Here is a 57,671-nt window from a genome sequence, read left to right on the forward strand (position 1 = left end):
CGTTCCGCTGACGACGCATTAATTGAGCCGTGCGCAACGGTGATGCGGGGTGTCACAGGAAGCCCTGTGTGAAATTGATTGTCGGAGTACATATCCATTGCTGCGGCAACGGCCACTTATGGTTTCGCTTTTACAGCGACTCCCTTTTTCAAACGCCGGAGTGCCGGCCCAGCAAAAAGTAAGCAAAAGGCTTTTGCCCCACCACTCGGTGCCTCGCTTGGGCTCAGCATGCCCTTTCTCCGGCATTGCTTCGTGGGTCGCCGCGCTGGGCCATCCATGGCCCAGCGCGGCTAAACCGGCGTCCTGCCGGTTTCCCCACTGCGCAAGGCCTGCGTTCGGCCATCGTGGTTAACGGGGCGCCCGCGATCAACAGCAAAGCGAGGTGGCCTTAAAGCCGACCTGACTTTTACAGATACCCCCAATCCCCTGTGGGAGCCAGCCTGCTGGCGATGGAGGTCAACGATAACGCGCCCTGTCTGGATGAACGCGCTGTCTGGACGTTTTTCGCCAGCAGGCTGGCTCCCACAATGGCATGGCGGACAAACCTATAATCAGGTCGGCGAACAGACCGCCATCGCTGCGATGCGATTCCCGCTGCGTTCGGACGATTTTTTGGCATCACGGCATAACGCGCTGAACTGCACGCTCCCCTATCAGTCGCATGCATAAGCAACCCGGATTCAGAGGAGTGAAAGTGAGCAGTGACTCTAATCGGCTGGCAGCAGGATCAGTGCCGTTGAACAGCCCCGAGGCTATCCATCGACTGCGCGTGTTGACCGTCAACACCCACAAAGGATTTACCGCCCTCAATCGGCGTTTCATCCTCCCGGAATTACGCGAAGCGGTACGCAGTACCTCAGCGGACCTGGTGTTCCTGCAAGAAGTCGTCGGTGAACACGAGCGCCATTCTTCGCGCTACAACGACTGGCCACAAACCTCGCAGTACGAGTTTCTTGCCGACAGCATGTGGAGCGACTTCGCCTACGGGCGAAATGCGGTTTATCCCGACGGTCACCATGGCAACGCACTGCTGTCCAAATACCCGATCCGTGAATACCGCAACCTTGACGTCTCCATTACCGGCCCAGAGCGCCGGGGGCTGTTGCACTGCGTGCTGGATGTACCGGGCCATGCCGAGGTCCATGCTATCTGCGTGCACCTGAGCCTGCTGGAGAGTCATCGACAGTTGCAGTTGCAGTTGCTCTGCCAGTTGCTCGAATCCTTGCCCGATGACGCCCCCGTCATCATTGCCGGCGACTTCAACGACTGGCAGTTGCAGGGCAACGCCGCTCTCTCGCGCCGCGACTACTTGCACGAAGCGTTCGAACGCCACCATGGCCGGCCGGCAAAAACCTACCCGGCACGCTTTCCGCTGCTGCGCCTGGATCGGATCTACCTGCGCAACGCCAGTAGCCACGATCCGAAAATCCTCGGCCACAAGCCCTGGACACACCTGTCTGATCATTTGCCATTGGCGGTTGAAGTGCACCTGTAACACGTAAAACTGATCTCTAACTGTCATTTATGACAGTAGATACATCCAAAAACACTTGCTACGGTGCTCTCGTCCGTTCGAATGACTCGGATGGACATGCCCCGTAGCCGTCGTTGCCTGAAGGGTCTTATGCCTTCCTGATGATGTCTCGCGACTCGCGCTGCAGATACACCCCCTACCTTGCCGTTCCTGCAAGGCATCGGGTGTCGAATCTTGAGCGGAGACGCGCATGGACCTTTGTAAAGCACTGCCCAGCTACCGTTACAGCGCCTGTACCATTTCGATCTGGCTGTGCATGGGCTGGTCCCTGCCCGGCCAGGCGGCTTGTACCTTGGTCCCTTCCACTGGCAACGACAACTTCGTGTGCGACAGCGGCAACAACGGGCCGCTGACTGATTTGACGGGAAACAACAACCTGGCCTTCCCCGCCAATGGCACCGGCACGATCACAGGCAATGTGACGTTCGGCGCCGGCAACGATACCCTGGACATGAAATCCGGCGTCATTAGCGGGATCGTCCAACTGGGGGACGGCAGCGATACTTTCAGCATTGACGCCGGCCAGATCACCGGGGCGGTGAACCAGGGCAATGGCGTCGACACCGCCCTCATACGTGGCGGGACTATCCAGTCGCTGGCCCAGGGCGACAGTCGCGACTTTTTCCAGATGAGCGCAGGCACGATCATTGGCGCCTTCGAAGACGGTGACACCGCCAAAATGACAGGTGGCAGCATCGGCCGGGTCGATATGAAGCTCGATGACAATCTGTTCGACCTGTCTGGTGGCGAGATCCTCGGCAATCTGGTCACCGGGTTTGGGACTGACACCATCATCGTGTCCGGTGGCAGGATTGGCGGCAACATCAGTGTCAGCGGTGGCAATGACAGCATTACGGTGACTGGAGGCGAAATCGTCGGGGAGATCCGGGCCAGCGCGGGCAGTGACAGCTTGACCTGGGATGGCGGCGGCATCATCCGTTCGGCGATCCTGATGGGAGATGGCGATGACCGGGCAACCCTGCGCAATCTCAGTGCCAGCCGCTTGGCCCAGACTCCGACCCTGGATGGGGGCAACGGCAGCGATCTGCTGACTTTCGATAACACCACCACCAGCGGCGTCGCTCGCTACATCAATTGGGAGACCGTCAACCTGAACAATAAGTCTCAACTGGACTTCGACGGCAACTTTGTCCTTGCTGACAGCACCAGCGGTAGCGGTGTATTCAACATTGACAGCAGCAGTGTCGTGACCTCGGCCAGGGGTAGCCTCACCCCCTTCTCCGCAGGCCAGCGGGCGACGCTGAACAACGCCGGGATCATCGACCTTGGCAGTGGCAACAGTCGCACCAGCGACACCCTGACAGTACAGGGCAACTATGCGGGCAACGGCGGCCAGCTATGGCTGCAAAGCGTACTGGGCGATGACAGCTCCCCCAGTGACAAACTGGTGGTCAACGACGGTACCTTGGCTGGGTCCACGTCCATTACCGTCAGCAACCTTGGCGGCACGGGCGCCGCCACCTTGCAAAACGGTATTCAAGTCGTCCAGGCCCAAGGCACGGCCATCAGCGACAGTGGCGCCTTTAGGCTCAAAGCCCCGTTGTCGGTCGGCGCGTTTGATTATCGACTATTCAAGGGGGGCGTCACTGCCGGCAGCGCAAACAGCTGGTACCTGCGTTCGTCCGTTGTTGCGCCGCCGCTGGTTGCAGCGGCAGTGCCCAATCCCGATCCAACCGTGCCGCCCGTCCTGGTGCCTCTGGTGCCGTTACCGGTGGCGGCTGTCGGCACACCACCCTTGCCGACGCCCGTTGCCGGTGCGGCGCCCATTCCCCTGTACCGCCAGGAAGTCCCGGTCTGGTCAGTGTTGCCTCCGGCGGTCGCGCAGTTGGCCCTGACGGCACTCGGCACCTTCCATGATCGACAGGGTGATCAACGCCTGCTGAAAGAAACCGGCGCCTTTGGCGCGGGCTGGGGCCGGGTCTATGGCAAAAACATCGAGCAGACCTGGGCCGGCACCGTCACGCCACGACTCGATGGCTCGCTGAACGGATTTCAGGTGGGCAACGACCTGTTCGGCTCGCAAACTTCCGGTGGGCAAACCCAGCGCACCGGCTTCTTCGTCGGCCATAGCCGCTTGAAGGGTGATGTCGACGGTTTCAACCAGGGTTTCCAGGACAAACGTGCCGGCAAGATTGAATTGCAAGGCGACAGCCTGGGACTCTACTGGACCCTGACCGACCCCAAGGGTTGGTATCTCGATACGGTGGCGATGTACACCTGGCTCAACGGCGACAGTCACTCCGAGCGCGGCCTGAAAATCGATAATGACGGCCACGCCATGACCCTCTCCGTCGAGGCCGGCTACCCTGTTGCCGTGGCGGACAACTGGGTGGTCGAACCCCAGCTGCAAGTCATCAATCAAACGGTTGACCTGAAGCGTCAGGACGACGGCATTTCAAAGGTGTCGTTCGATTCCGACACCGCCTGGACCGGTCGTCTCGGCGCCCGGCTCAAGGGGTGCTACGACGTCGCCGGCCTGCCGCTGGAACCCTACCTGCGCGTGAACCTGTGGCACACCATGTCGGGAACCGACACGGTGACTTTCGACGACAGCACCGAAATCAACACCCGCCAACGTTCCTCATCGGCGGATCTGGGTTTGGGTGCCATCCTGACACTTGCACCCGCTGTCAGCGTGTACGCCAATGCAGATTACAGCAGCAATATCGACAGCAATCCTTTGCGGGGAATGAGCGGTAACCTGGGAATCAGGATGAGCTGGTAAGACTGAGCAAAGGCTCTAGCTCGAGAGTTTTTTGACGTTTCAACCAATAAACAAGCACTTAAGCAAGCGTCGTAAATCAGTCACTTATATGATCTAAAATACCTCTACCACTTATCGGCCATTTTCTTGACGCAATGCCAGGGGTCCTCTTGACTTCACGTTACTACCCCGGAACCACCACCAGGATCAATCCGATGACTACCCGTAAAAACGGGCGGGAGTCGGCTTGCCCTAATTCTTTCGGTCGCCCCTCACTCGGGGTAGGAGAGACGCCACAGCGAGATACCGCATGCGATTGCAAGGTAGACCTCCATGAAAACTTCATTCACCCCTCAAGAGATCCGGATTAGTGTTTGCACCGTCTCCAGTACACTGCTGTTATGTTCTTCCATGGAAGTGCAGGCTTCCCCCACAGAGGAAGAAACCACGCCCTGGTACCGCCAGGACGTCCCGTCGCTTACCTTGTCTGCACCAACAACGTCCTATCCCGGCCGCTTCAGCCCGATTGCCGATACGCGAAGCTCGAGCCTGACCGTCGAAGCGGCTGCACCCGGAGCCTGGGATCAACTGTATGGCCAGGCTTCACGCCAGGCGCAAACCGACGCCATGGCCCAGGGGTTTTCCATTGCCGGCTCCGGCGAACTGAAAAGCCCGGCGATCCTGACCTTGCAAAGCAACAGTGGCCATACCCAACGGGTCGGCCTGATCGGCGGCACCGCTGAGTTCCACGGCACCGGCAACGGCTTGCTGACCAATCGCGCACAATCGGACCCGCACACCGACACCCTCAACCTGCAGGGACAGAGCCTCGGCGCCTACTGGAGCCTGACCGGCCCACAAGGCTGGCACGTCGATCTGTCGGCCAGTGGTGGTCGGGTCAACGGTTTCAGTCGCAATGAACAAGGCGCGAGGCAAGCCACCGAAGGCAGCGCAGTGACCCTCTCGGTCGAAGGCGGATTCCCGATTGGCATCAGTGAGAACTGGGTGGTGGAACCCCAAGCGCAATTGATCAACCAGCGAATCACCCTGGACACGCCCTATGCGGGTTCAGGGAATGCATCCTCCAGCGACCTCTCCTCCTGGAGCGGCCGGGTCGGTGCCAAGTTGAAAGGTAGCTACGACATCAACGGCCTGCCCGTCGAACCCTATGTTCGAACCAACTTGTGGCACACGGTGTACACCGGCAATACCGTAACCCTCGACCAGGTCGACAAGATCAGCAGCAGCCGAAACTCCTCGACGGTCGAACTGGGCTTGGGCCTGGTGGCCAGAATGACGCCGACCGTGAGCCTGTACGTCAGCGCCGACTACAGCAGCGATGTGGATGACAATGACTTGAATGGCTTGATCGGCAGCCTGGGCGTGCGGATGCGTTGGTGAGCAGCTGCGCGCACTGGTGATAGCCAATTTGCTGGTGAAGGCAACTATGCGGTGTGTCCGACACACCGCAATGCCGGCTACCCCATGACGCCTGAACCGGAGGTTCGCCAGCCCCAATAGTTCGTCACCTGTTATTTCTGACAGTAGCGCCTCAAACAACCTGTTGGTACCGTGGGAAAACACTGTGCCTTGTAATGCGCAGTCGTAAAAACCATGTCGACCGGTTGCATTGCCCGATGACTTCGCGCAGGAAACCTGCAGTTCCTGATCCGTATCGCTCTTGACGTTGCCATGGCCTGCCCCGCAGGAGCGGGAGCAGCACGTCTTGCGAGGATGGATCATGAGCAATCCGTTTTCAGCCTTCAGGCTCCCGGGCACTATTGCCCTGTCGATTTTTACCCTGTTTTTCTGGCCCCTGGCCTCCCATGCTGACTGCACGCTCGTGCCCACCAACGCCGATGACAGCTTCACCTGCAGCAGCGGAAGCAGCCCAGGGCTCACCGACACAAGCGGCAATAACAGCCTGGTTTTCCCCGAGAGCGGAAACGGCAACATCAATGGCCCTGTTATTTTCGGCGCTGGCCATGATCTGCTGACAATGAACTCCGGTGCCATCCTCGGCCCGGTGGACATGGGCGATGGCGCAAACATCTTTCAACTCTTCAATGGGACCATTGGTGGCACGGTCCGCCAGGGCGACGGTGCCGACATCGCACAGGTCAGCGCCGGTACGGCAGCTCTTATCGACCAGGGGGCCGGCAACGACCGATTGGCGATCAGCGGTGGCACCCTCATATCCGTGAACCAGGGGCCAGGCGATGACACCTTCACCATGAGCACCGGCGTCATCACCGGACTTTTTGAAAACGGCGAGCATGCACTCATGAGTGGAGGACAGATTGGCGCGGTCGCGATGAATCAGGACGCCAACACCTTTGAAATGCTTGGCGGTCGGATCCTCGGTGATCTGGATGCCGGCACCGACAACAACAACGTCATCATCAAGGGCGGCACCGTCGGCGGTAATATCATGGTCAGTGGCGGTGCAAACTTCATCACGGTCAGCGGCGGCGAGATCCATGGCCAGGTCCGTGCCGGCAGCGGCAACGACCTGTTCACCTGGGACACCCATGGGCTCATTCACTCGGCTGTGCTGTTGAATGGCGGCGACGATCAATCACTACTGCTCAATCACACGGAAACCAGCCTGGCATCGACTCCCAGTATCGATGGTGGCCTGGGCAGCGACACCCTGACGTTCGACAACAGCCAATCGGCGAGCCCCACACGCTATCCCCACTGGGAAACCGTGAACATGGACAATGGTTCGCGGTTTAACCTGGACGGCAATTTCGTCCTCGGTGACAGCGTATCAGGCACCGGCACGCTCAACATTCATGGCAGCAGTGTGTTGCTGGTCGAACAGGGCAGCATCACTCCTTATGACTCTGGCCAGCTCGCCACTTTGAACAACAAAGGGCTGATCGACATGACCAGTGGCAACGCCCGTGCAGACAATCGACTTACCGTCGAGGGCAACTACATTGGCGACAAGGGCGAACTGCGGCTGCACAGCGTGTTGGCGGGTGATAACGCCGCCAGCGACAAACTGGTTGTGGAGCGAGGCACTTTGCAAGGTTCCACCGCACTGCACATCACCAACCTCGCCGGCCCCGGAGACTTGACCCGGGAAAACGGCATCCTGGTGGTGGAAGCACTCAAGGGCGCCACAGGCAGTGACCGGGCATTCACTTACCCCGGGCCCATCTCCGCAGGTGCCTTTGAGTATTACCTGTACAAGGGAGGGGTCATCCCGGGCACTGCGCAGAACTGGTACTTGCGCTCCGCCGTGGTAGCACCTCCTCTGCCCGAACCGGAACACCCACCTGTGCCCTTGCCGGGGCCGGAACATCCACCGGTGCCCCTGCCCGAGCCCGAAAACCCGCCTGTGCCCCTGCCGGGGCCGGAAGATCCACACGTGCCTCTGCCCGAGCCGGAAAATCCGCCTGTACCATTGCCAGAGCCGGAACATCCACCCGTGCCCCTGCCAGGTATTATCGATAGCCCCGAAGACGAGCTTCCGCCGACTCGACCGGAGTTACCGGAAATCGAACCAGGCAAGCCGCCGATCCCGACCTATCGCCCTGAAGTCCCGGTGTATTCGGCGCTGTTACCTGCCATCAATCAGATGCTGCTCAATGCACTCGGTACTTTCCATGAACGCCAAGGCGACCAAAGCCAACAGCATCAGGCCGGCGCCTTCCCGGCAGGCTGGGGCCGGATGTATGCCAGTGACAGTCGCCAAGGTTTTGCCGGCACGGTCAGCCCACGTCTGGACGGCTCGATATCGGGTTACCAGGTCGGCAGTGATTTGTATGGATGGACCCGCGACGATGGACAGACGCAAAAGTTGGGTATCTTCGTCGGTCACAGCCAATCGCAAGGCGATATCGATGGATTCAATCGCGCAATCGAACATCGGGACGCCGGTACAAGCACACTGCGTGGCGATAGCGTGGGCCTGTACTGGACGCTCATCGACCCCTACGGCTGGTACGTCGACACTGTACTGATGTGGACGGGTGTGGATATCAACAGCGAATCCAACCGCGGGATCAAGCTCAACACCCATGGGCATGCCGTTACGTTCTCGCTTGAGGCCGGTTACCCGCTAAAGGTTTCCGGCGACTGGGTCCTGGAGCCGCAGGTACAACTTATCCACCAGCAACGCGCCCTGGATAGCCAGAACGACGGCATCTCCGATGTCACCTTCGATGCCGATAATAGCCTGACAGCCCGTTTCGGTGCCCGACTGCGCGGCACTTATCAGGTTGCCCATATGCCCCTGCAGCCCTACGTGCGCACCCATGTCTGGCATACCTTGTCCGGCACCGACCGGGTGACATTCAATGACACCACAGCGATCGACACCCAGCAGAAATCCACGACACTGAACCTGAGCATGGGCATGACGCTGCAAGTGTCGGACGCCTTGAGCCTGTATGGCGAAGCAGGCTACGACACCCAGCTTGACAGTAATGAGTTGAATGGTCGCAAGTCGACAATCGGGCTGAGGCTGGATTTTTGATGGGCGACATCCAGGCTGGCCCGCCTCCAGAGTGGATTGATGTCGTGATCAATACCCTGTAGAGGCGAGCCCGCTCTGGAGAGCGATTCGGAGATAGCGCAGGCTGCCTGACTTACCCCGCCGGCCGCAACATCAACACCGCCAGCGGCGGCAGGTTCAGCGCCAGCGACAGGGCCTGGCCATGGCTCGGCGTTTGCTCGGCGGTCACCCCGCCACTGTTGCCATAGTTGGACCCGGCATAGATCGACGAATCGCTGTTGAACATCTCGCTCCACTGCCCGGCAAACGGCACGCCCACCCGATAACCCTCGCGTGGCACCGGCGTGAAGTTGGCGACCACCAGGATCGGCTGGCCATCCTTGCTCCAGCGCATCCAGGCGTAGACACTGTTGATCGCGTCGTCACCGATCAGCCACTGGAAGCCTTGGGGCACGTCGTCCTGCTCATGCAGCGCCGGCTCCTCGCGATACAGCCGATTGAGGTCACTCACCAGCTTCTGCACGCCTTTGTGCTCGGAGTACTGCAACAGGTACCAATCGAGCTGCTGGTCGTGGTTCCACTCGCGCCATTGGCCGAACTCGCACCCCATGAACAACAGTTTCTTGCCCGGGTGGGTCCACATGAAACTCAGGTAGGCCCGCAGGTTGGCGAATTTCTGCCAGCGGTCGCCGGGCATCTTGTCGATCAGCGAGTGCTTGCCGTGCACCACTTCATCGTGGGAAATCGGCAGGATGAATCGCTCGGACCAGGCGTACACCAGGCCAAAACTGAGTTCGTTGTGGTGATGGGCGCGGTACACCGGGTCTTGCTGAATGTAGTGCAGCGAATCGTGCATCCAGCCCATGTTCCACTTATAGGCGAAACCCAGGCCACCCTGCTGTGTGCTCTGGCTGACGCCGGGCCAGGCCGTGGACTCTTCGGCGATCACCAGCGCCCCAGGAGCTTCCACTGCCACGACGTCATTGAGGTGACGCAGGAAGTCGATGGCCTCCAGGTTCTCGCGACCGCCATGGCGGTTGGGCACCCACTCGCCGGCCTTGCGCGAGTAATCGCGGTACAGCATCGACGCCACTGCATCGACCCGCAGGCCATCGACGTGGAAATGCTTGAGCCAGTGCAGCGCCGACGCCAGCATGTAGCCGTGCACTTCGGTGCGGCCCAGGTTGTAGATCAGGGTGTCCCAGTCCTGGTGAAAGCCTTCCTGAGGATTACCGTATTCATACAGCGCGGTGCCGTCGAACTGGGCCAGGCCATGGGTGTCGGTGGGGAAATGCGCCGGCACCCAGTCGAGGATCACGCCGATTCCCGCCACATGACAATCGTTGACGAAGGCAGCGAATTCGTCGCCCGTTCCGTAGCGGGCGCTGGTGGCAAACTGCGAAAGTAACTGATAACCCCAGGAGCCGCCGAACGGGTGCTCCATGATCGGCATCAGCTCAATGTGGGTAAAACCCAGCTCCTTGACGTACGGAATCAGCCGCTCGGCCAGTTCCGGCCAGGTGTATTGACGGGCCACTTCACCCAGGTCGTCCAGCTCGCACTGCCAGGAACCGGCGTGCAATTCGTAGATCGACAACGGCGCCGTCGGGCGCTGGCGCTCGCCACGCGACTGCATCCAGTCCTGATCCTGCCAGTCGATCCGTAAAGGTGGGGCGACTTTCGAGGCGGTGTCTGGTGGCAGGCTGGTGGCCAGCGCCATGGGGTCTGCCTTGAGCGGCAGGATACCGTCCTTGCCGAGGATTTCGTATTTGTAGGCCTCCCCCGCTTGCAGGCGTGGAATGAACAGTTCCCAGACACCGGTGGGATGGCGCAGGCGCATGGGGTGGCGACGACCGTCCCAGACGTTGAAATCACCTACCACCGACACCCGCCTGGCGTTCGGTGCCCATACGGCGAACCGCACGCCATCGACACCGTCCACGGTCTTCAACTGGGCACCCAGGGCGCTGCTCAAGTCGCGGTGATTGCCTTCGGCAAACAGGTACAAATCCATGTCACCCAGCAATGGACCAAAACTGTAGGGATCTTCGGATATTTGTTCGCCACCGGCCCAGCGGGTTCGCAACAGATACGGCTGTGCCCGCGGGAAATGCCCGACGAACAGCCCTGGGGTCTGGGTCGCTTCCAGGTTGCCCAGCTCCTCCCCGGATTCCTTGCCCACCACCTGCACGCTCAAGGCGCCCGGTAGATAAGCGCGGATGAATTGTCCGCCGGCACCATCGCCGTGGGGGCCGAGAATGGCAAAGGGATCGCGATGCTCGGCACGCACCAGCGCATCGATATCCCGCGCCCTGGGTAGCAGCGCTTCACTGTGATGATGACCCTGTTCCTTGTTCGAGAAACTCATGACTACTCTCCACCAAGATCGGAAAAGGGTTTAAGCCCACTCAATAATCCATATAAACCGTGCAACGGCACGGGCAGCCAGCCGGGGCGGTTTTCCGCCTCGTAGGCCACTTCATACGCCGCCTTCTCCAGGCCGAACAATGCCAAGGCGGCATCTTCGCCATCCGGATCTTGCCACGCATGGCCAAGCGTAGCTGCCGCCAGCCGATAAGCGTGGATAAATGCCTGCCTTGCCTCACTCAAATAGCGATCACCGACCCGCCGGCGAGCGTCCTGGGCATGGGCTGTGTTATCAACGTTATGCACGTTGATGGTCATGGCCGCCGCATAGTCGAAAGAGCGCAGTACACCACTGACATCCTTGTACGGGCTGTGCTTGCCCCGACGCTCCGGCAAAGGCCGCGCCGGTTCGCCTTCGAAGTCGATCAGGTACGCGTCACCCTTGATCACCAGCACCTGGCCGAGGTGCAAATCACCGTGTACACGGATCCGCAGTCCACCCGCGGTCTTTTTGGCCAACTCCTGGACATGGCTGAGAATGGCCTTTTTATGCTCCAGTAAACGGCTGACCAGGGTTTTGTCCGCAGGGTTCAGTTCATGTTGATGCTGCTTGAGCAATTTCAATGCATGCTCGATTTGTGCCACGACATCCTTGCCCGTCGCGGACGCATCCTTTTGCGTAGTGATCTGCGGATCAAAGTCAGGATTTTCACTTGATGCCGCCAGCACTTGGTGCATTTCACCCAGGCGCTGGCCGAGCATGGCGGCGAAATCCTTCAACTCGCCAAGTGCGTTGTAATGCTGTTCCTGCTCGGACATGGCGTCCGCGAGTTCGTCGCGCAACGCTCGCTCCAGATTGTTCTGGGTCCATTCCCAGGCATCGCCCTGATTACTCAAGTAGCCTTGGGCGATCATCAGCAGGTTATCTTCGCCTGCCGCATCCCGACGCACTACCGCGCCCAGCAACGGCGAGATATTGCCGAAGCCGGCAGCGGTCAGATAGGCGCTCATTTCCAGTTCCGGGTGCACGCCCGACGCAACCTTGCGGATCAGTTTCAACACCAGGCTGTTGCCGACCACCACCGAACTGTTGGATTGCTCGGCGGACAGGTAACGCACATCCGACTCTGCCGTCAGGCCCAGTTTGGCGAGCTCGGCGGTGGGTTCAAAACGGATTTCACCGCCATCGGAAGGCAACACCGTGCTGTTCTGCATGCCCTGCAATACCGCGCGAATAAAGTTTTCCAGGCTGAAGGCATCAGTGATCAGGCCAACCTGCGGGCCACGGCGCACCCGTGACAAGGCCAGTTGCTGGGGCAATGCCGTGCCGACCTGGTCTTCGGCAATAAAGCCGAACGGCAGTTGGTAGCGACTGGTCTGGCCGCCACCGGTGACTTCGATTTCACTCAACAACACGGGGTGCTGCGCATCGCCAAATCGCACACCGTAGGCCAGATTGACCTTCTCGATGGCCGCGTCCTTGCCGGCGAACCAGCGGCGGTTCTGCAGCCAGTTCGGCAGGATGCCCTGCTCCAGCGTGGTGCGTGAAGGCGCTTCGAGCAACTCTTCCATGCGCTTTTTCAGCACCAGCGTGGTGAAGTCCGGTAGGCTTTGCGCCGGTTCCACATGCCAGCTCGGCATCTGGTTCTCCGCGGCGAGGCCGAACCAGTAGAACCCATAGGGCGCCAGGGTCAGGAGGAAGCTCAATTGGCCGATGGGTGGAAACGCATTACCGCCAAGCATCTCCACAGGCACCATGCCGACGTAGGCCGACAGGTCCAGCTCCACGGCCTGGGCGCTGCGCGAAACGTTGGCCACGCACAGGATGATTTCATGCTTGCCGTCAGGCCCGGTGTATTCGCGGGTATAGGCCAGCACCCGGCGATTGGTCGGCGAGAGCATTTTCAAGGTGCCGCGCCCGAACGCCTTGGACTGCTTGCGCACCGTTAACATGCGCCGGGTCCAGTTCAACAGCGAATGCGGGTCACCGGCCTGGGTTTCGACATTGACCGACAGGTAGCCATATTGCGGGTCCATGATCGGCGGCAGCACCAGGCTGGCCGGGTCGGCGCGGGAAAACCCGCCGTTGCGGTCGATCGACCACTGCATCGGCGTGCGCACACCGTCGCGATCGCCGAGGTAGATGTTGTCGCCCATGCCGATCTCGTCACCGTAGTACAAGGTCGGCGTGCCGGGCATCGACAGCAACAGGCTGTTGAGCAACTCCACGCGCCGGCGATCACGCTCCATCAACGGCGCCAGGCGCCGGCGAATTCCCAGGTTGATGCGCGCCCGTCGATCGGCCGCGTAGTAATTCCACAGGTAGTCACGCTCCTTGTCGGTGACCATCTCCAACGTGAGCTCATCGTGGTTGCGCAGGAAAATCGCCCATTGGCAATTGGCCGGGATCTCCGGGGTCTGGCGCAAGATGTCGGTGATCGGAAAACGGTCTTCCTGGGCCAGCGCCATGTACATGCGCGGCATCAACGGGAAGTGAAACGCCATGTGGCATTCGTCGCCGTTCAGGCCCTTTTTATCGGTGTCGCCGAAATACAGCTGCGTGTCCTCCGGCCATTGGTTGGCCTCGGCCAGCAGCATGCGGTCGGGGTAATTGGCGTCGATTTCGGCACGGATCTTTTTGAGAACGTCGTGGGTTTCCGGCAGGTTCTCGTTGTTGGTGCCGTCGCGCTCGATCAGGTACGGGATCGCGTCGAGGCGCAACCCGTCGATGCCCATGTCCAGCCAGTAGCGCATGACCGACAGCACCGCTTTCATCACCTGCGGGTTATCGAAATTCAGATCGGGCTGGTGTGAATAGAAGCGGTGCCAAAAGTATTGGCCGGCCACCGGGTCCCAGGTCCAGTTGGATTTTTCAGTGTCGAGAAAGATGATGCGGGTGCCGTCGTACTTTTGATCGTCATCGGACCACACGTAGAAATCCCGCGCGGCCGAACCTTTCTTGGCCTTGCGTGCGCGCTGGAACCAGGCGTGCTGGTCCGAGGTGTGGTTGATGACCAGTTCGGTGATCACCCGCAGACCACGTTTATGCGCCTCGGCGATGAAGCGCTTGGCGTCGGCCATGGTGCCGTAGTCGCTGTGCACGCCACGATACTCGGCGATGTCATAACCATCGTCGCGACGCGGCGAAGGATAGAACGGCAACAGCCAGATAGTATTGACGCCCAGGTCGGCAATGTAGTCGAGCTTGGCGATCAGGCCCGGAAAATCGCCGATCCCGTCGTTATTGGAGTCGAAATAGGATTTGACGTGAACTTGATAGATGACCGCGTCCTTGTACCAGAGCGGGTCCTTGATAAAGGTGGCTGCCTTGGGTTTCTTCGCCATTTGAAACTCCTGTTGAATACGAAAGAACGCCCTGACGCGGATCGTTCCCACGCTCTGCGTGGGAATGCCTCAAGGGACGCTCTGCGTCCAGTGACGCGGAGCGTCACGGGCTGCATTCCCACGCAGAGCGTGGGAACGATCTTGGGCTAGGGGGTAATTCGCCAGATCCCGAACGGCTGATACGCCGGATCGATGCGCATGAACTGGTACTTGCCGTGCCAGGTCCAGCGATGGCCGTTCATCAAGTCTTCGCCCTGGGTGCTGGCATCGTCCGGCAAACCCATCTCCCACAGCGGCAACTCGAAATTCGCCTCCTGCACGTTGTGCGGATCGAGGTTGACCGCCACCAGGATGAAATTGCTGCCATCGGCGCTACGCTTGCCGAAGTAGAGGATGTTGTCGTTCCAGGCGTTGTAGACCTTCAGTCCCAGGTGCGTGTGCAGCGCCGGGTTTTGCCGGCGGATACGATTGAGCTGGGCGATCTCGGCAATGATGTTGCCGGGGGCGTTGAAGTCCCTGGGTCGGATCTCGTACTTCTCGGAGTCGAGGTATTCCTCCTTGCCTGGAATCGCCGCCGACTCACACAATTCAAAGCCGGAGTACATGCCCCACAACCCCGAACCCATGGTTGCCAGGGCGGCGCGAATCAGAAAACCGGGACGGCCGGAATCATGCAGGAACGCCGGGTTGATGTCCGGCGTATTGACGAAGAAATTCGGCCGGTAGCACTCGCGCCATGGCGACTCGTTGAGTTCGGTGAAATAGGTGGCCAGCTCCTGCTTGGTGTTGCGCCAGGTGAAGTAGGTGTAGCTCTGCGAATAACCGACCTTGCCCAGCCGCGCCATCATCGCCGGAGTGGTAAACGCTTCGGCAAGGAAGATCACGTCAGGGTACAGCGCCCGCACATCGGCGATCAGCCATTGCCAGAACGGCAACGGTTTGGTGTGCGGATTGTCCACGCGAAACAACTTCACGCCCTCCAGCACCCAACCCACGACGATATCGCGCAACTCGATCCAGAGGCTGGGAATCGCCTCGACGGCATAAAAATCGACATTGACGATGTCCTGGTATTTTTTCGGCGGGTTCTCCGCGTACTTGATCGTGCCGTCCGGCCGCCAATTGAACCAGCCCGGATGTTGCTGCAGCCATGGGTGGTCCTGGGAACATTGAATGGCAAAATCGAGGGCAATTTCCAGACCATGATCAGCCGCGGCTGCGACCAGGCGGCGGAAGTCTTCGCGGGTGCCCAACTGCGAATGAATCGCCTCGTGCCCGCCCTCTTCACTGCCGATGGCATAGGGGCTGCCGGGATCGTCGGGACCGGCGGTCAGGGAGTTGTTCGGGCCTTTGCGATAACTGCGACCGATGGGGTGGATCGGCGGGAAGTACAACACGTTGAAGCCCATGTCCTGGATCATCGCCAGCCGCGAATGCACGTCATTGAAAGTACCGTGGCGCGCGGGATCGTCGGTGATCGAGCGCGGGAACAGTTCATACCAGCTGGCGAACTGCGCCAGCTCACGTTCCACATCGACCGGGTACTCCGGGCTCAGGCTCAGGTAGGCACGATGATTGGCCTGGGCCATCAAATCAGCGCTACGAGGGTGCAGAAACAGTGCAACCTGCTCGGTTTCAAGCAGCCCCGACAGTTCGTGATGCAAGGCTGCCAATTGCTCACTCAATTGACCTTCGGTGCGTTCGGCGGCTTGCTGAACGTGAAGGCGACCTTCTTGCAGTTCCAGGCTGACAGGCACGCCCGCAGTGTGCTTTTTCTCCAGTTCATAGCAAAAGCTGGCGAACTGATCGATCCAGGCCTCGATACAGAAAACATGACGCCCCTGCGCCTGCACGCGAAACTGCCCCTGCCAGCCATTATTACCCAGCTCGCTCATGACCTCGCTATGCCAGGCCTCATCGCCATCGGCCTGCCAGCGTATCCGCACGGCCAGTTTGTCGTGACCGTCGGCAAAAACCTTGCTGGTCACCACCACATCCTGGCCTTCCACGGCCTTGACGGCGAACTGCCCGCCATCCAGGGTCGGCATGGTGTTTTCGATTACGATTCGCGGCAATAACAACGCTTGTGACAGTGGAATGTGCGGGTTGTAGCTCAACTCACCAGGTTTTTCAGCCGTCATCGAGCATCTCTCCTTACGCCCCAAGGACGCTCATGTCTGCAATTGTCATCCACATCGGTCAGTCCCTCACCGAATGAACTCACTTAGGTTCCGAGCGACGGGCGTCGGGAAAAGTTCATCGGCAATTGGCTGGAATCAAATCCTTTACACAGTGGTCAACCAACTTAAGCACGACTCACGCCATGTGCCACTGGAGGTATGAACAATGAACAATCCATTCCCGGCAGAAACACCCGATCCGAACATCGACAACCCGGTGATACCACCCAGCGATCCGCAGCCTGTGCCTGAGCAGGACCCTCCGGGGAGCAATCCGCCACCCAGGGAAGAGCCGCCTACGACAATGCCACCGGTGATTGTGACCCCTGAATGAAGACAGTTGATCGGTCCCCCTGCCGCGCTGGGGGACCGATCGAAGGAATAGTCCGAATGACGTTTCCGGCGAACGTGTAGTACCGGTCCTGAATTGGATTTTTTTGCCCAGGCGGCGCTTTACGGGAATTTGCCCAGGGCTTTACATAGCAACTACTTCACCCCCCTTGAGTACGGCCAGCCATGAACACCTTTTTCGACGGCAGCAGATTCACCGAAAGAGCAAGCGCACGGCAAAACACGCTTATTCGTGAACCCATCGTCGACGGCTGGCCTCACTTTGAAAATCTTCAATTACGAGTTTCTCTGCTTCCATATCGAACGCAGTCTTCAAGAGGACACTAGAAGCTCGATACTCAAGGAACTGGAGAATCAGCTAACCCATCGTGACTTCGACTATAGCCAGCATGAACTTCACGACTGTAGGAGCGAGCATGCTCGCGAAGATCGTGAACGATAATGCTGGTAGCCAGGCACCCCGAGGCGGTCTTGAGTTTTTCGCGAGCGTGCTCGCTCCTACAGTTGGTCTTTGTCTTTATCCAGCATCTTCACGATTATGGGCATCACGCCAAGAATCACCAACGCCAGCAACGTGCTCAACACCGCCGTGGCTTCCTTTCCCAATCCCGCAGACACCCCGATCGCGGCAGTCATCCACAAACCGGCGGCGGTGGTCAGGCCTTTAACGTGGCCTTCGTCGCCTTCCTGGTTTTTCAGGATGGTGCCGGCACCGAGGAAGCCGATCCCGGCGATCACCCCCTGGACGACCCGGCTCATGGCATCCGCCTGGGAGCCGGACATTTGTGGCACCAGTACGAACAACGCCGCGCCCAGCGCCACCAGCATGTGGGTGCGCACCCCCGCGGCCTTGCCCTTGTGCTCGCGCTCGAAACCGAGAATGCCGCCCAGTACCGCGGCCATCAACAGGCGCACGGTGATGCGGGTCAATTGCGAGGCATCGCCGATGTCGGCGAACTCGGCTTGCAGGGTTACCCAGACTTCGTGCCACCAGGCATTCATGGCGAATTCCCTTGTAGAGAGCTTTGCAAATGGGTCATGGAGGATGGACCGCGCCGACCATTAATCAGTTGCACAGAACGATGCTCGATGCCGAAAGCCTAATGTTTCATCCATCGTAAAAAACCAGGAATACGCCATGACCGTACGCATTGAGAACCAGACTTGCTTCTTTATCACCGCAAACGGCGAGGAAATTCGCCTGTGTCCCGATGTGACTATCATCACCGACGGGGAAAAAGCCATGTCGGCGGTCGATCTCGACGGCCAGCGCATCTACATCACCGAAGCAGAAGCGGACGCATTGACCGTAGCAGGTGCGGTGGATGGTCGCCGGCATTTGAAAGCGACCGACAGTGATTCGGTGATTTGACTGCCCTGGATCAATAAAGCCCGAAAACGTCTGGCATAGGTCCCCCGGCCCCGCAGCGCCAGCTGCTTCAACTTGTCGCAGGCGGGGGTAGCGAGCCCATCTGATCCGGTTTTTAAAGCAATACCTGAGTCTGTTATGCAAACAGATCGGCGCTCATAGTGCTCCTGCCTGATGGAGGCTGATGAGCGAAAGACCATGAGCGATAGAATCCCCGTCCGAACCCTGGAAAGCGCCCCCGTAGTCAAGACTTTCGAGCCCTCGCGTCCAAAGATGAAGGCCAAGTCCAGCGACAACCTGATCCACACCCGCAGTTTTACCGGCCTGTTCCGATCCCTGCGCATCAGCGGCGCGGGTTTTCTGTTCCTGCTGTTCTTCGGCACCGTATGGCTGAACTGGGGTGGCCGCCAGGCGGTGCTCTGGGACCTTTCCGAAAGTAAATTCCACATTTTTGGCGCGACGTTCTGGCCACAGGATTTCATCCTGCTCTCGGCGCTGCTGATCATTGCCGCGTTCGGCTTGTTCGCGATCACAGTGTTCGCCGGCCGCGTATGGTGCGGCTATACCTGCCCGCAGAGCTCCTGGACCTGGATTTTCATGTGGTGCGAGAAGATCACCGAAGGCGAACGCAACCAGCGGATCAAACTGCAAGCGGCGCCCTGGGGACTGAACAAACTGCTGCGCCGCTCGGCCAAACACACCCTGTGGCTGGCCATCAGCCTGTTGACCGGCCTGACCTTCGTTGGCTATTTCACGCCGATCCGCCCGCTGGCCGAAGAACTCCTGACCTGGCAAATGGGTGGCGTCAGCCTGTTCTGGGTGCTGTTCTTCACCGGTGCCACCTACATCAATGCCGGCTGGCTGCGTGAAGCGGTGTGCATGCACATGTGCCCGTATGCGCGATTCCAGAGCGTGATGTTCGACAAGGATACCCTGACCATTTCCTACGACGTGGCTCGTGGCGAGCACCGTGGCCCAAGAAAGCGCGAGGTCAAGCCGGCCGAGGTCGGCCTGGGTGACTGCATCGATTGCCAGCTCTGCGTGCAGGTCTGTCCGACCGGCATCGACATTCGCGACGGTTTGCAGATGGAATGCATCGGTTGCGCGGCATGCATCGACGCCTGTGATTCGATCATGGACAAAATGGGCTACGAGCGCGGGCTGATCAGCTATACCTCGGAGCACCAACTGCAAGGCGGCAAGACCCGCCTGTTGCGGCCACGATTGATTGGTTACACCGCCGTGTTGCTGGTGATGATCGGTGCGCTGGTCGTTGCGCTGATGGAACGGCCGATGGTGTCGCTGGACGTGAGCAAGGATCGTGGACTGTTCCGTGAGAACAGCCAGGGGCAGATCGAAAACATCTACAGCCTCAAGGTCATCAACAAGACCCAGCAACGCCAGGACTACCGCCTGACGCTGGTGGATGGCGATGGTTTCCAACTACAGGGCAAGACGGACTTGAGCCTGGCGCCGGGTGAGATTGTTGATGTTCCCGTGTCGGTGGCGATGACCACGGAGCGGCCGGGCAGCAGTTCGCAAAGCATCGCCTTCAAGATCGTCGACAGCGATGAGCCGGGCATCTTCAGCGAGGCCAAGAGCCGGTTTGTTGCACCAATGAACCGTTGATCCCTTAGACTGCAGTGCGCCATTCGCGAGCAGACGCCGCATCGTTCTTGTGGGAGCGAGCCTGCTCGCGAAGAAGTCACCTCGTCTTTTCTGAAAGACACCAATCCGGGCATACGATGAAACGCTACGAAAAATTCGCCGATGACATTGCTGAACTGATCCGCACCGGCGTTCTCGGGCCCGGCCAGCGTGTGCCGTCGGTGCGCTATGCCAGCCAGACCCATGGGGTAAGCCCGTCAACGGTGTTCCAGGCGTATTACTTGCTTGAGCGTCGCGGCCTGATTCGCGCCCGACCGCGCTCTGGATACTTCGTCAACGCCCATGCACCACGGCCATTTTCCGAGCCGGGGATCAGCAGCCAGGTCAATGAATCCACCGAAGTCGATGTCAGCGAACTGGTGTTCTCGGTCCTTGAATCGATCAAGGACCCGAACACCGTAGCCTTCGGCTCGGCATTCCCCAGCCCGACCCTGTTCCCGCTGCAGCGCCTGTCGCGCTCCCTGGCCAGCGCTGCCCGAGACATGGACCCGCGCATGGTGGTCACCGACATGTCGCCGGGCAACCCGCAATTGCGCCGACAAATTGCCCTGCGCTACATGGTGGGCGGCTTGATGCTGCCCATGGAAGAATTGCTGATCACCAACGGTGCGTTGGAAGCGCTGAACCTGTGCCTGCAAGCCGTGACACAACCCGGCGACCTGGTAGCCATCGAGGCCCCGGCGTTCTACGCCTGCCTGCAAGTGCTCGAACGCTTGAAACTCAAGGCCGTGGAAATCCCCGTGCACCCGCGCGACGGCATCGACCTCGGGGTGCTCGCGCAAACCCTGGAACGCCACCCGATCAAGGCCTGCTGGTGCATGACCAGTTTCCAGAACCCCATGGGCGCGACCATGCCCGAAGCGAAAAAGCGCGAACTGGTGGAATTGCTGCGCGTCCATCAAGTGCCGTTGATCGAGGACGATGTCTACGCCGAACTCTATTACGGTCAGCAGGCACCGAAACCGGCAAAGGCCTTTGATACCGAAGGACTGGTGATGCACTGTGGGTCTTTCGCCAAGAGCCTGGCCCCGGGTTACCGCATTGGCTGGGTCGCCGCCGGGCGGTATGCACAGAAGATCGAGCGGTTAAAACTCATGACCTCCCTTTGCGCTTCGATGCCTGCCCAGGCAGCCATTGCCGACTATCTGCAGCACGGGGGTTATGATCGGCATTTGCGCAGGTTGCGATATGCCCTGGAGGAACAGCAAAGCGCCATGCTGTCGGCCATCGCCCGCTATTTCCCGGCGCAGACCCGCGTCAGTCAACCCGCTGGCGGCTACTTCCTCTGGCTGGAATTACCCGAGCAGATGGATTCGCTGAAGTTGTTCCAGATGGCGTTGGCGCAAGGGATCAGCATTGCGCCGGGACCGATTTTTTCGCCAACGCAGCGCTTCAGGAATTGCATCCGGTTGAATTATGGGAGCCCCTGGGATGAGGCTTCGGAGAAGGCGATGGAGACGCTGGGGCGGATTGTAAGATCCTTCTAAAAGCAAAGATCGCAGCCTGCGGCAGCTCCTACAAGGAAATGCAATCCCATGTAGGAGCTGCCGCAGGCTGCGATCTTTTGATCTTGATGTTTACCGGCCGCCGCCAAGGTCGACAAAGGTCCCGGTTGCATAGGACGCTTTATCCGACAACAACCACACAATCGCCTCCGCCACCTCATCCGGGCGCCCGCCACGGGCCATTGGAATCGCCGACTCCAGCTTGCTGACCCGATCCGGATCGCCGCTCAGGGCGTGAAAATCGGTGTAGATATAGCCCGGACGCACGGCGTTGACCCGAATCCCCTCACCGGCCACTTCCTTGGACAGGCCAATGGTGAAGGTGTCGAGCGCACCCTTGGAGGCTGCGTAGTCGACGTATTCGTTGGGGGCGCCCAAACGCGCGGCGACCGAGGATACGTTGACAATGCTGCCGCCCTGCCCGCCGTGCTTGGGCGACATGCGCAAGATGGCGTGCTTGGCGCAGAGGACTGGCGCCAACACATTGGTCTTGAGAATCTTGAGGATGCGGAATTCGGACATTTCGTCGACCCGGGATTTTTGCCCCACGGTGCCGGCGTTATTCACCAGCGCGGTGACTCGACCCAGCTCGCTGTCCACCCGGTTGAACAAAGCGACGACTTCGTCTTCGATGCTGACGTCGGCGCGCACGGCGATGGCTTGGGCACCCAATGCGCGGACCTGGTCCAGCACCGTTTGCGCCGCCTGCTCATCGGACTGGTAGTTGATGCAGATCCGATAACCTTGCCTGGCGGCCAACAGCGCAGTGGCGGCACCGATACCGCGACTTCCACCGGTGATGACGATGACTTTGTCCATGCCCACTTCCCCCTTCAAACCTATGCAGTCGGGGGGAAGAATAACCGCCATTTGCGGATTTTGCATGGCACCGTCATCGGGCCCGCCAGATCAAGCCAGTTCCAATTGCTCGCTGCGGTGGATTTCCTTCATGAAGCGTTCCGCCGGCAGCGGGTGCCCCAGCAAATAACCCTGCAGCGAATCGCAACCGAGCTGAGTCAGGAAGTCCTGCTGCGAGCCTGTTTCGACGCCTTCGGCGACAATCCGCAAGCCCAGTGCCTGGCCGAGGGCGACAATGGCTGAAACGATGGCGGCGTCGTCGCTGTCACGCTCCAGGTCGCGGACGAAACCGCGGTCGATTTTCAGCTCGTTGGCCGGCAGGCGCTTGAGGTACATCAAGCTCGAATAGCCGGTACCAAAATCGTCGATTGACAAATCAACGCCCATATCCGACAGCTCCTGCAGCACCGTCATGCTGGCATCGGCGTCGCTCATGGCCGTGGTCTCAGTGATCTCCAGGGTCAGGCTGTTGGCCGGCAAATGGTGGGTGGCCAGCGCCTTGGCGACGCTCTGCACCAGGCCCGCGTGGCAAAACTGCAACGCCGAGAGGTTAACCGCGATGCGCCAGTGGGTGTAGCCGAGCACATACCATTCGCGCATCTGGCGACAGGCTTCGTTGAGGACCCATTCGCCGATGGGAATGATCAGCCCGGTTTTCTCCGCCAGCTCGATGAATTTGTCCGGCAGCAGCATGCCCTGGGTCGGATGCTCCCAGCGCAGTAACGCTTCAGCGCCCACCGGACGGCCGTTGTGAGCGTCGAATTTGGGCTGGTAGTGCAGGCTGAACTCGTTCTGGTCCACGGCATTGCGCAGGTCTTGCAGCAATTGCAGCTGCTTGCGCGCGTTGCTGTTCATCGAGACATCGAAAAAACTGTAGCCGTTCTTTCCCGTCCCCTTGGCGTGATACATCGCCGCATCGGCATTCATCAGCAATTCATGAGCCGTCTGGCCATTGCCCGGATACAGGGCGATGCCGACACTGGCGGATATCTGCAGATCATGCTCGGCCACCCGGAATGCCCGGGCGATCAAGCTCACTTGCCGGGCTGCGAGGTTCATCGCGTCATCCGGTTCGCTCAATTGAACGAGCAGCACGAACTCATCGCCGCCGATGCGTGCCAGGGTGTCCTGGCCACGCAGGTCTTCGCGCAGGCGCAAGCTGACTTCACGCAGCAACTGGTCGCCCATATGGTGACCGAAGGCGTCATTGACCGGCTTGAAGCCATCGAGATCGATGAACATCAGCGCCAGGCAACCACCGTCGTTGTCGACCCTGGAGATCCCCTGATCGATGCGGTCGGCCAGCAACATCCGATTCGGCAGACCGGTCAGGGTGTCGTGCAAGGCCAGTTGGGTCAGTTCGCGGTTGGCTTCGGTCAGCGACTGGGCAAGACTGGCGGTACGGGCTTCCAGGCGCGCATCGAGGATCGAAGTCAGCAAGGCGATGCTCAATACCGCCAGGGTGGTGATCAGCACCAGGTTGTCGAGGCCGTTGCCGCTCAGGCCATTGGCGGCTGCGCCGCAGAAGCTGCCTGCGGGGAACTGCGCGGCGGCCATACCGGTGTAGTGCATGCCGACAATGGCAATGCCCATCAGCACCGCCGCGCCACCGCGGATCAGGCGCACATAAGGCGCGTGCTGGCGCAGGCGGAACGCAATCCATAGTGCTGCGCCGGAGGCGACTACGGCTATGAGCAAGGATGCGCCGAACAGCGTCGGGTCGTAGTCGATTCCCGGCTGCATGCGCATCGCCGCCATGCCGGTGTAGTGCATGGCACTGATCCCGGCGCCCATGACCAGCGCACCGAACGCCAGCTGCCAGGCCGGTAACTGCGCCTGGCTGACCAGCCACAGGGCGAAGCCGCAGGACAGGATGCCGATCAACAGCGACAGCAAGGTAATAGAGAGGTCGTACCCCAGGTCGATGGGTAGCTTGAAGGCGAGCATGCCGATGAAATGCATCGACCATACGCCGATGCCCATGGCGAACGCACCGCCGGCCGTCCAGCAATGCACCGCCCGGCCCTTGGCCGTGGCAATGCGCCCGGTCAGGTCGAGTGCAGTGTATGACGCGAGAATTGCCACACAGAGCGAAATGATGACCAGCGTTGGGGAAAAGCTACCGATGAGCATGGAGATGACTCGCAATCACCTCCGTACTGCTTCCATTCTCGAAGGTGTAAATCCGAGGGATTGTACTGATTCCAAATGAGAACGCACTCACAAAATGAGCAAAAGGCCAGCAAGGCGATGAAACGCTTGTTTTAAGGTTTTACATTAACTCCATCGGCACATGTTAATCCCTGTAGGAGCTGCCGCAGGCTGCGATCTTTTGATCTTGTTTTTGAAAAGCAACGTCAAAAGATCGCAGCCTGCGGCAGCTCCTACAGTGAGGGGTGGCGTCAGGGGTTATCAGTCACCTGAAGTTGCCCGTCCCAGCCGCCACCCAGGGCCGCAATCAACTGCACGCTGGCGATCAGGCGGCTCTGCAACAGGTCCAGGTTACTGCGTTCATTGCTCAAAGCCGCGGCCTGGACCACCACTACATCCAGATAAGCGATCACCCCCGCCTTGTACTGGTTCTCGGTCAGTCGCAACGACTCACGGGCTGCGTCCAACGCCTGTTGTCGCACCACGGCTTCGTCCTTCAGCACCTTGAGCTGGACCAGATAGTTTTCCACCTCCCGGAAACCGTCGAGTACAGTCTGGCGATATTTGGCCACGGTTTCGTCATAGGCTGCTTCGCTACGGTCCACTTCCGCCGAACGCTGCCCACCGTCGAACAGGGTCATTGCCAGTTGCGGGCCGACCGACCAGAAACGGTTCGGCAGGCTGAACAGGTCTTTCGACGTGCTGCTGCTGTAGCCACCGTTCAAACTCAGGGTCAGGTCCGGGTAATAGGCGGCCTTGGCCACGCCGATGTTGGCGTTGGCGGCGATGACCGAGCGTTCAGCCGAAGCAATGTCAGGCCGGCGTTCCAGCAGTTGCGAAGGCAGGCTCAGCGGCACCTCGGGCAAGGCTGGGATCGTTTGTGTTTCCGCCAGGCTGAATTCGGCCGGTGGTAAGCCGATCAGCACCGCGATGGCGTTTTCCAACTGCGCGCGTTGCCAGATCAGATCGACCATGTCTGCCTCGGTGCCCTTGAGTTGCGTCTGGGCCTGGGCCACCGCGTCCTTGCCGGATACCCCGGCACGGTACTGGTTTTCGGTCATTTTCAGCGAACGCTGGTAGGCCGCGACAGTCGCTTCAAGCAAGCGTTTCTGCTCGTCGATCACCCGCAACTGCAGGTAGTTCTGCACCAGCTCCGACTGCTGGCTCAGGCGCATCGCCGCCAGGTCGGCAAAACTCGCTTGGGCATTGGCGGTGTCGGCTTCAAGACCACGGCGCAACTTGCCCCAGACATCGGCCTCCCAACTGACCCCGGCCTGGGCGGTGTAGGTGTCTCGAATACCGCTGGACGAACTGGTCAGGCTGGAACTGCTACTGCCGGTACCCTGGCTGGAGCGGTTTTTCCCCAGTGTCAGGTCCACCGTCGGAAAAAACGCGCCACGGGCGCTACGTACCAAGGCCTGGGCCTGGCGGTACTGGGCTTCGGACTGGGCAACGGTCTGGTTGGCGCTGTTGAGCTTCTCGATCAAGCCATTGAGTTGCCGGTCGCCGTACAGCTCCCACCACGCACCGCGAGCCAGGGAATCGCTCGGGTTGGCCTGGCGCCAGCCGGCTGCTTCCTTGTACTGCGCAGGTTCTGCGGTTTGCGGGCGCTGGTAATCCGGGCCGATGGCGCAGGCACTGAGCATCGCGACGCACAGCGACAGGCTCAGCAACCGCGACCCTCGAGCGCTGATCAGCGGTGCAGCCAGGTTGAATAGCGAACGGTCAGTCATAGCGGAGTTTCCAAAGCAGCATCGGTACGCACCCCACGCCAGTGGTTGAAGCGATGGCGCAGTTTGTCGAGATAGAGATAGACCACCGGGGTGGTGTAAAGGGTCAGCACCTGGCTGAAGATCAGTCCGCCGATGATGGTCAGGCCTAGCGGTTGGCGCATTTCCGCACCTTCCGCGCGGCTCAGCAACAGCGGCAAGGCGCCGAGGATCGCGGCAAGGGTCGTCATCAAAATCGGCCGCAAACGTTGCAGGCACGCGTTGCGAATCGACTCCAGCGGCGCCATGCCCTGATGCCGCTCAAGCTGCAACGCCAGGTCGATCATCAGGATGGCGTTCTTCTTCACCACGCCGATCAACAGGAACAGGCCGAGCAACGAGATCAGGCTGAACTCACCGCCCAGGGCGTAGATCGACAGCAACGCGCCGACACCCGCCGAAGGCAAGGTGGACAGAATGGTCAGCGGATGAATGTAGCTCTCATATAGCACGCCCAGCACCAGGTACACCGCCACCAGCGCGCCAAGGATCATCCACGGCTGGCTTTTCTGGGTCGCGGCGAAGGCATCGGCGGTGCCGGCCATTTTCGCGATGACGTCTTCCGGCAGGCCCACCAAAGCAATCGCTCGCTCGATGGCGGCACTGCCCTGCTCCACGGTCACGCCTTCGGCCATGTCAAAGGCGATGCTTTCCGAGGCGAACTGGCCTTCATGGCTAACCCGATCGTCTGCCAGGCTGTTCTCGTAATGGGCGATGGTCGACAGCGGAATCCGCGCGCCGTCCGCGGTGATCACCTGCACCTGTTTGAGCGTGATCGGGTCCTGGGCGTACTTGGGATTGACCTCCATCACCACCTGATACTGGTTGAGGCTGTCGTAGATGGTCGAAATCTGCCGCTGGGCATAGGCGTTGTTGAGCACCGCCGTGACCATCGCCATGTCCACGCCCAGGCGCTTGGCCTGGTCGCGATCGACGATCAACTTCACCTGCTGGGCGCCCCGGCCTTCGCGGGCATCGATCGCGGTCAGTTCCGGTAGCGCCTTGAGCGCCGTCAGCACTTTTGGATACCACTCGCGCAGCGCCCCCAGGTCACCGCTTTGCAGGATGTAGGAATATTGCGACGAGGTCTGTTCGCGGCCACCGCCGAACTGCAGGTCCTGGTCGGCCATCAGCATCAGTTGCGCACCGGCAACCTTGGGCATTTCCTTGCGCAGGCGTTCAATGACCTTCTGCGCGGAAAGGTTGCGTTCCTTGATGGGTTTGAGGCGCACCAGCATGAACGCGTTGTTGGTGCCGTTGCTGCCACCAATGAAACCGGCGACGCTTTCAACGGCTTCGTCCTTGAGCACGGCGCGGCGGAAGGTTTCCATTTTCGGTTGCATCACGCTGAACGACAAACCGTCATCGCCACGCACGAAACCGATCAGTTGGCCAGTGTCTTGTTGAGGAAGAAATATTTTAGGAACAACAACATACAGCGCAATATTCACGCCAATTGTCACGAATAAGCTGAGCAAGGTCAGGCGACGGTGGCGCAACACCCAGTCAAGGCTGGTGGCGTATTTACCGACCATCCATTCGTTGGCCCGCTGACTCCAGCGCTGCAGGCGGTTTTCCTGGCCTGGCGTGTGCGGCTTGAGCCAGCGGGCGCAGAGCATCGGCGTCAAGGTCAGCGAGACCACCAGCGACACCACGATAGCCGCCGCCAGGGTGATGGAGAACTCGCGGAACAGGCTCTCGATGATCCCGCCCATGAACAGGATCGACAGGAACACCGCCACCAGCGACACGTTCATCGATAGCAGGGTAAAGCCGACTTCCTGGGCGCCGAGGTACGCCGCCTTCATCGGTCGTACACCCGCGTCGATATGCCGAGAGATGTTCTCCAGCACCACGATGGCATCGTCCACCACCAGCCCGGTGGCCAGGATCAACGCCATCAGCGACAGGTTGTTCAGCGAGAAGCCATAGAGGTACATCACGGCAAAGGTGCCGACCAGCGATACCGGCACCGCCAGGGTCGGGATCAGCGAGGCGCGAAAGTTGCCGAGAAACAGGAACACCACCAGGATCACCAGCGCCACGGCGATCAGCAGGGTCATCTCCGCCTCGTGCAGCGTGGCCTTGATCACCGGCGAGCGGTCCATGGCCAGGTTCAGTTTGACGCTGGCCGGTAGCACGGCCTGCAACGCCGGCAACTGGGCCTTGATCTCGTTGACCGTCTCGATGATGTTGGCACCGGCCTGGCGGTTGATCACCAACAGTACCGCCGAATCGTTATTGAAGAAGCCGCTGTTGTAGCGATCCTCGACGCCGTCGCTGACCTTGGCCACATCCTTCAGGCGCAGGGCTGCGCCGTCCGCGTAGTGGATGATCAGCGACTCGTAGTCCTTGGCTTTTTCCAGCTGATCGTTGGCCTGTACCTGCCACAAGCGTTGATCGTCTTCGACCGAACCCTTGGGCCGGCGCACGTTGGCATTGGCGATGGTGTTGCGCACATCGTCCAGGGCCACGCCGTACTGGTTGAGCGCCTGGGGCTCAAGTTCGATGCGCACCGCCGGCAGGGAGCTGCCGCCGATCTGCACTTCGCCAACGCCCTGCACCTGCGACAGGCTCTGGGACAGGATCGTCGAGGCCAGGTCATAGAGCTGGCCTTTTTCCAGCACGTCCGAGGTCAGCGACAGCACCATGATCGGTGCCTGGGACGGGTTGATCTTCTTGTAGGTCGGCATGCTGCGCATCCCGCTGGGCAGCAGGTTGCGCGAGGCGTTGATCGCCGCCTGCACTTCCCGCGCCGCGCCGTTGATGTCGCGGTCGAGGTCAAATTGCAGGATGACCCGGGTCGAACCCTGGCTGGAGCGGCTGCTCATGGTGTTGACCCCGGCGATGGCGCCGAAGGAACGTTCCAGCGGGGTCGCCACCGTCGAGGCCATGACCTCGGGGCTGGCGCCCGGCAGGCTGGCCTGCACCACGATCACCGGGAAGTCCATTTGCGGCAGCGGTGAGACCGGCAACAGGCCGAAACTTACACCGCCCAGGAGCATAATGGCCAAGCTCAGCAGCATGGTTGCGACCGGGCGCTTGATGAAAGGTCCCGAGAGGTTCATTGACCCACCTCTGTGGGAGCGAGCCTGCTCGCGAAGAGGCCTGCACGTTCAACATCTATGCTCACCGACCCACCGCTTTCGCGAGCAGGCTCGCTCCCACAGGTTGTGCATGCCGTCATACCGCCGTCTCCTGAACGTCGGTTTTGCCAAAACGTCGACCGAGGCGGTCGAAGTACAGGTAGATCACTGGCGTGGTGAACAGGGTCAGCACCTGGCTCAACAGCAAGCCGCCGACCATCACCAGGCCCAGCGGCTGGCGCAGTTCCGCGCCGGAGCCAGTGGCCAGCATCAACGGCACCGCGCCGAACAAGGCCGCCAGGGTGGTCATCAGGATCGGCCGGAAACGCAGGAGGGCCGCCTGGTAGATCGCCGTTTGCGGGTCCATGCCCTGATTGCGTTCAGCGTCGAGGGCGAAGTCGATCATCATGATCGCGTTTTTCTTCACGATACCGATCAGCAGGATAATGCCGATGATCGCGATCATCCCCAGGTCATTGCCACTGAGGATCAGCGCCAACAACGCGCCGACGGCCGCCGAGGGCAAGGTCGACAGAATGGTGATCGGGTGGATATAGCTCTCGTAGAGCACGCCCAGCACGATGTACATGGTCACCACCGCCGCCAGGATCAGCAGCAAGGTGCTCGACAGCGACGCCTGGAACGCTTCAGCCGCGCCCTGGAACTGGGTCTGCACGCCGATCGGCATGCCGATGTCCTGCTGCACCTGTTCGATGATCTCTACCGCATGCCCCAGCGCCACGCCGGGGGCCAGGTTGAACGACATCATCACCGCCGGGAACTGGCCGATGTGAGTAATCGCCAGTTGCGCCTGGCGCTCTTCGACGTGCGCCAGGCTGGACAGGCGCACCTGCCCGCCATCGCCGGTCTTGACGTGGATCTGGTCCAGCGCCTGTGGGCCGATCTTCTCGCCGGACTGCGATTGCAACACCACGCGATACTGGCTGGCCTGGGTGTAGATGGTGGAAATCTGCCGCTGGCCGAAGGCGTCGTACAGCGCGTCGGTGATGTCCGACACCGATACCCCGACCCGCGACGCGGCGTCGCGATCAATCACCAGGTAGACCTGCAAGCCCTTGTCCTGCAAGTCGCTTGCGACATCGGTCAGTTCTGGCCGCTGGGCCAACGCTTCGACCAGGCGCCCGCTCCACAGGGTGAGAAGTTCGGAATCCGGCGACGACATGCTGAACTGGTACTGCGTTCGGCTGACCCGATCCTCGATGGTGAGGTCCTGCACCGGTTGCATGAACAGGCGAATACCGACCAGTTTGTCCAGTTCCGGTTGCAAGCGAGCGATCACTTGCATCGCGCTCAGGTCTCGGTCGCTGTGGGACTTGAGGTTGATCAGCAGACGGCCGCTGTTGAGCGTCGAGTTGTCACCGTCGACGCCGATGTAGGACGAAAGGCTCTCCACCGCCGGGTCAGCCAGGATCACCTTGGCCAGTTCCTGCTGACGTTCGCTCATCGCCGCGAAGGAAATCGACTGCGGTGCCTCGGAAATGCCCTGGATCACCCCGGTGTCCTGCACCGGAAAGAACCCCTTGGGCACCACCATGTACAGGAACACGGTCAACGCCAGGGTGGCGACGGCCACCAGCAACGTCAGCGGCTGATGCTTGAGAACCCACGTTAACTTTCGCCCGTAAGCTGCGATCATCCAATCAATTGCCGCGCCACTGGCTCGATAGAAACGGCCCTGCTCCGCTTCCTTGGGTTCACGCTTGAGGAGCCGCGCGCACATCATCGGCGTCAGGGTCAGGGACACCACCAGGGAAATCAGGATAGCCACCGCCAGGGTGATGGCGAATTCGCGGAACAGCCGCCCCACCACGTCGGCCATGAACAACAACGGGATCAGCACGGCTATCAGCGACAGGGTCAGGGAGATCAGGGTGAAACCGATCTGCTTGGCGCCCTTGAGCGCCGCGTTCATCGGGCTGTCGCCCTCTTCGATGAACCGGGAAATGTTTTCCAGCATCACGATCGCATCGTCCACCACAAAACCGGTGGCGATGGTCAGGGCCATCAGGGTCAGGTTATTGACCGAGAAGCCGGCGAGGTACATCACGCCGAAGGTGCCGATCAACGACAGCGGCACGGCCACCGACGGAATGATCGTGGCACTGGCCCGACGCAGGAACAGGAAGGTCACCATCACCACCAGGGCGATGGCGATCAGCAGTTCGTGCTGTACGTCCGTGACCGAAGCGCGGATGGTCTGGGTGCGGTCGGTGAGCACCGTGACGTCAAGGCCAGCTGGCAGGTTGTCGGTAATGCTCGGCAGCAAGGCCTTGATCCGGTCAACTACCTCGATGACGTTGGCCCCGGGCTGACGCTGGATGTTCAGCAATACGGCCTGGTTTTCGTTGGCCCAGGCTGCAAGACGTTCGTTCTCGGCACCGTCGACGATCTCCGCCACGTCCTTGAGCCGCAGCGGCGCGCCGTTGGCGTAGGCCAGGATCAGGTTGGCGTAGTCTTTGGGCGAGGTCAGTTGATCGTTTGCATCGAGCATCGAGACCCGGGTCGGGCCGTCGAAGTTGCCCTTGGGCTGGTTGACGTTGGATGCGCCGATCAGGGTGCGCACGTCCGCCAGGTTCAGGCCGTTGGCCGCCAGGGCCTCGGGATTGACCTTGATCCGCACGGCCTGGCGCTGGCCGCCCGCAATGCTGACCATGCCGACGCCGCTGATCTGGGCGATTTTCTGCGCCATGCGGGTGTCGACCAGATCATTAAGCTTGGGCAACAGCATGGTCTTGGAGGTGATGGCCAGGGTCAGTACGGGGGTGTCGGCCGGGTTGACCTTGTTGTACACCGGCGGTGCCGGTAGATCCTTGGGCAGCAAATTGGTCGCGGCATTGATGGCCGCCTGCACCTGCTGTTCAGCGACGTCCATGTTGATGTCGAGGCTGAAACGCAGGGTCAGCACCGAAGCGCCACCGGAGCTGGTGGACGCCATCTGGGTCAGGCCGGGCATCTGCCCGAATTGTCGCTCAAGCGGCGCGGTCACGGCGCTGGTCATGACATCCGGGCTCGCGCCGGGATACAGGGTCATGACGCGGATGGTCGGGTAATCGACCTGAGGCAAGGCCGACACCGGCAACAAGCGATAGGCAATTACGCCAGCCAGGATAATGGCCAGCATGCTCAGGGTGGTCGCTACCGGGCGAAGGATGAACAGCCGCGAGAGATTCATGCGCCGCCCTTTTTCGCCTTGTCCGCAACAGCCGGCTCAGGCGCGTTGGCCGCCGATTTACCCTGCAGGTGGCCTGCGGGACTGGTCGGGACTTGCTGCGGCTCATTGACCACTTCCACGTCGCTGCCGTCCTTGAGGCGGTCGGTGCCTTCCAGCACCACACGATCACCGGCGGCAAGGCCTTCGGTGACCACGGTGTTTTCGCCGTCACTGGCGCCGATCTTCAGTTGGCGGATCTTGACCTTCTTGTCGTCGTCCAGGGCATAGACGAACGTGCCGTTGGTGCCGAACTGGATCGCCGCCGATGGCGCAAGCACCACGCCTTTGAGGGTGTCCGCCAGCAGGCGCACATTGACGAACTGGTTGGGGAACAACGATTGGTCGCGGTTCTCGTATCGTGCCTTGAATTTCAGGGTACCGGTGGTGACGTCGATCTGGTTGTCCAGGCTCTGCAGTACGCCGGTGGCTTGCAGCTTGGTATCACCGCGATCCCAGGCTTCGGCCGGCAGTTTGGCGCCGCTGCGATAGCGTGCCAGCACCACATCGAGACTGTTTTCCGGCAAGGTGAAGACCACGCTGATCGGTTGGGTCTGGGTGATGATGGCCAGCGCCGTGGTGTCGTTGGCCGCTACCAGGTTGCCAACATCGAGCTGGCGCAGGCCGACGCGTCCGGTGATGGGAGCGCGGATCTTGGTGAATTCGAGGTTGAGCTTGGCGTCGTTGACCGCCGCCTGATTGGTCTTGACCGTGCCCTGGAACTGACCGACCAGCGCTACGGCGGTGTCCAGGGTCTGCTTGGCGATGCTGTCCTCGCGGTACAGGCCGGTATAACGCTCGACATCCACCTGGGCATTCTTCAACTGCGCCTGGTTCTGCAGCAAGGTACCTTCAGCCTGGAGCAAGGCGTTCTGGTAGGGGCGCGGGTCGATTTCTGCCAGCAAATCGCCAGCCTTGACCATCTGCCCTTCCTCGAAATAGATCTTCATCAGCTCACCGCCGACACGGCTGCGCACGTTGATGGTGTTCAGCGCCGTCACCGTACCCAGCGCCTTGTAATACAGCGGGAAATCCCCTGTGACCGCTGGCGCAACGCGCACCGGAACCGGCCCTGCCGCGCCACCGAATCCTGGTCGCATCCCGCCTGACCTGCCAGTGTGGCCGGCCACGGCTTTTGGCTGCGCACCCTCTTTCGGCGCAGCGCTGCCTGGCCAGAACTTCCAGCACAGGGCAGCGATGACCAACAGGACAAGCAGGCCAAACAGCCAGCGACGGGGACTACGGGAAGCAGAGGATTGCATTGAGTGATCAACCATTGGGCGCGTGGGCTTTATTACATGAGGCTGAACGATAAGCACTGGCGGGTCTGAAGCAAAGCGCCTTTACCGGCAATTTACCTTCGGCTTACGTAACAGGAGATATATCCAAGACACTGAAACACAAATGAAAACGGCCTGGACAGGGCCAGGCCGTTAACAATTGTAAAACCGTACTTATTTCAAGACAGCGAGTGCAGCCTCGTAGTTCGGCTCATCAGCGATTTCCTTGACCAGTTCGCTGTGCAGCACGTTGTCGTTCTCGTCCAGAACCACCACGGCACGGGCGGTCAGGCCCTTGAGCGGACCGTCGGCGATGGCAACGCCGTAGTTCTCGATGAACTCGGCACCACGCAGGGTCGACAGGTTCTGCACGTTTTCAAGGCCTTCGGCGCCGCAGAAACGGGCCTGGGCGAACGGCAGGTCAGCGGAGATGCACAGCACAACGGTGTTGTCGACGCTGCTCGCCTTGGCGTTGAACTGGCGCACGGAAGTGGCGCAGGTCGGGGTATCGATGCTTGGGAAGATGTTCAGCACTTTGCGCTTGCCGGCAAAGTCTTTCAGGGTGACGTCGGACAGATTGCCGGCAACCAGGGAAAAGGCTGGCGCCTTGGAACCGGCTTGAGGCAGTTGGCCGTTGACTTGAACCGGGTTGCCTTTAAGAGTGACTTGAGCCATGAACGGAGTCCTTCTGAACGTTGGTGTAGAGAATCTTGAAGAGGCAGAAGTTAACCACGAAATGCTCCGGCGACCTATGGGGTGGATACAAATTGTCATGTGTCGGTGCACAAACCCGGCGCACGCCGCACTTCCCCGTAGGAGCTGCCGCAGGCTGCGATCTTTTGATCTTGATCTTCGATGCACCTTTCAAAAGCAACATCAAAAGATCGCAGCCTGCGGCAGCTCCTACAGGGTTCGGTGGGGTATCCAGGAATATGTTGACCCATCGCTGTCGATTCAGCCGGTGATCCTTCGACTATAAGTGAACAATTCCACTCCAGCGGAGACTACACCATGCGTTTCATGATCATCATCAAGGCAAGCAAAGACTCCGAAGCCGGCATCATGCCCAGCACCGAACTGCTGACGGCCATGGGCAACTACAATGAAGAACTGGCCAAGGCCGGCATCCTCCTCGCCGGCGAAGGCCTGCAGCCGAGCAGCAAAGGTGCCCGTGTACGTTTCGAAGGAGACAAGCGCACGGTGATCGACGGCCCCTTCGCCGAAACCAAGGAACTGATCGCCGGCTACTGGCTGTGGCAAGTGAAATCCAAAGAAGAAGCCATCGAATGGGTCAAGCGCTGCCCCAACCCGATGCCAGGCACCGAAGCCGAAATCGAGATACGCCAGGTGTTCGAGCTGGAGGATTTCGGCGAGGAATTAACGCCCGAGTTGCGCGAGCAGGAAGAGCGGGCATTTGGGCTGGGGAAGAAGTGCTGAGATTTCACTATCGATCCTCATGATGACAGCTGGGTAGCGGAGTCTGGATAACCTTGATCCTCCTTCGCCACCTCTACCGACTTCCTACAAAAAAACCACAAGCCCGCCATTGGCTCATACCGATGACGGGCTTGGTGTTTTCCAACCCATTGATTGGCATTAACTTTTCAGTACAAGAAACCAAAGAATTAATCCCTTGGACTGGCTAACCCCCATTTTGCTGCTAGTTTCAAGAGACGTGTCCTACAGACTTCATGGCAAAGAGACTACGTCGTAACGGCCACCAAGTGCCGGGTTGTCCAAATGAGCCACCATGGAATTGGCGAATCATGACAAACAAAATGGGGATCCACGCCTGTCTTTTGGTGGCTTCGCTTGCGATTGTTGTGTGCGCCCAGGCGGAAAATGCCGAGACCGCCAACAAAAGCAACAACCCGCTGAACTTCGCGCCAGGCATGAGCGCTCAGGACTATTACACGCCCAGGTACTACGACTCCAATATTCATACCAATGACCTGCTGATACGCGGCACGCTGCCGATTGCGCCCAACGATTACATCGGCGTGCCGCAATTGATCCGCGCCACGGCGCCAATCAGTACCCACCCGGACCCGAACAGTGGCTACAGCACCGGCGAAGGTGACCTGAACCTGTTCGATATTTTCCTGGTGAAGACTGAAGGCGTGCAGTTGGGCATCGGCCCGATGATAACCGCCCCCACTGCCGATCAGGACGAACTCGGCACGGGCAAATGGCAAGGCGGCCTCGCTGCAATCGCCATCGACTCTTCGCCACGGGGGCTGCTGGGCGCGCTGGTGCAATACCAGAGTTCGTTCGCCGGTGACAACGACCGGCCCCACGTCGAAAGCGCAACGATGCAACCCTTCATCATCCATAACCTGGAAAAGGGCTGGTACCTGCGCTCCACCGGCATCTGGACGTTCGACCTGAAGAACGACACCCACTACATCCCACTCGGCTTGGGTGGTGGCAAAGTGTGGAAAGACGGGTCCAATATCCTCAACGCCTTCATCGAACCGCAATGGACCGTCGAGAAGAAAGGCGATGGCATGCCGCAATTCACGCTGTTTGTCGGCCTCAACGCCACCTTCGGCAAATAAGGAACTCCCCCTATGCATGGAGCCATTCGCGCAGCCGGTTTCAGCCTGATGACGATGTTCGTCAGTTGCGGGGTCGGCGCCCAGGACCCGGATACCCGAATCGGCCAGATTGTCATGGAAGGTGAACTGCCGGCCCATGAATCCATCGCCAAACTCTATGCCGAACTGGATTTCCAGCAAGCCACGCAGAGTTATCTGTGGGCGTTGCCGCTGGTGTCGTACGCGCAATGGCAGGAGGAGTTCCGCGACAAGCTGGGTGCCCGCAGTGGCGACCTGATGGTGCTCGACAGTTACGAAGACAAGCTCGGCGTCATTACCGCCAACGCTACCACGCCCTACATCCTTGGTTTCGTCGATCTCAATGAAACCGGTCCGCTGGTGATCGAGTTGCCCGCCGGACCGACCGCGGGCGGTGTTGGCGATTTCTGGCAACGGGCTTTCATCGACATGGGCCAGACCGGCCCGGACAAAGGCAAGGGCGGCAAGTACCTGGTGCTGCCACCGGGCGCCGAGCCACCGGCCGATGCTGGCAAGTATTACCTGGCCAAGTCGCAAACCATGAACGTGCTGGTCGGATTTCGCTTGCTCGATCCCGACCCCGCCAAAGGCAAGGCGCTGATCGAGCAACTCAGGATGTACCCCTACGCCAAGCGAGCCGAGCCTGGCCAGACCAGACTGCTCTCCCCCGGCGGCAAAGCCTGGTCCGGTACCCAGCCACGGGCAATGGCGTACTGGGAGCGCTTGCACCAGATCCTTCAGAAGGAGCCGGTCAATGAACGTGATCGTTTCTACATGGCCATGCTTGCCAGCCTGGGCATCGAGAAGGACAAGCCCTTCAACCCTGATGACCATCAACGCAAGGCCCTGGAACAAGGTGCACAAATCGGCGAGCTGATCGCCAAGGCCAATACCTTCGCCAAGCGTTTTCCCGACGCCCAGTACTGGCCGGACCGCCAGTGGGACAAGGTGTTGAACGTCACCGATCCGTCCCAGCGCTTGGCCTATTACGACCAGTTGTGGGAACGCAGCGCCTGGTTCTACGAGGCGGTAGGCAACTCCAAAGGCATGGTGTCGAAAACCCCGGGGCTGGGCCAGACCTACCTGGGTGCCTATACCGACGCCAAGGGCAACTGGCTCGACGGCGCCAAGCGCTATCGGCTGCACGTCGGCGCCAACCCGCCGGCCAAGCAGTTCTGGTCGATGACCGTGTACGACATCGACAGCCGCTGCCTGATCGACAACCCACAGCGCAAGGCCGACCTGTCGTCGCGCCAGGATCTGAAAATGAACGCTGATGGCTCGGTGGACCTGTATTTCGGCCCCACCGCACCCAAAGATTTTGAAGCTAACTGGGTGCAAACCCTGCCGGGCAAACACTGGTTCAGCTATTTCCGCCTGTATGCCCCGACCCTGCCCTATTTCGACAAGAGCTGGAAACTCGACGACATCACGGCCGTGGAATAACGCCGTGGGTTGATTCAAACAAAACAAGCAAGTGGAGTTGTTGATGGTCAGGGCTTTGCCTCGTGCCTGCGTGCCGTGGCTTGAACTTCGATGAACTGCGCCGGGGGCTGCGTTTCACCCAGAACATCGGCACTGCTCCAACTCAGGCAATCCTTGGCTACGCTGCATAGTCAGGCCGAAAACAATCAAGAATCAGTTGCTAGCGCACTACGACCACTCAACCCCGTTCACGAGAAGGATTTCCCATGACGAGCCTGAAAGCGCACCGCCAGTTCCACGGGTTAAAGCTGCTGCTGGCATTGGCCCTGAGCCTGCCAATGCTGGTCCAGGCCGCTGAACCATTGCCGTCATGGAATGACGGCCCGTCGAAAAAGAACATCATCGAATTCGTCGAGGCGGTGACCGATCAAGGTAGCAAGGACTTCGTCAAACCCGAGGACCGTATCGCCGTGTTCGATAACGACGGCACCTTGTGGAGCGAGCAGCCGATGTACTTCGAATTGCTGTTTGCCCTGGAGGAGGTCAAGCGTACGGCGGCGCAGCATCCGGAATGGAAAACCACCCAGCCATTTCAGGCTGTGCTGGAAAACGATCACCAGGCCCTGGCCGCCAGCGGCCTTGAAGGCATGATGAAAATCTTCGGTGCAACCCACACCGGCATGACCACCGAAGCCTTCGACGATTACGCCAAGACGTGGCTGAGCCAGGCCCGCCACCCAAAAACCGGCAAGCCGTACACTGAAATGATCTTTCAGCCGATGCTGGAAATGCTCGACTACCTGCGCAGCCAGGACTTCAAGACCTACATCGTTTCCGGTGGCGACACCGGCTTCATGCGCGCCTTCGCCGAAAAGGTCTACGGCATCCCCCCCGAGCAGGTGATCGGCACCACATTCGTCACCTCGTTTGAGTACAAGGATGGCCAAGCGTCGATCCTGCGCACCCCGAAACTGGCGCATAACGACGACGGGCCGGGCAAGCCGGTGAGCATCGACGCCGTGATCGGGCGTCGACCGATTCTCGCGTTCGGCAACTCCGACGGCGACCTGCAAATGCTGCAGTGGACTGCGGCCGGCACCGGCAAACGTTTCATGGGGCTGGTGCATCACACCGACGCCAAGCGTGAATGGGCCTACGACCGCCAATCGCAGTTCGGCCGTCTGGACAAGGCTCTGGACGAAGCAAAAACCCGTGGCTGGACCGTTGTCGACATGGCTGCCGAATGGCGCCGGATCTATCCGTTCGATGCCGCCACACCCGAGCAAGTGCAATAAAAAAGTGTGACGCAGGACCGCAATGAACGTTTGTCGCAGTGGTCCTGGCCGGATGCGGCGACCATGCGCCGCGTGGGAACGATAAGCACCGGGATCAGTGTATTTTTGCCGACCTGACTTTGGGTGATGCGCGGGGATGGCGGGAATCCGTATTTCCGCTGGTTTGTCGGCGAGTGATCGGTTGTCTGTCAAACCGCTTTCGCGAGCAGGCTCGCTCCCACAGTGGATTGCGTTCATAAACGAATTTTGTGTACGACACAGACCAAATGTGGGAGCGAGCCTGCTCGCGAAGAGGCCATCAGCTTCACCGCAACCATCATTTGACAGACGCCGGCCATCCGGCAAAGCTGCATCGAGCTTGTACGCGCGCCTGACGGCAAACGCACCTGGACTACGGAAGTCGTAATGCCGAAACATAAAAATAAAGCAGCAAACCCAAACCCTGATGCGCAACCGACCCTGATTCACCGATACCTGTTCCCCGTCACCATCGGCGTCTTGTTGCTGGCGGTCGCGGGCATCGGCTGGTTTCTGCTGCACAGCCAACCCGCTCCGCTGACCTATGCGCCGGTCAACACGCCTGTCGCGCAACCCGTCAAGCCGCCGTCGCAACCCGTCGCCGTGGCGCCGGCAACGATGGTCGACGAACAGCAATGCCAAGGCTGCCACAGTGCAAAGGTCAAGGACTGGCAAGGTTCCCATCACCAATTGGCGATGCAGGAGGCCAACGCCCAGACCATGCTCGGCGACTTCAACAACGTCACCTTCAAGGCCGAAAACGAAACCACCCGGTTTTCGCGCAAGGAAGACGGATTCTGGGTCAACACGCCGGGTATCGACGGCAAGAATGCCGACTTCAAGGTCGCCTACACCTTTGGCATCGCCCCTTTGCAGCAATACCTGATCGAGGTCGGTGAAGGTCGTTTGCAAGCCCTCGGCATCGCCTGGGATACCGAGAAGCACCGCTGGTTTCATCTCTATCCAGGCCAGGGCGTGACCTTCAAGGACCCGCTGCATTGGAGCAAGCCGAGCCAGAACGCCAATTTCATGTGCGTCGAGTGCCATACCACCGGATACAAGCGCAATTTCGATGCCGCGAAAAACACCTTCGACAGCCAGTGGAACAGCCTTGGCGTCGGCTGCCAGGCCTGCCACGGCCCGGCCTCCAATCATCTGCAATGGACGGCGAAAAAAGGCGATCTGATCCACTCGGGTTTCGCCGTCGACCTCAAGGACAAGAACGCGACCGTCGAGATTGAAACCTGTGCCCGCTGTCACTCGCGTCGTGCGCCACTGGGCGACGGTTTTACCGTTGGCAAGCGCCTGATGGACGACTACCTGCCAAGCGCCCTGACCCGTGAACTGTATGCCCTTGACGGCAAAATCAAGGATGAAGTGTTCGAACACGGCTCGTTCGCCCAGAGCAAAATGTTCGACAAGGGCGTGCGCTGCAGCAACTGCCACAACCCCCACAGCACCGAACTCAAGGCGCCGGGCAATGGCGTTTGCCTGCAATGCCACAACACGGCTGGCAAGACCTCCGTCGAAGGTGTCGATGGCAAAGGCCTGCAAGCGAAGAACTACGACTCCATCGAACACACCCGTCACACCATGGGCCAACCAGGTTCGCAGTGCATCGATTGCCATATGCCCGGCAAGTTTTATATGGGCAATGACTTTCGGCACGACCACAGTTTCAGCATCCCCAACCCCGAGCGGGCGAAAAAACTCGGTACGCCGGACGCCTGCCTGACTTGTCACCAGGGCAAGGCCGGTGACAAGGTCACCGAGCAGTTCAAACTCTGGAACACCTCCACCGCCGCGCAGGCTCCGCGTTACGACGAAAGCCTGTGGCTGATCCGCAATGGCCAGCCTGGCGCCGCAGAAGCCCTGTACGAGCAGCTGCAACGCAGCAACCTGCCGGCGATTCAACGGGCGACACTGCTCGCCGAATTACCGCTGTACCCCAGCGAACAGGCGCTGAAACTGGCCACCCGGGACTTGAGCAACCCGGCGCCGCAAGTGCGTGAAAGCGCCGTACGGGCGATCAGCGCGTTCTTGCCACCGCCGGAGCGTGCGCCGCTGTTGACACCGTTGCTGAGCGATCCGGTGAAGGCTGTACGCATTGCCGCGGCCCGGGATTTGCTCAGCGTGGCACGCAATGGCCTGGGCGCGGCCCAAGACAACTGGAACGCGGCCATCACCGAATATGAGAACGTGCAAAAAAGCCTGGCCGAACGCGCCGAAGCCAACCTCAACCTGGCCATGCTGTATCAGGCCAGCGGTCGCAGTGGCGAAGTCGAAGGCTTGCTGCGCACATCACTCAAGCGCGACCCGGACTTTTATCCGGCGCTGGTGACACTGGTGCAATGGCTGGAAGCCAATGGTCGCGGCCAGGAAGCCCAAGCGCTGCTGGCGCAAAGCCTCAAGGCACACCCCGACGCCGCTCTGCTGCAACACACCCAGGGCCTGGCGCTGGTGCGTGCCGGCCAACCCGCACAGGCCATGCCCTTCCTGCGCAGGGCCGCGCAACTGGAACCGCAGAGCGGACAATACGGCTATGTGCTGGCGGTGGCCCTGCATGACAGCGGCGAGATCGATGCCGCGTGCGAAGAACTGGAAAGGCTGTTGAAAGTGCAGCCAGCCGACCGAAATGCGCGGTTGTCGCTGATCCAGTACTACCTCGATAACGGCCAGGAACCGAAGGCCCAGGTGCTGTTGCAGGGCTGGAAGAAAATAAACATCGGGGATCCGGCGTTGAAGTGATCGGGGGCTGATCCAATGGCCCCTTCGCGAGCAAGCCCGCTCCCACATTGGATCTGTGTGGGTCACAGATTTTGTGAATGCCAAGGATCAAATGTGGGAGCGGGCTTGCTCGCGAAAGCGTCAGCCCTGCCAATGCGTAATTTACGTCAGCGCCGCCGAAACAACGGTCGCGGCTCAATCACCGAGCGCCCATACGACACGCTCATCCCCGCCAGCCCCTTGAGCGCATCCTCGGCGGATTTGTCTTCACGCACCGCAAAGCTGTCGAACCCACATTGGCGCATATGACTGAGCTGATCACGCAACACATCACCCACGGCGCGCAACTCACCGTTCCAGCCCAATCGCGTGCGCAGCAAATAGGCCTGGCTATAGGCCCGACCGTCGCGAAAACTCGGGAAATCCAGGGCAATCAACCGCAACTGGCCAAACCACAGCTCAAGGCCTTCCACCTCATCATCAGGTCCCAGCCAGATTGCGTTTTGCTGCGGATTTTCCAGCCAGCGGGCCAGCGGCAAAATCACCTGGCCCTCAGGCAACGGCGCCTCAAGATCCCGAACCAGCGTCCAGGGATCATCCTCGACAATCCGTGCCCCGCCCTCTTGCAAACACAACAGATTGTTCATGCCGACACCTCCAGCGCTGACGGATAAACCGCCTCTTTGAACGGCTCCAGGCCGATGCGCTGCAAGGTATCGACAAACAGCTCCTCGCTTTCGCGGTAACGCACGAACGTGTCGACGATCTGTTCGACTACCCCAGGCACTTGCGCAGCGCTGAACGACGGGCCGATGACCTTGCCCAACGCGCTGTTCTTGCCCTGGGCGCCACCGAGGGTGATCTGGTACCACTCGCTGCCGTTCTTATCGACACCCAGAATGCCGATGTTGCCGATGTGGTGATGACCGCAGGCGTTCATGCAGCCGGAGATGTTGAGGCTGATGTCGCCCAGGTCATGCAGGTAATCGAGGTCTTCGAAGCGCGCTTGAATGGCTTGGGCGATGGGGATCGACTTGGCGTTGGCCAGTGCACAGAAATCCCCCCCGGGGCAGGCGATGATGTCGGTGAGCAAACCGACGTTGGCGCAGCCGAGGTTGTGTTCGCACGCCAGGCGCCAGAGCGAGAACAAGTCGGCTTTTGGCACGTCCGGCAGCACGATGTTTTGCTCATGGGCGATGCGAATCTCGCCAAAACCGAAATGCTCGGACCACTGCGCCACCGCCTCCATTTGCGTGGCCGTGACATCCCCCGGCGGTGCGCTGCCGCCCGGCTTGGTCGACAGCACCACGCTGGCATACCCCGATACCTTGTGTGCCTGTACATTGCGCAGCACCCAGCGGGCGAACGCCGGGTCCTGGGCCAGCTGCGTGCCGAATTCAAGGCTGGTATCCGCCAGTTCGCGATATCGCGGCGAAACGAAGGCACTGGCCACGCGCTCAAACTCATCAAGGATCAGTTGTGCCGGACCATCCTTGATATGCGTCCACTCTTCCTCGACTTCCCTGGCGAACGCTTCGATGCCCAGGGCTTTTACCAGAATCTTGATCCGCGCCTTGTACTTGTTGTCCCGCCGGCCATGGCGGTTATACACCCGTAAGACCGCCTCGACGTAGGACAGCAGGTGCTGCCACGGCAAGCCCTGGCGAATCTGCAAGCCAAGGATCGGCGTGCGCCCAAGGCCGCCGCCAACAATGACCCGCAGCAGCATTTGCCCGTCGTCACCGGGATAAAGATAGAGGCCGATGTCGTGCATCATGATTGCCGCGCGATCCTGCTCGGCCGAGCAGATGGCGATCTTGAACTTTCGTGGCAGGTAGAGGAATTCCGGGTTGATGGTCGACCATTGCCGCAGGATTTCCGCCAGCGGCCGCGGGTCGATCATTTCATCGGCCGCAACCCCGGCAAAGGCTTCGGTGGTGATGTTGCGCACGCAGTTGCCGGACGTCTGGATGGCGTGCATGTTGACCTGGGCCAGGCGTTCGAGGATGTCCGGCACCTGGGCCAGTTCGATCCAGTTGAACTGCATGTTCTGGCGCGTCGTGAAGTGGCCGTAGCCGCGATCGTAATCCCGGGCGATGCTCGCCAGCGTGCGCATCTGCCGGGCACTCAGGGTGCCGTAGGGGATGGCGACGCGCAGCATGTAGGCGTGTTCTTGCATGTACAGGCCGTTTTGCAGGCGCAACGGCAGGAACTCTTCCTCGCTCAGTTCGCCCGCCATGAAGCGTTCGACCTGATCGCGAAACTGCGCAACCCGCTCGAACACCAGTGCCCGGTCATAGTCGTCGTACTGATACATCTGGCTACCTCATCAGGAGTGATCGGGCTCTGTTGCCAATGCCTGGCGCGACCCTTGTGGGAGCGAGCCTGCTCGCGAAGGCGGAGTACCAGGCGACATCGATATTGAATGTGCCGGACGCTTCGCGAGCAGGCTCGCTCCCACAGGTTGGGCGGCATTAACTGCGGCTCGTTTCGAGGCAATGACTATGGACCCGTGCCGGTTTTCATTACAGATTCAGCTATTCATGAAAAAACCGTATCAGAATCAGAGGCGTCCAATTTGACTCGCTGCAGATCTGATCCGCATAAATCAGTTTTTCCTGAGTCTGTTTTGTTTTGGCCACGGTTTTTACAGTGCACGTCATTGCAACCGTGGAAGCATTGAGCATGAGCACAACAACTATCGGACAGGCTTATAACTACAAGGTCGTCCGCCAATTCATCGTGGCAACCGTGATCTGGGGCGTCGTGGGGATGGCGATGGGCGTCTGGATCGCGTCGCAACTGGTGTGGCCGCAGTTGAACCTGGACCTGCCGTGGACCACTTTCGGGCGCCTGCGCCCGCTGCACACCAGCCTGGTGATTTTCGGATTCGCCGGCAGCGCGCAGTTCGCCGCCAGCTACTACGCGGTGCAGCGTACCTGCCAGGTGCGACTGTTCTCGGACAAGCTCGCAGCCTTCACGTTCTGGGGCTGGCAATCGGTCATCGTCGTGATGCTCATCACGTTGCCGCTGGGCTACACCACCACCAAGGAATACGCCGAGATCGAGTTCTCCGGCGCGGTGTGGATGACCCTGGTATGGGTGGCCTACGCCATCGTGTTCTTCACCACTGTGGTGCAGCGCAAGACCCGGCACATCTATGTCGGCAACTGGTTCTTCGGCGCGTTCATCGTGGTGATTGCGATGCTGCACGTGGTCAACCACCTGGCGATTCCGGTGGACTGGTTCAAATCCTACCCGGTGTATTCGGGGGCAACCGACGCCATGGTCCAGTGGTGGTACGGGCACAACGCCGTGGGCTTTTTCCTGACCACGGGGTTCCTTGGGATGATGTACTACTTCGTGCCCAAGCAAGCGAACCGGCCGGTGTATTCCTATCGTTTGTCGATCGTGCACTTCTGGGCGCTGATCACTTTGTACATCTGGGCAGGTCCGCACCATTTGCACTACACCGCCTTGCCGGACTGGGCGCAGTCACTGGGCATGGCCATGTCGCTGATCCTGTTGGCACCGAGCTGGGGCGGGATGATCAACGGCATGATGACCCTTTCGGGCGCCTGGCATAAGTTGCGCACCGACCCGATCCTGCGTTTCCTGGTGCTGTCCCTGGCCTTCTACGGCATGTCGACCTTCGAAGGGCCGATGATGGCGATCAAGACGGTCAACGCCCTCTCCCACTACACCGACTGGACCATTGGCCACGTGCACGCCGGGGCCCTCGGCTGGGTGGCGATGATCACCTTCGGCGCGACTTACCACATGGTGCCGAAGGTCTTCGGTCGCGCGCAGATGTTCAGCACCCCGCTGATCAACCTGCACTTCTGGCTCGCCACTATCGGCACCGTGCTGTACATCGCCTCGATGTGGGTCAACGGCATCACCCAGGGCCTGATGTGGCGTGCGATCAACGATGACGGCACGCTGACCTACTCCTTCGTCGAAGCCTTGCAGGCCAGCCATCCGGGGTTCGTGGTGCGCTTTGCCGGTGGCGTGTTGTTCCTCACGGGCATGCTGGTGATGGCTTACAACGTGTGGCGTACCGTACGGGTGTCCGAAGTGGCGATGGCGGAAAGTGAGGCGCAGATAGCCTGATGACTGAAGTCCTGTTGAATATCCTGGGGGTGGTGTTCCTGTGGTGCACCATCGAATACTGCTTGCGCCATCAGACCGCCGAAAGCCTGGACGATGCCAGCCTGGTGCCGTTTGCCGATGACCCGGAAGTCGCCCGGCGAGTGGAGGCCGCTACCGGCAAGCGGATAAACGCGGTCGCGCCGCAAGAGCCAAAGCCGGGTTGGGGCAAAATCGAAATCTGACCTACAACCCATTCATTGTGGGAGCGAGCCCGCTCGCGAAGACGGGCTGACAGTCGACATCGATATTGACTGATTCATCGCTTTCGCGAGCAGGCTCGCTCCCACAGGGGGATTCACAGTGTCGCGAAAACTCAGCTGCGATCCCGGGGAATCAGGCTCTGCAACTGCTGCGCCAGGAAATCCGCATCGAAGACAAAGGTATCCGGATCTTTAAGACCATTGGTCTTGCGCCACTGCCAGCCATTGGACGATGGCATGCACACCAGTGAAACACTGCCGTAGCGCGCAGCGGTAAAGCCCATCACTGCCAGGGATATCTGCCCACCGGCACCCATGACATCCGGCACGAACTCCACCGGTTTGCCGGCGATCGTAATGCTCAGTTTTTCAGTCTTGAAGGTAGACGTCTCCACCGGAACACTCGGCCCGGACGCGACATACGCTTCGCGGCTCACCTCCAGCAGATTCGGTGCCAGAACCGGCTCCAGCCACTGCTGGATCTGATCGAACAACTCCCCAATGCGCTTGGCCCACTCGGCCGATTGTGTCTCGAACAGCTGCTTTTTGTGCGCTTCGCTGTCTGCGTAGTGACGAAGCATCTCGCCCAGTTGCCGTACGTCGTCCATTGCGGTGTTCCTTTGATTGAAGCGGTGCTGCGGACATTGAGCATGGCAGATGCGCGCCGCCGGCGTACGACTAAAAGCGCGAGTGGTATGGATCAATCGCACTTGGGCATGCGGCGCAAGCGCGCCATGCTCAAGGTATCGACGTAGACGCCATCGCGCACCGCATAGTCGCGAAACAGCCCTTCGGTCTCGAAACCGAACTTGCGGTACAAGCTGATGGCGGCTTCGTTGTCGGCATACACGCTCAGTTCGACCCGTCGCAGGTTCATCCAGTTGTCAGCAATATCCAGCACCGCCGCCAACAGTTTCGAACCCACGCCCTTGCCCTGCCATCGGGAGGCAACGCCCATGCCGAAGCTGCCTGCATGGCTGCGGCGGATGCGTGGGAACTGTTCCAGGGTGATGCTACCGATAACCGTCCCTTGATGCAGGGCCACCAATTGCACGACCCGCTCATTGTCCGTCTCCACGCGTTTTTGCCAAGTCTCGGAGGATGGAAACGGCATTTGCAGCGTCTGACGGGCGACGACCGGTTCGTGGTAAAGCGCGGTGATGCCCGGGACGTGGGAATGGTTGAGGCGTTCGAGGGTGATGACAGCGTCGGTGCCGGTCATGGGTGATTCATCCTTGATAGAAACATGGCCGTTCACTCTACAACGCATCCAACATGGAAAAACACCCTGTAGGAGCGAGCATGCTCCGGGCGGCGTTCCGACGAAAAACCTGGGAACACCGCGGGCTTTCAGGCGTCCCGCGTTATCGTTGACGTCCATCGCGAGCATGCTCGCTCCTACAGGAACCATTCCCGCCGCTCTTCGAAGGTGCCGAGGATCAACTCGACAATCGTCTGCACCTGCGCATCGCCTTCGGCCTCGGCATTCACCGCCAGCCACACCTGGCGCTGCATCGGCTGGCTGAACAACCCCGGCAAACCGATCAAGCCACGGTCGAAATGGCTCATGTAGCCAGGCAACAGGCCGATGCAGGCGCTGCAACGGACCATCTCCAGCATCAGTGGATAGGAATGCGACTGCACGACCCCGGCCAGGCGCTGGTCGACCAGGTCGTTCCAGGGCCGAAAACTGTCGATCTGTCGATCATGCTGCCATTGCACCAGCATGAAATCGGCCAGGTCATCGAGACCGGCCGGCCGCGCGGCGACTCGTGAATAGCGTTTGGCGATGTGCGGTAGATAGTCGAGCCGCGCCAGGCATCTGGGCTCGTTGACGGCAAAACTCGGTCCCGGCGTTGGCGAGCCGATGCCTGTCATCCATACCACGACATCGGCACTGACCGCCTGCAGGGACAATTCGCTGTCGAGGGTAATGATGTCCAGGCGCGCGCTGGCATTGCGTCGCAGCAACGCCACCAGATCGCGACCGAGGATGTCGTGCAGGATCGTCTCGGCCACCGCCAGGCGCACCACAGGTTGCTCGAGCACCGGCAGGTCGCGTTCATGCGCCAGGGCGGTCAGCTGCTTGTGCAGTTGCAGGCCGTCACGACTGAGTACCAGGCCATTCTCCGATGGGCTGAACAGCGAACACCGCAGCTGTTTTTCAAGCTGTGCCAAATGCTTGCGCAACCGGGTTGCCTTGATGTTGAGGCGCCGCGATGCCTGCATGAAGCAGCCGCACCGGGCGATCACGCTGAAGCACTGCGCGAGCAGCGGATCGATCTGCGCCGCGCGGGTGCGCCAGGAGGCGGTCGTATCGAGGTGTGTGGGATATTGCGCTACACGCTGGTCGCCCCGGGTTTCCATGAATGACATCGATGACTCCCTGTCGATCTTTCACTGGGAGCACCATCCTGCGCAAGGTACATGAACGACGTGTGACAGCCTTTCAGGCGCTGGGGGTCTGGCGAAAACTCACGGCCAGTCGATTCCAGCTGTTGATGGTGGTGACAGCAATGGTCAGGTCCACCAGTTCACCTTCGCTGAACTGCGCCCTGGCTTGCTCGTAGACAGTGTCTGGCACGTGGTCCTGCGAAAGCAGCGTCACCGCTTCAGTCCAGGCCAGGGCGGCGCGCTCGCGCGGGTTGAAGAAGTTGCTGTCGCGCCAGACCACGATGGAGTACAGGCGGCGGTCGGTTTCGCCCAAGCGCCGTGCGTCCACCGAGTGCATATCGGTGCAGAACGCACAGCCATTGATCTGCGAAGCACGGATCTTGATCAGGTGCAGCAGCGCCGGTTCGATACTCAGGTTGCTGGTCAGGGCTTCCATGGCGATCAGCGCTTTCATCGCCTTGGGCGAGGCGCTGTAATAATCCAGGCGGAGGGTCATGGCGTGACCTCATATGGCGTCGATATGCCGCCAAGGTAGACGTTGTTAACGCTGCGTTACATATCCAATTGCGCGAAATTTCCGTGGACCACCTGGGCCCAGACCAATTGGCGGTTTTTACGCCACGCAACTACTGCATAAACGCCAGTTGAGGGTAATCTGGCGTAACGCACAAGCGCCTCAATCGCCATGGAGCCTTGCCGGTATGGAACTACACGTTGTCATTAACGGACGCAAGGACCTGGCGGGCCAGTTGTACACGCAACTGCGCAGCGCTATCGAATCGGGTCGCCTGGCCGCCGGGACGCAACTGCCTCCCAGCCGCCTGCTGGCCGAACAACTGGGCATTTCGCGCAAGACCATTTCCGATACCTATGCCCAGCTGACCTATGAAAACTTCCTCACCGGGGTGATCGGCAAAGGCACCTACGTCAACGCCCGCGTATCCAAAATCGAGCGCAAACAAAGCCATAGGGAGCTGGCCGGCTTCGAGGTGATCGAATCCTGGCGTAGCCTGCCGGTGTTCCTGCGTCATCCGACGCTCGAAGGCTCGCTGCGCTACGACTTCATTGGCGGCGCCACCAGCAAGGGCCAGTTTCCCCAGGATGACTGGCGACGCTGCACGTCCCACGCCTTGCGCCAGATCGCCGCGTCCAAGGGCTTCTACAGCCTGCCCGAAGGCCTTCCGGCGCTGCGCAATGCCATCGCGCAGCACATCGCCTTTTCTCGCGGGGTCAATTGCCAGGACGAGGACGTGGTGGTGTGCAATGGCGCGCAACAGGCGCTGGATCTGATTGCCCGGGTGCTGATACGAGCGGGCAGCATCGTCGCCATGGAAGATCCCGGTTATCCGCCGGCGCGCCTGTTGTTCGGCACCCATGGCGCCACGGTGATTGGCGTGCCGGTGGACGCCGAAGGGATTGTCGTGGAGAAAATCCCCCTCGGTACGCGGCTGATCTACGTCACCCCGTCGCACCAGTTCCCGCTTGGCATGCCCATGAGCCAGGAGCGCCGCGTTGCACTGCTGGCTCGCGCCCATGAACTGGGAGCGATCATCATCGAAGACGACTACGACAGCGAGTTCCGCTACGAAGGCCGCCCCACGGACTCGCTGCAAAGCATGGACGAGCGCGGGATCGTCGCCTATGTGGGGACCTTCTCGAAAACACTTTTGCCAGAACTGCGCCTGGGTTACGCGATCCTGCCGCCGGCGATTCTCGAGGCGGTGGTGCGCGCCAAGCAACTCACCGACCTGCACACCTCCACCCTGCCCCAGTGGGCGCTGGCCAAATTCATCGCCGAAGGCTGCCTGCTTAAGCACATTCGTCGCTGCCATACGATCTACGCGGGCAGGCGTGAGCGGATCCTGGCGCGCATGGCCGGTGATCTCGCCCCCTGGCTTGAAGCGGTGCCGACCGCAGCGGGCTTTCACATGGTGGTGCTGTGCAAGGTAGCGATCGACGTGCCACTGGTGATCGAGCTGGCGAAAAAGGTTGAAGTCGGGCTCTATGCCATTGACAGTTTTTTCTACCAGCAGGCGCCCCAGGCGGGGTTTTTCCTGGGTTTTGGCGCTATCGAGACCCTGGACATCGACATCGCCCTGGACCGTCTCAGGGACATTTTGCAGCAGGTTGCCTGATGGATTGGTCTGCGTTTTTATCCCGCGATTGGCTATTGGTGGTCCGGAGGTGCAGGCCTATCCTGCATAGGCGTTATCCCTCAATGAGGAGTGTGAGCCAATGTCCTACAAAGTGATCAATACCGTACAGGTGCAGGCCGTTGCCGGTCGCTCGGAAGAACTGGGTCAGAAATTGCAAAAGATTGTCGATACCCTGCGCGAACTACCGGGCTGTGAATCCTATATGGTCGACCGCTGCCCTGAGGACAGTAATCGCTGGACTGTCAGCGCCCACTGGCAATCGGAATCGGCAATGCAATCGCATTTCAACAACCCCCAGGTGCAAGGCTTCATTGACCTGATCGATTGTCAGCTGGCCAACGCCGTCGACTTCAACAGCTTTCCGATCAGATAAGACACGGTTAAAGATCGCAGTCCTTGGCCGCGTTTGCAGAGTATGGGTACCTCTGCAAACGTTCCGGGGACTGCGATCTTTTTCATTCCAGCGCCGCACATTGGTCCCCTGGCCTTCGGTAAAATTGGCTGTTTGTTTATCGCCCCTGGCGCAATAGATTGGTCCCTGACAACCAACCACTGCAGGTGATGAACCATGAACCTTTTGCGCTGCTCTCTCGCTGCCCTTGCCTTGACCGTTTGCGCTTCGGCGTTTGCCCATGAAGCCGGTGACCCATCGGAAAAGGTCACGGTATTGCAAGACCAAATGCTGAAAAACGCCCCAGGGAAAAAGGCCTTGATGATTGAGGTCGACTACAAGCCAGGCCAAGCGTCCATCGCCCACAAACACGACGGTACCGCCATGGCCTATGTGCTTTCGGGATCGATCACTTCCCAGGTGAAGGGCGAAAAAGAGGTCACTTACAAGGCTGGCGAGTATTGGTACGAACCTGCCGGTTCGGAACATCTGGTCTCGAAAAATGCCAGCAAAACCAAACCTGCGAAGCTGTTGGTGTTCATGGTGTTGTCACCTGACGAGAAAGTGTTGATCCCCTTGCAAAACTGATCGTCGAACCTGTAGCCATAAATAAAAATGCCCAAACTCTTGATTTGGGCGCCTTTATATCTTCAGGCAATTAACCGCGTTCCGTTAAACCAAACAAAACTATTGTCTATTGGATAAGTGCATAGATTGGCTATTTCAATCAGCAACACACGGTTTAGTCTGGAGTGACTGCCGCCCTCATACGGCAACTGTAACTTTCCGACCGAAGTTGTTTCACTGGAGAAACACCATGAAACTTGCGTTCGTCAGTACATTGACCATGGCCGTCCTGATAACCGGTTGCTCAATTCCCACGGCACCTTCAGCGGTGACTCCGCTGGAGGGTATCTTTACGCAACCGGTGGGTCGCAGCAGTGCAACGCGCATACCCAACGGCAGCGATGTCACACTTGGCATTGTCTACAGCCGCAATACCCAGGCCAACCGCGCCTACCTGCAGGACTACCAGGCCAATGCCGGCACCGGTTTCGGCCAGAGCCTGCTGGTGCAGTCGATCCATGATGCCTATGTGGCCACGTCAAAACCCGATTTGGCGGTGGACTGGGTCAAGGCCTCTCTAGAACGGCAATTCGGCTCAGTCACGGTATACCCGGACATGCAAAGCCTGCAGGCGGCAAAACCGGACGTGGTCGCCGTCGTCGACAGCCGCAGCCAGTTGATCACCTCGCGCAGTTCGGACATCGAGGCCAATGTCAGCGTGGACTTCTACGATAAGAACCTGAGTTATATCGGCACTGCAAAAGGGCATGATGCGAAGGCGCTAAGTCCTGTATGGGCAGACTTTAAACGCAGCGAAGAGATTGTCGCCGACATTAACGAACAACAGAATGTGCAAGTAAGGGCATTGCAGAAGTTTGACCAGTCGCTCAATAATTTGTTGACCAAACCGACAGATAAAGTGTCGATGCTTGATGATAACAAGGTTCAGAAGTTGTATTGACCCCGAAGGCCTCTTCGCGGGCAAGCCCGCTCCCACATTAGTTTTGTGTTCGCCGCAAACCCATGTGGGAGCGAGCCTGCTCGCGAAGGGGCCCGAACAGACACGACAAAAACATCGGCCGAAAAAAAGCCCCGCATCTCTCAATGCGGGGCTTTTTCATTCAACGCCTGATCAGGCTGCCGGTTCCAGCTCGGCGCTGACAGCGGCAGTGACAGGCACTACCGCTTGCCCGCTCAGAGCCAGGTCCAGCAGCTCACGGTTGGCCACCGCGTACATGGCGTAGTCCGTACCGCTGGCGGCACGGATTTCCACCAGCATCGCGCGCCAGCGTTCGATCATGCTTTCGTGTTGCGACATCCACAGGGACAGCCGTGTTTCCACGTCCTGGGAACCATCGCCCTGTTGCAGGACCGAGATGGTGATAGCACGTTGCTGCCAGTCCACGTCATCGCGGAACGCTTCACGGGCCAGGGCCTGCCAGTTGTTTTCCACCGGCAAGGCGCTGATCTGTTGCAGGTACCAGGTGATGTCCAGTGCGCTGCCCACGGCGAAGTAGGCCTTGGCCACGTCCGCAGGGTTCTGGCCGGTCACGTCGGAGGCCTCGATGATCGGCAGCAGGGTGTACAGGTGCGAGGTGCCAGCCACCATGCGCGCCAACAACTCCGGGACACCGGCTGCAACGTACGCCTGATAACGCGACTGCCAGTTCTCGCGGATCTCGCCGCTGAGCAGTTCGTCGAGCTTGAGACCCAGCTCCTTGAGGTGCGGACCGAAGTGCGCGACGTCACGGGCAGCGTTCTGCTCGTTGCGACGGGCGCGCAGGAACCAGCGCGTGGCGCGACGGCCCAGGCGCATCAGCTCGTCCATCAACTCCAGCTGAACGTCGGCGGACACCTGGTAATCCAGGGCTTCGATCTGACGGAACCAGTGCGGGAGGTGGAAAATGTCACGCACGATCACATAGGCGCCGGCCACGTTCGCCGGGCTCATGCCGGTCGACTCCTTGAGTCGTTGCACGAAGGTGATGCCCATGTGGTTGACCAGATCATTGGCGATCTGGGTGCTGACGATCTCGCGCTTCAGGCGGTGACGGCGCATGGCTTCGGAGAACTTGCTCACCAGGGTCGGCGGGAAAGCGGTTTCCATGTCGCGGGTCAGGTAGTCGTCATCCGGCACCAGGGAGCCCAGCAGCTGCTCCTTGAGGTCGATCTTGCTGTAGGAGATCAGCACCGACAGCTCGGCACGGGTCAGGCCATGGCCCGCCGCGACGCGCTCGTTGATCGCTTCTTCAGCCGGGAGGAACTCGATGGCGCGATCCAGTTTGCCGCGACCTTCCAGATCGTTCATCAGGCGCTTGTATTCGGCAATCCGCGGCAAGGCACGACGGGCTGCCAGGGACAGTGCCTGGGTCTGCTTGTAGTTGTTGCCCAACACCAGGCCACCGACTTCGTCGGTCATGCTCGCCAGCAACTGGTTGCGCTGCTTGTCGGTCATGTCGCCGGCCTGGACCACTTCGTTCAGCAGGATCTTGATGTTCACTTCGTGGTCGGAGCAGTCCACGCCACCGGCGTTGTCGATGAAGTCGGTGTTGGAGCCGCCGCCGTTGAGGCCGAACTCCACGCGACCCAGCTGGGTCATGCCGAGGTTACCGCCCTCGCCCACCACTTTGCAGCGCAGTTCGTTACCGTTCACGCGCAATGCATCGTTGGCCTTGTCGCCGACATCGGCGTGGCTTTCGCTGCTGGCCTTGACGTACGTACCGATACCGCCGTTCCACAACAGGTCCACCGGTGCCTTGAGCAAGGCGTTCAGCAATTCGGTCGGGGTCAGCTTGTCGGCCTGGATGTCGAAGCGTTCCTGCATCTGCGGGGAAATCGCGATGCTCTTCGCGCTACGGGAGAAGATGCCGCCACCTTCGGACATGATGCTGGTGTCGTAGTCCGACCAGGCCGAACGTGGCAGGTCGAACAGGCGCTGACGCTCGGCGAAACTGGTCGCCGGGTTCGGGTTCGGATCGATGAAGATGTGCAGGTGGTTGAACGCTGCGACCAGTTGCAGCTTGTCCGACATCAACAAGCCGTTACCGAACACGTCACCGGCCATATCGCCGACGCCGACCACGGTGATGCTGTCTTCCTGGACATTGATGCCGCGCTCGCGGAAGTGGCGTTGTACGCCCACCCACGCGCCCTTGGCGGTGATGCCCATTTTCTTGTGGTCGTAACCGGCCGAACCACCGGATGCAAACGCGTCACCCAGCCAGAAGCCGTAGTCGATGGCGATGCCGTTGGCGATGTCGGAGAACGTCGCGGTGCCCTTGTCTGCGGCCACCACCAGGTACGGGTCATCGTCGTCATGGCGCACGACGTTGGTCGGTGGTACCAGCGCGCCGTCCTTCAGGTTGTCGGTGATGTCCAACAGGCCGGAAATGAAGATGCGGTAGCAGGCGATGCCCTCGGCCGCGATCTCGTCACGGCTGCCGCCCAGTGGCAGGCGACGCGGCAGGAAGCCGCCCTTCGCACCGACTGGCACGATGACCGAGTTCTTCACTTGCTGGGCTTTTACCAGGCCCAGGACTTCGGTACGGAAGTCTTCTTCACGGTCAGACCAGCGCAAGCCACCACGGGCAACGTTGCCGAAGCGCAGGTGTACGCCTTCGACGCGCGGCGAGTAGACGAAGATTTCGAACTTCGGCACCGGCTTGGGCAGTTCAGGAATCAAGTGCGGATTGAACTTGAAGCTGAAGTACGGCTTGTTATGGCCGTTGGCGTCGGTCTGGTAGAAGTTGGTGCGCAGGGTGGCCTTGATCAGGTCCAGGTAGCGACGCAGGATACGGTCTTCGTTCAACACCTGGACGTCGTCCAGCGCGGTGAGGATCGCGTGTTCCAGGCGCTGCTCCAGATCGTCGCTGCTGAGCTTGCGCGCCAGGTAGAAGCGAGTCTTGAACAACCGGGTCAATTCGCGAGCGATGTCGGTGTGGTTGTTCAGGGTGCTGGCGATGTAGCCCAGGTCGAAGCCCAGGCGAATCTGCTTCAGGTAACGGGCGTAGGCACGCAGCAGCGCCACGTCACGCCACGGCAGGCCGGCCGTCAGAACCAGGCGGTTGAACGCATCGTTCTCGGCATCGCCACGCACGATGTGGACGAACGCGTCCTGCAGGGTGTCGTTGAGTTGCTGGATGTCCAGGTCCAGGCCTTCGGCTGCAGTGAAGGCGAAGTCGTGGATCCAGAACTCGCGGCCATTGTTGTGACGCAGGTGGTACGGGAATTCACCCAGCACGCGCAGGCCGAGGTTTTCCAGGATTGGCAACACGTCGGACAGCGCCAGTGGCGTGTCGGCGTGGTACAGCTTGCAGTGCAGCTCACGCTGGCCCACTTGGCCCAGTGGCTGGTAGAAGCTCATCACCAGCGGATTTTTTTCGCTGAGGTTCAGCAGGTGCTGCATGTCGACCACAGCCGAATGGGCGGCGAATCGCTCGCGGTAACCGGCCGGGAAGCCTTTCGGGAAGTCGGCCAACACGTTGGTGCCGTGGGCTTCACCGAAGGTTTCGACGGTCAGGGCCGAGTAATCGTCCTGCCAGCTGCGGCACGCCTGGATCACTTCGTTTTCCAGTTGCTGCGGGTCGATGTCGATGCGGTTTTTCGGGTCGACGCGCAAAATCAGTTGCACGCGGGCCAGCACGGACTCGGAGAAGAAGGTCCAGAACTCGCAATCCGAGGCCTTGAGGCGATCCATCAGCACTTGCTGGATCTTCTGCCGCACTTCGGTGGAGTAGATATCACGCGGCACGTAGGCCAGGCAGTAGCAGAAGCGACCGTATGGGTCCTTGCGCAGGAACACGCGGATCTTGTTGCGTTCCTGGATCTGCACGATCGACATCACGGTGCTGAACAGCTCGTCCACCGGGGTCTGGAACAGGTCGTCGCGTGGCAGGACTTCGAGCACCTGCGCCAGTTCCTTGCCCAGGTGAGCCTTGGCCTGGAAACCCGAACGGCGTTCGATTTCCGCGACCTTGCGGCGGATATACGGGATGACCCGCACGCTCTCGCCATACACCGAGGAGGTGTACAGGCCCATGAAACGGCATTCCTTGATGACCTTGCCGTTGGCGTCGATTTCACGGATCGACACGTAGTCCGGGTAAGCCGGACGGTGTACACGGCTTGGATGTGCGGCCTTGGCGAACGACAGCAGGGTCGGTTCGCGCAGGTAGTTCACGGCGTAGTCTTCGATGCGCAGGTCATCGTAGCTCAGGCCGGCGCGCAGCAGTTTGGTCAGGCCGAGGAAGGAGTCCTTGTCATAGACGATGTGGCCGCCATCGGCTTCATCGCTGACCACGAACTCTTCGTAGCCGAGGAAGGTAAAGTGGTTGCCCACCAGCCATTCCAGGAAACTCTTGATTTCGCTCTTTTCGTCGGCATCGACGGCGAACTGGCTGTTGTCCAGGTTGGTGAGGATTTCCTGGACCTTGGCCTTCATCGGTTCGAAATCGCCGACCGCGACACGCACTTCTGCCAGCACCTGCTCCAGCTCTTTGCTCAGCACGTTCAGTTCGGCCGGATTGGCGCACCGGTCGATTTCCAGGTACATCAGCGACTCGTGCAACACGTCGTCGCCCTGGGTGCCTTTGGGCAGGATTTCGAGCAACTCGCCCTTGCTGCCACGACGCACGCTCAGCACGGTGGTTTGCAGGGTGTGGATGCTGTAGCCGCGGCGGTTCAGCTCGGTACGCACCGAGTCCACCAGGAACGGCAGGTCATGGTGTAGCACTTCGACCGCGGTGTGGGTCGACTGCCAGCCGTGACGTTCGTAATCGGGGTTGTAGACGCGCACTTGCGGTTGCGCGTGATCGAAGCGCTCAAGCAGGCGCCACGCAGAAAGAGTACAGCCAGCGAGGTCAGACAACCGACGTTGGGTCAGTTCA

Annotated in this window: 37 protein-coding genes (1 of these 37 running past the window's edge); 19 read left to right on the plus strand and 18 right to left on the minus strand. The window is 60.1% G+C overall.

Going from position 1 to position 57,671, the window contains the following annotated elements; genetic code table 11:
- Positions 1 to 694: 694 nt before the first annotated feature.
- From AC1Q8Q_RS18910 to AC1Q8Q_RS18925, 4 genes are all read left to right on the plus strand, one after another.
- Positions 695 to 1,495: an endonuclease/exonuclease/phosphatase family protein gene (locus AC1Q8Q_RS18910; RefSeq protein WP_020800631.1), complete on the plus strand. Its 801-nt coding sequence runs from the start codon at positions 695 to 697 to the stop codon at positions 1,493 to 1,495.
- A 229-nt stretch (positions 1,496 to 1,724) separates the two neighbouring features.
- Positions 1,725 to 4,280 carry an autotransporter family protein gene (locus tag AC1Q8Q_RS18915; RefSeq protein ID WP_492615352.1) on the plus strand — a complete coding sequence of 852 codons (2,556 nt, stop codon included), beginning with the start codon at positions 1,725 to 1,727 and terminating at the stop codon, positions 4,278 to 4,280.
- Positions 4,281 to 4,592: 312 nt separating this feature from the next.
- On the plus strand, positions 4,593 to 5,660 hold the full coding sequence (locus AC1Q8Q_RS18920) for an autotransporter domain-containing protein (RefSeq protein ID WP_033042701.1): 1,068 nt from the start codon (positions 4,593 to 4,595) through the stop codon (positions 5,658 to 5,660).
- A 340-nt stretch (positions 5,661 to 6,000) separates the two neighbouring features.
- Positions 6,001 to 8,748, plus strand: a complete 2,748-nt coding sequence (locus tag AC1Q8Q_RS18925) for an autotransporter outer membrane beta-barrel domain-containing protein (protein ID WP_492615353.1) — start codon at positions 6,001 to 6,003, stop codon at positions 8,746 to 8,748.
- Between the two features lie 112 nt (positions 8,749 to 8,860).
- On the opposite strand, the gene glgB is transcribed toward AC1Q8Q_RS18925, so the two are convergent.
- From glgB to AC1Q8Q_RS18940, 3 genes are all read right to left on the minus strand, one after another.
- Positions 8,861 to 11,095 (minus strand): 1,4-alpha-glucan branching protein GlgB, encoded by a 2,235-nt coding sequence (glgB, locus tag AC1Q8Q_RS18930; protein WP_020800627.1) that lies wholly within the window; start codon positions 11,093 to 11,095, stop codon positions 8,861 to 8,863.
- A 2-nt stretch (positions 11,096 to 11,097) separates the two neighbouring features.
- The gene (gene treS / locus AC1Q8Q_RS18935) at positions 11,098 to 14,439 is read right to left on the minus strand and encodes a maltose alpha-D-glucosyltransferase (protein ID WP_083349005.1); all 3,342 of its coding nucleotides are present in this window, start codon (positions 14,437 to 14,439) and stop codon (positions 11,098 to 11,100) included.
- A gap of 146 nt (positions 14,440 to 14,585) precedes the next feature.
- Complete coding sequence (locus tag AC1Q8Q_RS18940; RefSeq protein ID WP_492615354.1) at positions 14,586 to 16,580, minus strand: alpha-1,4-glucan--maltose-1-phosphate maltosyltransferase; 1,995 nt, start codon at positions 16,578 to 16,580, stop codon at positions 14,586 to 14,588.
- Positions 16,581 to 16,785: 205 nt separating this feature from the next.
- On the opposite strand from AC1Q8Q_RS18940, the gene AC1Q8Q_RS18945 reads away from it, so the two are divergent.
- Positions 16,786 to 16,953 carry a hypothetical protein gene (locus AC1Q8Q_RS18945; RefSeq protein ID WP_020800108.1) on the plus strand — a complete coding sequence of 56 codons (168 nt, stop codon included), beginning with the start codon at positions 16,786 to 16,788 and terminating at the stop codon, positions 16,951 to 16,953.
- Positions 16,954 to 17,468: 515 nt separating this feature from the next.
- On the opposite strand, the gene AC1Q8Q_RS18950 is transcribed toward AC1Q8Q_RS18945, so the two are convergent.
- Positions 17,469 to 17,972 (minus strand): MgtC/SapB family protein, encoded by a 504-nt coding sequence (locus tag AC1Q8Q_RS18950; RefSeq protein WP_168758047.1) that lies wholly within the window; start codon positions 17,970 to 17,972, stop codon positions 17,469 to 17,471.
- A 136-nt stretch (positions 17,973 to 18,108) separates the two neighbouring features.
- Between AC1Q8Q_RS18950 and AC1Q8Q_RS18955 the strand changes: the two genes are divergently transcribed.
- The 3 genes from AC1Q8Q_RS18955 (at position 18,109) to mapR (ending at position 21,494) form a co-directional block, all read left to right on the plus strand.
- Entirely contained in the window at positions 18,109 to 18,342 is a 234-nt protein-coding gene (locus AC1Q8Q_RS18955) for a DUF3203 family protein (protein ID WP_020800105.1), read from the plus strand.
- A gap of 195 nt (positions 18,343 to 18,537) precedes the next feature.
- A complete protein-coding gene (gene ccoG / locus AC1Q8Q_RS18960) occupies positions 18,538 to 19,968 on the plus strand; it encodes a cytochrome c oxidase accessory protein CcoG (protein ID WP_033042692.1) in 1,431 nt (476 codons plus the stop codon).
- 116 nt (positions 19,969 to 20,084) lie between these two features.
- On the plus strand, positions 20,085 to 21,494 hold the full coding sequence (gene mapR, locus AC1Q8Q_RS18965) for a GntR family transcriptional regulator MpaR (protein ID WP_020800103.1): 1,410 nt from the start codon (positions 20,085 to 20,087) through the stop codon (positions 21,492 to 21,494).
- A 90-nt stretch (positions 21,495 to 21,584) separates the two neighbouring features.
- Here the strand turns inward: mapR and AC1Q8Q_RS18970 are convergent, their stop codons facing one another.
- From AC1Q8Q_RS18970 to tpx, 7 genes are all read right to left on the minus strand, one after another.
- Positions 21,585 to 22,331, minus strand: a complete 747-nt coding sequence (locus tag AC1Q8Q_RS18970; RefSeq protein ID WP_020800101.1) for an SDR family oxidoreductase — start codon at positions 22,329 to 22,331, stop codon at positions 21,585 to 21,587.
- A 90-nt stretch (positions 22,332 to 22,421) separates the two neighbouring features.
- Positions 22,422 to 24,503, minus strand: coding sequence for a putative bifunctional diguanylate cyclase/phosphodiesterase (locus AC1Q8Q_RS18975; RefSeq protein WP_033042689.1), 2,082 nt, complete (start codon positions 24,501 to 24,503; stop codon positions 22,422 to 22,424).
- A 269-nt stretch (positions 24,504 to 24,772) separates the two neighbouring features.
- Positions 24,773 to 26,254, minus strand: coding sequence for an efflux transporter outer membrane subunit (locus tag AC1Q8Q_RS18980; RefSeq protein ID WP_020800099.1), 1,482 nt, complete (start codon positions 26,252 to 26,254; stop codon positions 24,773 to 24,775).
- On the minus strand, positions 26,251 to 29,358 hold the full coding sequence (locus AC1Q8Q_RS18985) for an efflux RND transporter permease subunit (RefSeq protein ID WP_168758046.1): 3,108 nt from the start codon (positions 29,356 to 29,358) through the stop codon (positions 26,251 to 26,253). The genes AC1Q8Q_RS18980 and AC1Q8Q_RS18985 overlap by 4 nt, the downstream gene beginning before the upstream one ends.
- A gap of 115 nt (positions 29,359 to 29,473) precedes the next feature.
- On the minus strand, positions 29,474 to 32,569 hold the full coding sequence (locus tag AC1Q8Q_RS18990) for an MdtB/MuxB family multidrug efflux RND transporter permease subunit (protein ID WP_033039776.1): 3,096 nt from the start codon (positions 32,567 to 32,569) through the stop codon (positions 29,474 to 29,476).
- Entirely contained in the window at positions 32,566 to 33,882 is a 1,317-nt protein-coding gene (locus AC1Q8Q_RS18995; RefSeq protein WP_492615355.1) for an MdtA/MuxA family multidrug efflux RND transporter periplasmic adaptor subunit, read from the minus strand. Before AC1Q8Q_RS18995 ends, AC1Q8Q_RS18990 begins: the two co-directional genes overlap by 4 nt.
- Positions 33,883 to 34,059: 177 nt before the next feature.
- On the minus strand, positions 34,060 to 34,560 hold the full coding sequence (tpx, locus tag AC1Q8Q_RS19000; protein WP_020800095.1) for a thiol peroxidase: 501 nt from the start codon (positions 34,558 to 34,560) through the stop codon (positions 34,060 to 34,062).
- A 336-nt stretch (positions 34,561 to 34,896) separates the two neighbouring features.
- Here tpx and AC1Q8Q_RS19005 point away from each other — a divergent pair, with 336 nt between their 5' ends.
- The 5 genes from AC1Q8Q_RS19005 (at position 34,897) to AC1Q8Q_RS19025 (ending at position 41,947) form a co-directional block, all read left to right on the plus strand.
- Positions 34,897 to 35,322, plus strand: coding sequence for a YciI family protein (locus tag AC1Q8Q_RS19005; RefSeq protein ID WP_020800094.1), 426 nt, complete (start codon positions 34,897 to 34,899; stop codon positions 35,320 to 35,322).
- Positions 35,323 to 35,651: 329 nt separating this feature from the next.
- A complete protein-coding gene (locus AC1Q8Q_RS19010; protein WP_492615356.1) occupies positions 35,652 to 36,443 on the plus strand; it encodes a hypothetical protein in 792 nt (263 codons plus the stop codon).
- Positions 36,444 to 36,455: 12 nt separating this feature from the next.
- A complete protein-coding gene (locus tag AC1Q8Q_RS19015) occupies positions 36,456 to 37,907 on the plus strand; it encodes a DUF1254 domain-containing protein (protein ID WP_492615357.1) in 1,452 nt (483 codons plus the stop codon).
- A 245-nt stretch (positions 37,908 to 38,152) separates the two neighbouring features.
- Positions 38,153 to 39,181 carry an HAD family hydrolase gene (locus tag AC1Q8Q_RS19020; RefSeq protein WP_492615358.1) on the plus strand — a complete coding sequence of 343 codons (1,029 nt, stop codon included), beginning with the start codon at positions 38,153 to 38,155 and terminating at the stop codon, positions 39,179 to 39,181.
- 405 nt (positions 39,182 to 39,586) lie between these two features.
- Positions 39,587 to 41,947 (plus strand): tetratricopeptide repeat protein, encoded by a 2,361-nt coding sequence (locus tag AC1Q8Q_RS19025; RefSeq protein ID WP_492615359.1) that lies wholly within the window; start codon positions 39,587 to 39,589, stop codon positions 41,945 to 41,947.
- Between the two features lie 146 nt (positions 41,948 to 42,093).
- On the opposite strand, the gene AC1Q8Q_RS19030 is transcribed toward AC1Q8Q_RS19025, so the two are convergent.
- Entirely contained in the window at positions 42,094 to 42,573 is a 480-nt protein-coding gene (locus AC1Q8Q_RS19030) for a DUF934 domain-containing protein (RefSeq protein WP_033042880.1), read from the minus strand.
- The gene (locus tag AC1Q8Q_RS19035) at positions 42,570 to 44,243 is read right to left on the minus strand and encodes a nitrite/sulfite reductase (RefSeq protein ID WP_492615360.1); all 1,674 of its coding nucleotides are present in this window, start codon (positions 44,241 to 44,243) and stop codon (positions 42,570 to 42,572) included. Before AC1Q8Q_RS19035 ends, AC1Q8Q_RS19030 begins: the two co-directional genes overlap by 4 nt.
- A gap of 368 nt (positions 44,244 to 44,611) precedes the next feature.
- Between AC1Q8Q_RS19035 and ccoN the strand changes: the two genes are divergently transcribed.
- Together ccoN and AC1Q8Q_RS19045 are read left to right on the plus strand one after the other, a co-directional pair.
- Positions 44,612 to 46,039, plus strand: a complete 1,428-nt coding sequence (ccoN, locus tag AC1Q8Q_RS19040) for a cytochrome-c oxidase, cbb3-type subunit I (protein ID WP_020800757.1) — start codon at positions 44,612 to 44,614, stop codon at positions 46,037 to 46,039.
- On the plus strand, positions 46,039 to 46,260 hold the full coding sequence (locus AC1Q8Q_RS19045) for a hypothetical protein (protein ID WP_033044717.1): 222 nt from the start codon (positions 46,039 to 46,041) through the stop codon (positions 46,258 to 46,260). The genes ccoN and AC1Q8Q_RS19045 overlap by 1 nt, the downstream gene beginning before the upstream one ends.
- Before the next feature lie 131 nt (positions 46,261 to 46,391).
- Here the strand turns inward: AC1Q8Q_RS19045 and AC1Q8Q_RS19050 are convergent, their stop codons facing one another.
- From AC1Q8Q_RS19050 to AC1Q8Q_RS19065, 4 genes are all read right to left on the minus strand, one after another.
- Positions 46,392 to 46,886: a hypothetical protein gene (locus tag AC1Q8Q_RS19050; protein ID WP_492615361.1), complete on the minus strand. Its 495-nt coding sequence runs from the start codon at positions 46,884 to 46,886 to the stop codon at positions 46,392 to 46,394.
- Positions 46,887 to 46,978: 92 nt separating this feature from the next.
- Entirely contained in the window at positions 46,979 to 47,500 is a 522-nt protein-coding gene (locus tag AC1Q8Q_RS19055; protein WP_454865811.1) for a GNAT family N-acetyltransferase, read from the minus strand.
- A 176-nt stretch (positions 47,501 to 47,676) separates the two neighbouring features.
- Positions 47,677 to 48,654, minus strand: coding sequence for a LysR substrate-binding domain-containing protein (locus tag AC1Q8Q_RS19060; protein ID WP_492615362.1), 978 nt, complete (start codon positions 48,652 to 48,654; stop codon positions 47,677 to 47,679).
- A gap of 73 nt (positions 48,655 to 48,727) precedes the next feature.
- On the minus strand, positions 48,728 to 49,168 hold the full coding sequence (locus tag AC1Q8Q_RS19065) for a carboxymuconolactone decarboxylase family protein (RefSeq protein WP_020800787.1): 441 nt from the start codon (positions 49,166 to 49,168) through the stop codon (positions 48,728 to 48,730).
- Positions 49,169 to 49,373: 205 nt separating this feature from the next.
- On the opposite strand from AC1Q8Q_RS19065, the gene pdxR reads away from it, so the two are divergent.
- The 4 genes from pdxR to AC1Q8Q_RS19085 all read left to right on the plus strand — a co-directional run bounded on the left by pdxR (position 49,374) and on the right by AC1Q8Q_RS19085 (position 52,747).
- Positions 49,374 to 50,807 carry a MocR-like pyridoxine biosynthesis transcription factor PdxR gene (gene pdxR, locus AC1Q8Q_RS19070; protein ID WP_168758037.1) on the plus strand — a complete coding sequence of 478 codons (1,434 nt, stop codon included), beginning with the start codon at positions 49,374 to 49,376 and terminating at the stop codon, positions 50,805 to 50,807.
- Between the two features lie 100 nt (positions 50,808 to 50,907).
- Entirely contained in the window at positions 50,908 to 51,201 is a 294-nt protein-coding gene (locus AC1Q8Q_RS19075; RefSeq protein WP_020800790.1) for an antibiotic biosynthesis monooxygenase family protein, read from the plus strand.
- 195 nt (positions 51,202 to 51,396) lie between these two features.
- Complete coding sequence (locus tag AC1Q8Q_RS19080; protein WP_033044960.1) at positions 51,397 to 51,807, plus strand: cupin domain-containing protein; 411 nt, start codon at positions 51,397 to 51,399, stop codon at positions 51,805 to 51,807.
- A gap of 229 nt (positions 51,808 to 52,036) precedes the next feature.
- A complete protein-coding gene (locus AC1Q8Q_RS19085; protein ID WP_492615363.1) occupies positions 52,037 to 52,747 on the plus strand; it encodes an ATPase in 711 nt (236 codons plus the stop codon).
- A 171-nt stretch (positions 52,748 to 52,918) separates the two neighbouring features.
- On the opposite strand, the gene AC1Q8Q_RS19090 is transcribed toward AC1Q8Q_RS19085, so the two are convergent.
- On the minus strand, positions 52,919 to 57,671 hold the 3' portion of the coding sequence (locus tag AC1Q8Q_RS19090) for an NAD-glutamate dehydrogenase (RefSeq protein ID WP_492615364.1). The gene runs 137 nt beyond the window's last position; 4,753 of the gene's 4,890 nt are visible here — the last part of the coding sequence; its start codon lies beyond the right edge, outside the window; it ends in the stop codon at positions 52,919 to 52,921.

The sequence above is a fragment of the Pseudomonas sp. GW823-FHT06B06 genome (assembly GCF_058795195.1).

Coding starts and splice junctions, on each gene's coding strand:
- AC1Q8Q_RS18915 (WP_492615352.1), top strand. CDS start 1,725: ATGGACCTTTGTAAAGCACTGCCCAGCTACCGTTACAGCGCCTGTACC.
- AC1Q8Q_RS18920 (WP_033042701.1), top strand. CDS start 4,593: ATGAAAACTTCATTCACCCCTCAAGAGATCCGGATTAGTGTTTGCACC.
- AC1Q8Q_RS18925 (WP_492615353.1), top strand. CDS start 6,001: ATGAGCAATCCGTTTTCAGCCTTCAGGCTCCCGGGCACTATTGCCCTG.
- glgB (WP_020800627.1), bottom strand. CDS start 11,095: ATGAGTTTCTCGAACAAGGAACAGGGTCATCATCACAGTGAAGCGCTG.
- treS (WP_083349005.1), bottom strand. CDS start 14,439: ATGGCGAAGAAACCCAAGGCAGCCACCTTTATCAAGGACCCGCTCTGG.
- AC1Q8Q_RS18940 (WP_492615354.1), bottom strand. CDS start 16,580: ATGACGGCTGAAAAACCTGGTGAGTTGAGCTACAACCCGCACATTCCA.
- AC1Q8Q_RS18945 (WP_020800108.1), top strand. CDS start 16,786: ATGAACAATCCATTCCCGGCAGAAACACCCGATCCGAACATCGACAAC.
- AC1Q8Q_RS18950 (WP_168758047.1), bottom strand. CDS start 17,972: ATGAATGCCTGGTGGCACGAAGTCTGGGTAACCCTGCAAGCCGAGTTC.
- AC1Q8Q_RS18955 (WP_020800105.1), top strand. CDS start 18,109: ATGACCGTACGCATTGAGAACCAGACTTGCTTCTTTATCACCGCAAAC.
- ccoG (WP_033042692.1), top strand. CDS start 18,538: ATGAGCGATAGAATCCCCGTCCGAACCCTGGAAAGCGCCCCCGTAGTC.
- mapR (WP_020800103.1), top strand. CDS start 20,085: ATGAAACGCTACGAAAAATTCGCCGATGACATTGCTGAACTGATCCGC.
- AC1Q8Q_RS18970 (WP_020800101.1), bottom strand. CDS start 22,331: ATGGACAAAGTCATCGTCATCACCGGTGGAAGTCGCGGTATCGGTGCC.
- AC1Q8Q_RS18975 (WP_033042689.1), bottom strand. CDS start 24,503: ATGCTCATCGGTAGCTTTTCCCCAACGCTGGTCATCATTTCGCTCTGT.
- AC1Q8Q_RS18980 (WP_020800099.1), bottom strand. CDS start 26,254: ATGACTGACCGTTCGCTATTCAACCTGGCTGCACCGCTGATCAGCGCT.
- AC1Q8Q_RS18985 (WP_168758046.1), bottom strand. CDS start 29,358: ATGAACCTCTCGGGACCTTTCATCAAGCGCCCGGTCGCAACCATGCTG.
- AC1Q8Q_RS18990 (WP_033039776.1), bottom strand. CDS start 32,569: ATGAATCTCTCGCGGCTGTTCATCCTTCGCCCGGTAGCGACCACCCTG.
- AC1Q8Q_RS18995 (WP_492615355.1), bottom strand. CDS start 33,882: ATGGTTGATCACTCAATGCAATCCTCTGCTTCCCGTAGTCCCCGTCGC.
- tpx (WP_020800095.1), bottom strand. CDS start 34,560: ATGGCTCAAGTCACTCTTAAAGGCAACCCGGTTCAAGTCAACGGCCAA.
- AC1Q8Q_RS19005 (WP_020800094.1), top strand. CDS start 34,897: ATGCGTTTCATGATCATCATCAAGGCAAGCAAAGACTCCGAAGCCGGC.
- AC1Q8Q_RS19010 (WP_492615356.1), top strand. CDS start 35,652: ATGACAAACAAAATGGGGATCCACGCCTGTCTTTTGGTGGCTTCGCTT.
- AC1Q8Q_RS19015 (WP_492615357.1), top strand. CDS start 36,456: ATGCATGGAGCCATTCGCGCAGCCGGTTTCAGCCTGATGACGATGTTC.
- AC1Q8Q_RS19020 (WP_492615358.1), top strand. CDS start 38,153: ATGACGAGCCTGAAAGCGCACCGCCAGTTCCACGGGTTAAAGCTGCTG.
- AC1Q8Q_RS19025 (WP_492615359.1), top strand. CDS start 39,587: ATGCCGAAACATAAAAATAAAGCAGCAAACCCAAACCCTGATGCGCAA.
- AC1Q8Q_RS19030 (WP_033042880.1), bottom strand. CDS start 42,573: ATGAACAATCTGTTGTGTTTGCAAGAGGGCGGGGCACGGATTGTCGAG.
- AC1Q8Q_RS19035 (WP_492615360.1), bottom strand. CDS start 44,243: ATGTATCAGTACGACGACTATGACCGGGCACTGGTGTTCGAGCGGGTT.
- ccoN (WP_020800757.1), top strand. CDS start 44,612: ATGAGCACAACAACTATCGGACAGGCTTATAACTACAAGGTCGTCCGC.
- AC1Q8Q_RS19045 (WP_033044717.1), top strand. CDS start 46,039: ATGACTGAAGTCCTGTTGAATATCCTGGGGGTGGTGTTCCTGTGGTGC.
- AC1Q8Q_RS19050 (WP_492615361.1), bottom strand. CDS start 46,886: ATGGACGACGTACGGCAACTGGGCGAGATGCTTCGTCACTACGCAGAC.
- AC1Q8Q_RS19055 (WP_454865811.1), bottom strand. CDS start 47,500: ATGACCGGCACCGACGCTGTCATCACCCTCGAACGCCTCAACCATTCC.
- AC1Q8Q_RS19060 (WP_492615362.1), bottom strand. CDS start 48,654: ATGTCATTCATGGAAACCCGGGGCGACCAGCGTGTAGCGCAATATCCC.
- AC1Q8Q_RS19065 (WP_020800787.1), bottom strand. CDS start 49,168: ATGACCCTCCGCCTGGATTATTACAGCGCCTCGCCCAAGGCGATGAAA.
- pdxR (WP_168758037.1), top strand. CDS start 49,374: ATGGAACTACACGTTGTCATTAACGGACGCAAGGACCTGGCGGGCCAG.
- AC1Q8Q_RS19075 (WP_020800790.1), top strand. CDS start 50,908: ATGTCCTACAAAGTGATCAATACCGTACAGGTGCAGGCCGTTGCCGGT.
- AC1Q8Q_RS19080 (WP_033044960.1), top strand. CDS start 51,397: ATGAACCTTTTGCGCTGCTCTCTCGCTGCCCTTGCCTTGACCGTTTGC.
- AC1Q8Q_RS19085 (WP_492615363.1), top strand. CDS start 52,037: ATGAAACTTGCGTTCGTCAGTACATTGACCATGGCCGTCCTGATAACC.